Here is a 56,401-nt window from a genome sequence, read left to right as displayed (position 1 = left end):
AGCCAGCGGTGCCTGTACGAGGTGGTCGAGGCGGAACAGATCAGCACCTATGGCTGGGATGTGCGCGGCTACCAGTCGCTGGAGTCGTACCAGAAGCGCGCCCTGCCCGGCTGGCGCAATTCGCCGCTCACCGAACGATTGATCCTGTCCTGCCCGATGATCCGGCTGGACTGATCGTCACGGCCACCTCGGTGTTCTTCGGCGGAATCGGGATCGCAGGCCGTGCGCCAGCGGCACTTCAACGCGGGGCGGTGTTCAGCAGGCCGCGGTCGTCCAGCAGCCGCAGCAGCGCCAGCCGGTCGTCATGCGCAAGCAACAGATCGAGGCGGCGCCCTTCCCCGGGCCGGATGCTGATGAAATCGAAGGCGTAGCCGATGCCGCTTGCGTGGCGATGGCGCACGAGGGCGCGTTGCAGGTCGATCTGCCATTCGTCGTCGGTGCTGCGCAGCCGCGCGCCATCGATCTCGAAGGCCCGCACGCGCTGCGGCGCGAAGTTGTCCAGCTGCGCGAAGGGAATGGCCCACACCAGCCATGCGACCAGCGGCACCAGCAGGCCGATGCCGACCACGGCCTTGAAGAAGCTGTCGGGCAGGTTCATCAGCAAGGCGACGCCCATGGCGGCCGCCAGCACGTAGCCCGCCACGATCCACGCAAGAAAGCGTGCCCCGTTGAAGACCACGGCGCGCACCTGCAGGATGCCGTCTTGCGTGACGGCATCGGCCGCCGTCTTCCGCGCGAGGTAGTGCTCGATCACTTCCGCGAGTTCATCGGCGCGCCCGGACAGCATCAGTTTCTGGAAGGGCCGTGTGTGGACGATCAGGCTGCTGTCGCTGTCGGGCACGCCTTCGATGGCGAGCACGTCGATCCAGTCGGCATGGCCCAGGCCCTGCACCGACAGGCCGCGCTCGCCGATGTCGACCTGCGCCGCACCGTTGAACAGCGGCGGCTGGCCCCGCCGGCGCCGCTGCCATCCCTCGAACCACATCCACACGCCCATGCCGGCGACCAGCAGGACCATCCACAGCACAATCAACCCCAACATACCGACCACGCCGAGCGCCGCGCGCCAGCCGGTGGCATCCGCGTCCAGAAGCCAGACGCCCGCCGCCATCACGGGCGCCGAGCACACCATGAAGATCAGCAAAAAAGGAGCGAGGACGCCGCCCGCTTCCTGCTGGGCCACGTCGATGCGGCGCGAGAAAACCGGTGAACTCATCCCAGGCGGATCAAGGTGTTCAACGCCCCGAGGCGCGGGCAACCGGGGCCGGCGCTGCGCGGCCCAGGAATTCGGTGGCGTAGTAGAGCAACGCCAGCGTCACGAAGCCGCCGCCGAGCAGACACAACCCCGTCCAACCGTGAAAGGCATACACCGCAGCAGCGATGCCCGAAGCCACCGCCGCGCAGATGAAGATGAAGGTCATGAAGAGGCCATTGAGCCGGCCGCGCAGCTCCGGCGCCAGCATGAAGAGGCTGCGGAAGTTGAGCACCTGGCACAGCTGCACCGCACCGTCGAGCAGGATGCCCGCCGCCACCAGCCCGGCCAGCGAATGGAAGTGCATGGAAACGGCGCCCAGCACGAAGGACAACAGCGCAACGACGATGGCCGCGCCTGTCGCGGGACGGGTCAGCCCCCGGTCGGCCAACCGGCCCGCCACCGGCGCCATCAAGGCACCTGCGGCACCGGCGAGCGCGAACAGCCCGATGCCGCGCTGCCCCATGCCGAACTCGTGCACCAGCGCCAGCGGCACGGCCGTCCAGAAGGCCTGGAAGCCCGCGAACATCATCCCCTGGTAGAAGCCGCGGCGGCGCAGCAGCGGCGTGTTCCAGACGATGCCCGGCAGCGACGCCATGGTGCGCGCATAGCCCACCGAGGCGTGCGGCCGGCGCTCGGGCAGCACGCGCCACAGCACGGCGATGAGCGAGGCCATCAGCACGGCCGAGATCCAGAACAGCGCGCGCCAGCCGAGGCTCGCGGCGACCATGCTCGCAAAGGGCCGCGCCAGCATGATCCCGCCCAGCAGGCCGGCCATGATGTTGCCAACCACCTTGCCGCGCGTGGCCTCGGGCGCAAGGTGCGAGGCAAAGGGCAGCAGCACCTGCGCCGCGACCGCGCAGGTGCCCACCACGAACGACGCCGCCAGGAAGGTCACGGCCGAGTCCGAGAGCGCAATGCCCACCAGCCCGATCACCGCGCCGACCAGCGCGCCGACGATCAGGCGGCGGTTTTCGACCACGTCGGCCAGCGGCACCAGCAGCAAGAGGCCGGCGCCGTAGCCGAGCTGGGTCAGCGTCATGATCAGGCCGGCCAGGCCCGCGTGGAGCTGCAGCGTGTCGGAGATCGGGCCGATCAGCGGCTGGGCGTAGTAGATGTTGGCCACGCACAGCCCGCAGGCGATGGCGAAAACCAGTGTCAGCCCCGGTGTGAGGCCGGCGGCGGGGGCATGGGAGGCTTTGGAAGAGGACACGGGAAATCCTGGTGCTGGAGAGCAGGCTTAGGGGTAAACCCGAAGCCGACGGACCATAGCACGCAAGCCGGATTCCTGCAGGCGCCGGCTCAATCGATCAACGAGTCAATGCAGGCTGGTCGGCCGGCCCGAGGCCACCCAGGCGTCGAGCCCGCCGGTCAGCGGCAAGGCGCGCCGCGCCCCGCGTGCCAGCAGCACGCGCGCGGCCTGCGCGGCCGACACCTCGTTGGGGCAGTTGCAGTACAGCACCACGTCGCGGTTGGGGTCCAGCGTGAGGTCGAGGTTGCGCTGCTGCAGCGCCTTGAGCGTGTACGGCAGCGCGCCGGGAATGCGCCGCGGATCGACCTGCACGCCGGCCTCGCCGCGCACGTCGATGACGAGGGGCGGCTCATCGCCGCTCAGCAGCGCGTGCAGCTCGTCGACCGTGATGCGCGGCATGCCGGTGAGCCGCATGAAGGCGCGGCGGCGCCAGTAGCGCACGGCCAGAATGACGAGCAGCAGCACCGCCACCGCGGCGGTGGCAATGCCGCCGGCCTGGGCCAGGACTGCGAGCACCTCCTGGATCTGGTTTCGGAAGAGCCAGCCGAGGCCGAGGAACAGGCCCGTCCACACCAGGGCGGCCCCGATGTCGAAACCGATGAAGCGCCGCACCGACATGCCCAGTGCGCCGGCCATGGGCGGCGCCACCACCGAGACGCCCGGCACGAACTTGGCGGCCACGAGCGACATGCCGCCCCAGTCGGAAATCAGCGATTCACCGCGCCGCACGCACGAGTCGGGCGACAGCGAGATGCGGCATAGCAGGCGCATGAAGCGGTAGCCGAAGCGGCGGCCGGCATAGAACCAGGCGCCATCGCCCAGCAGGTTGGCGATGACCGCGGCCAGCACCACGCCGATGACGGATACGTCGCCTGCTGCGAGCAGCGCGCCCGTGACTACCAGCACTGCGGCGGCTGGCACGGGCAGGCCGAGGCGCGCGGCGAAGCTGGCGACGAACACTATGAGGATCGCGTTCTGCACCAGCAGGGACATCAGCTGTGCCATGACAGGCTTTCGGTCGGTGCGGGGAGGAATTGCGGGGGGGAGGTGGGGGTCATGCCGGGGGTGATTGTCCGGTATGGGCGAAGGACGTATTGCGCCATGGGCATTTGGCGGGGCTTTGGAAGAGCGCCGATTTTTGGGAGATGCCGTGGAGTCGATTTTGCCGGGCCGCTGGCATCGCCCCCTTTCTGAGAGGACTACTCGGGTCGTCGATTGCTTGGAAGCTGTTCGAACAGTGAGAACCGAAGGCCCAGCGTGAGAACTGGATTGTCCGTGGTCATGGGACCGTCTTCGGGTACGGCAATTCGATGCCGCGCTCAGCGCAAATAGCTTCGTAGCAGTCCCGTGCGGCAGACAACTGCTCTCGCATGTCCTCGATCTCTGCGGTCAGGCCTTCCAACTGATTGGTCTTCAAGAGATCGCTCATGTCTTCAACACTCCCGGATAGCTGCGCTCTGGGAGTTGCACGACCGCAGAGTTGTTCAGCCCTTCCCTAAAGGTGAAGTCGCTTTCGCAGATCAACGAACACAGGGGACTCGCTAACCCAGTGAGGCTCAACTCTGTCGAAATAAACGACAAATCCATTCGCGGTATCGAGGACACCGTCTACTTCGATCTCAAGCTGGACCATGAGCCGCCAGTGCCTGCATTCAGCGAGCATCTTCTGGAGAAGCCGAATCAGATTGGGTTGCAAAAACGAGAGGCGCCACACACAGAGTTTTTGCGTGGTGTCCCCGTAGTCATCGTCGACCAACCAATAGTCGCCGCTTCCAAAAGCATTCTCGACTCCGAGCGGAGTGAGCATGTCGTGCAGTGCCGCATAAAGGGCTTGCCACTCTTGGCTACGAACATCTTCATTCATTCGATTCCCTTCGGGGTAGGCATTCTGCGCAGTCAACCTGCGGTATCCGAGGGGGACTACCTCTTGAGAGATGCGACTGAAGGCGTCCCAGCCTCCTCAATGAAGCGCTCGCAAGCTCACGATTTGAGATTCGATAGTCGCTGCGGCGCCGAGAGCTAGATAGACGCAGTTGATAGGTGTTGTCTCGAGGCCTCGTATGAGGATCAAATCTTCTGAGCGCGCCATGTCCAAGAGATCGCTTGGGGGCAAGGCACCGGCGCTACCCCAGCCCTGGGGAAACCAAGAGTGCACAGTCGCGACGGACATTGGGCGCATGCTCAAAACCAACCAACTACTCTTCATCTGCCGCCAGATAGCTAAAAGGCTTGCATCACCTAACGCATCTTGAAGAACGGCGCCAAAAAATCGTATTCCCTTCTCATATTCGACAAGCCACTCACCGATATTTGCGCTAGGCAATCCCTTGAGATTCACACCAAGCGGCTTCCAGATTCCTTGATGCCGCGTGACACGATTTGCAGGTTGCAGCGTCTCGTGACTAACCAGAGTCCATTGATGGATGTAGCCATGTTCAGCCAGAGCCCTTCTAGTCTCAGAAATAACATCGCTGCAACCACTCCCAGAAACCACTTGTGGCCAATGGAGTTCCATGCCTGAGCAGCCATGCATTCGCAGGTGGACCAGCAGTTGCTGGTTCCATCCGGCTTCCTCAAGTGAGTAAATTTTCATCAGTAGTCGAAATGCCGGCCGCACATGTCGTTGAAATGTGGCCCGCGATTTTGAGGGTCTTTTGGCCCAAAATCGTGGCCCTTCGCGTCATCTCTGATAGTGACTCTTCGCGTGCCCCCTCCCGAAGCTGGTATATCAAAATCGTATTGTCTGCCTGGCTGTGGATTTCCGCGTAGATCAGCATTAGGCCGTGTCTGACTCGGCGACTGGCTTGTCGGCACGACGCTAAGCCGTTTTGCTTCATTAAAGGCTCCAGATCGACCACTTCCGATTGGGGAAAAATTCATTGGTCGCGATCCGCCACCCGCCAAAGGGATCGGCGCTATTTGCGGTCCGCCGTTACTAGGGGGGCGGCCACCTGCCATGGGCATTGGATAAACGCGCTTGCCGCCTCCCATCAACCCCGAAACATCACTATCACCCAACGGATTTGCATCCACATACCCAAACCGATTCCACCCTCCATCGAGCCCGATCGGATCCGGCTGGCTGTACCGCCCCGTCCTCGTGTCATAGCTCCTGAAGTAGTTGTAGAACAGCCCCGACTCCTCATCCGCATACTGCCCCGGATACCGCAGGTTGAACTTCACCTCCGAGATGCTGGTCGTGCCCGGGTTCGGTGTCGCCTCCAGGTTGGCAAACCGGTTCTTCGCCAGCGTCGGCTTGTCTTCCCCGAATGCGCTGTAGCCCCACTGCCAGACCGCTTGGCCATCGGCGTTCGTCAGCTTGCGCGGCGTGTTCAGGTGATCGCTGTGCACCGCGTAGGTGGCGCCATCGATCACTGCCGCGATCGGCATCGGCCCGTTGGCCGTGGGCAGGTAGAGGTACTGCGCCTGGCCCGCGCTGTGAGTGCCGCCGCTGCCCGCCTCCGCGATCAGGATGCCCTGCTCGTCGTAGACGTACGCATAGCCCAGCTGCTCGGCCTGGTTCGTGGCGGGGCTCCACAGCTTCGTGAAGAACGCGATCAGGCTCTGCATGAAGCCCGGGTCGGCTTCATCGCCCTGGCTGGGCGGGTACAGCGGCTCGGTCTTGAACACCCGCTGGCCCAGCGCGTTGTGCGCGTAGCGCGTGGTCGGGCTCACGTCGGTGGCGCCGGTGGTGGCGGCGGCCAGGCGCCCTTCGGCGTCGTAGGTGTAGCTGCGCAGGCCGTCGCTCAGGAGGTCGCCGTTGGCGTTGTGGCCGTAGCTCACGCTGGTGTTGCTCGCGCCATTGATGCTCTGGGTGAAGCCGGTGAGCTGGTTGCTCGCAGCGCCCACCGTGTAGCTGCGGCTGGTGCTCAGGCCGTTGAGGACCCGGGTGCTGCTCAAGCGGTTGCCGTTGGCGTCGTAGCCGAAACCGGCGGTGTTGCCCGTGGCGTTGAAGCCGGTGATGCGCCCGACCGTGTTGTAGCCCACGGTCCAGCTGACATTGCCGCTGGCGATGGTGCTGTGCGTGGGGTCGGTGTCCCCGGGCTGATACAGGTTCTGCGTCAGGCTGGTAATGCGGCCGGCGGCGTCGTAGACGTAGCTGCTGAACTCGGTGGCGGTCAGGCGCCCTGCGGTGTCGTAGCTGCGGTTGGCGGCCACGGCAGGCGACGCGAAGGCCCAGGTCCAGGCGGTGGGCTGGCCCAGCGGGTTCCAGGCGATGCCGGTGACGAGGGGATTGCCGTTCCAGTTCAGGCTGGCGAGGCGGCCGGTGGTGTCGTAGAGGTGGGTGAGCGTTCCGCCGTTGGGGTAGCCGATGCCCGCGAGGGCGCCATTGGGGCTGTAGGTGTAGCTCACCTGCTGCACGCTGCCGTTGATCAGGGTCTGCTTCTTGAGGGTGACGCGGCCGAAGGCATCGCGGGTGTACTCGGTGGTGCCGCTGCGGTCGATGATCTCGGACAGATACCCCTTGCTGGTGGCCGTGAGGTCATAGCGCAGGGTGGTGGTCTTGCCGTCGGCGAAGACCAGGTTCGTGGGGCGGCCCAAGGCATCGCGGGTGATCGTGGTCGCCTGGCCCAGGGCGTCGGTGATCTGGGTGGGCAGGCCCAGGTTGTCGTACTGGGTGCTGGCGGCGCCCACATCGGCACTGGACTCGGTGGTGGCGTTGCCTTGGGCGTCGCGGGCATAGGCGGTGGCCACGCCCTTGAAGTCCTTGGCTTCGGTGACAGCGTCCAGGGCGTTGTACTTCAGCGTGGCGGTGGCACTGGCGGCATCGGTGATGGCCGCCACGCGGCGCAAGCCGTCGAGGCCGTAGCTGGTGCTTTGGTTCAGGCCGTTGGTCTGGGTGCTGAGTTCGCCGTTGGCGTCGTAGCCGAAGGTGCTGGACTGGTTGGGGCCGTCGGTCCTGGCATTGAGCCGGTTGAGGTTGCTGATCGTGCGAACCGTGTTCCACGCGACGGTGCCGGCACTGTCCTTGATCTGCTCGGCGGTGCGGTTGCCCATGCCGTCCAGGGTGTAGGTGCCGGACTCGCCGCGGTTGTTGCTCCAGCCGGTCAGGCGGTGGGCGGCGTCGTAGCTATAGGTGAGGACGAGGCCCGTGGGCAGGGACACCGTCTCGACGGTGCCGTAGGGCTTGTAGGTCAGGACCGTGGTCTGGCCGCCGACGGTCTGAGTCAAGAGGCGGTCGCGCGGGTCGTAGGTGTAGTTGGTGACGAGGCCGTTGGGGGCCGTCGAACTCGCGACGCGGTTGGCGCTGTCGTAGGTGTAGCTGGTGACGTGGCTCAGCGGGCGCACGAGGGTGAGCACGTTGCCCGACGTGTTGTAGGTGTAGCTCGTGACGGCGCCGTTGGGCTCGGTGGCTGTCGCGACGAGCTGCTGGGCGTTGTAGGTCCATTGCCAGAGCTGGGCCTTGTTGGTCAACGTATCAGTAACGGTCTTGGACAGTGTGTTGCCGAGGGCGTCGTAGGTGTAGGCGGTGGTGCGGCCGGCCTCGGTCACCAGCACAGGCAAGGCGAAGGCGGGGTGCCATTGCGTGGTGGTGGTCTGGGCTTCGGGCGTACCGGCTGCGCGCACCACGGTGAGCGGCAGGCGGCGTGCGGTGTCCCAGGTGGTGGTGGTTTGAACGCCCTTGAAATCGGTCTCGCTGGTGATGAGGCCGTTGGCGTCCTGCACGCGGCTGGCGGCGTCGGCTTCGTTTTCGCTCGAGGGCAAGGAGCCGGATGTCACTGCCAGCTTGCCGGCGGTGGTGGCGTAGCTGTAGGTGCGGCTGGTGCCCAGTGCGTCGGTCAGGGTCGATGTGTTTGCCGCCGGATAGCCGACATCGACGCGATCGGCACCGCCGGCGAGTTCACTCATGGTGGCCCGACCCTGGCTGTCGTAGCTGAAGTTGCCCCAGCGCGCACCGTTTTCGTCGGTGATGCCGGTGAGGGCCTTGGGGAAGGCGGCGTTTTCGTAGAAGAAGCTGCGGGTCTTGCCGTCGGGGTAGGTGACTGTGGACAGACGGCCTGTCGCGTCGTAGCTGTAGCCGAAGACTTTGCCGCCCGGGGCGTTGACGCTGATGACTTGGCCGCCGCCGTTGTAGGTCAGGGTCAGCGTGCGGCCGAAGGGGTCGGTGACGGTGGTCAGCTGGCCCGCGCCGTTATAGGTATAGCTGCTGACCCAACTATTGCGTTCGGTGCGCGACAGCAGTTTGCCGGCGGCATCGAAGGCGAAGCTGCTGTTGTCGTCGGCACGCTTATAGGTCCAGTTGGTACCGTTGGGGTTGAAGGTATCTGTGCCGCCGGTATCGGGTGTCCACGGGCCGGCCGCTTCGGCTTGGGTGAATCGGCGGAAGCTGCCGTCGGGGCTCACTATGCTGGCTGTAGCTGGGGTCGTGGTGGTTTTGGCAATGAGGGCCAGGCGCAGGGCGTGGCTGTGGGTCCAATGGGTGCCCAGGGCGGCGCCGGGTTCGGTGCCGGCCGCCCAGGTGCTGCGGTAGATGCGCGCAAAGCTCAGCGCGGCGGGGCCGCTGTCGCGCCAGTCGGTTTCGTCGCGGGTTTTGATGCCGCTGGCAGGAATGATGGGGTTGCGTGTGCATTGGCCAGCGACCGGAACACCACCTGAATTGGCATCGCCACCCGCTTCTGCGGTTGCGGGATCGGTGCCAGGGCCGCCGCATTGGCCGGGCGAGGTTTCGGTAGTGCCGGCAGGGCAGTGAGTTCTAGATCCAACCGGAACCGGAACGATGATGGAGAATGAACCGGCGACATAGGTATACAAACAAGCAGGACTCGGGCCGTTTTGCACCCCACCGAAGGTTGCGGAGCCCGCATTGTTGATGGACCTATAGAAATTGTTGAGCGGGGGTATCAAATCGTTGCAAATAGTTGCGAGGTCGGAGTTTTCCGGTATCACTACCCCATTCGGTAGTGGAGGAAGCGAATAGATCACTTGTCCCGGAGTGTCCGCACGCGCAGCCGGCAGGCAAAAGATCAGAACAGCCAAAGTGGCTATTACCTGGCCTAACCAGTAGGTCAATCCCTTGCGGCGATGGCCGATACCCAAGTAACGACGCACGGTGGCGCCAACAATCGCTGTTGTCATGGTTTTATTCCCCCTGAAATTTCTTGTCGCCGGTCGCTCAGCGCACGGCTTTTTCTCATCGCTTCAAGCAGGCCTCAGGTGGATTTGACCCGGGCTGCAAGCGCAAGCTTTGACGCCGGAGCCTAGCCAGTTATTGGCTGCAGCTCAAATTAGGTTTCCTGGCAGTTGACATTGATCGCCGCTTGTCACTTTTCGAGCGGACTGCCGGCTACTCTGTTAACCAAATGTCCCATGACCTGCGAGGTCATCGACGCCGGAAGCACCCGGCGGTTGCCAGATAGCGCCTCGTTTACCGCGTAGATCTTGAAGGCCCAGCTCTCGCAATGCATAGGCGTGACCGCGCATCGCGGCCGCCTTCAAGACCTGGTAGGAGCGACGCAAGTCGATAGAACCCCCTTGCCGTGGGCCAACGAATAGCCAACACGGAACATCGAGGGGACATGCTGCCTTTCAGCACCCATTGCATAGAAGCGATAGGCCTTCGCATGTTCACCAGATCTCGTCAGCCAGCGACCGAAGTAGAAACATCCCAGCGGATGCCCATGAACTGCCGCTCGCTCGTAGTAATCGGCGGCGTTGCTCTCATCCTTTGGGCAGCCGATTCCCTGCGTCAACATCCAGGCGACAAATACCTGACTTTCGACGTGTCCTTCATCGGCAAGCACCTTGCAGAGATCGAAGGCCAGATACAGCAGACCGCCCTTGTAAGCCTTTTGGGCGGCGACCAGTTTTTCCGTGCGGTCTGCGTGCATGCGTTCAAGGCCTTGGATAGATTCCGGGTGGGAAAGGCGGCGGTTTGACGCCACCTCGTCGAATTACTCCAGGCGAAGAAAGGGAGTCTGACCCCGTTTCTTCATGACCCCGTTTCTTCAAAGTACTCGACACACCAAACGTGCCGTTGTCGAGCAGCGACTGGGAGGGCGTCTCACTTCAAATGCGCCGCTACGACACGACGGCCCACCAGCGATGGCACGGTCGCCACAACCGACCACGATGCCGCAGCCGAATCAGCCGAACCCCTCAATGCGCAACGCTAAACCCAAAGGTATTCACCCCCCCCTCGCTCGCCGCACTCACCTGCCCCCCATGCATGCTCGCCACCGCCTTCACGATGGCCAGCCCCAGGCCGTGCCCGTGGTGTTCCCCACCATCATTGCGCGCAGCATCAACACGGTAGAAACGATCGAACAGATGCTGCAGATGCTGCTCGTCAATGGCAGCACCGGGGTTCGACACCATGATCCAGGTCGAAGCCGCCTCTTCGCGCAGCGTGACGGTAATCTGCGCACCCGGCGGCGAGTGCTCGATGGCGTTCTGCAGCAGGTTCGACATCGCGCGGCGGAACAGCGCGCTTTCGAGCCGGGCCTCGGCCTGCACGTCCCCCGCGATGCCGACCTGCGTGCGGCTCTCGTCGAGCACGAACTCGAAGAACTCGATGGTCTTGCGCACCTCCTGCACCACGGGCGCGAGCACCAGACCGGTGGCCACCTCGCCGCGATCGGCGCGTGCGAGAAAGAGCATGTCGTTGACGATGGAGCGCAGCCGCTCCAGGTCTTCGAGGTTGGCCTGCAGCACCTCCTGGAAGTCGCCCGCGCTGCGCTGGCGCGAGAGCGCGACCTGGGTGCTGCCGATCAGGTTGGCGAGCGGCGTGCGCAGCTCGTGCGCCACGTCGGCGTTGAAGGCCTCGAGCTGGCGGTAGGCTTCTTCGAGCCGGCTGAGCGCGCCATTGAAGGCCTCGGCCAGCGCCGAGAGTTCGACCGGCAGCGCCGTGGTCTGCAAGCGCTGCGACAGCGTCTTGGGCCGCAGCGCCTGCGCCTCGCCCGACAGGCGGTCGAGCGGCCGCAGCCCGACGCGTGCGATCCAGTAGCCCGCCACCGCCACCACCAGCACCGCGCCCAGCCCCAGGGCCACCAGCGCGGTCAGGAAGGCTTCGCGCGTGCGGGCATAAGGCTCCGAGTTGCGGCCGACGATCAGCCGCACGGCCGGCCGGTTTTCGAAGGGAGGGATGTGCACCGACAAGGTCCGGAAGGGCCGCTCCTGGCCCGGCAGCAGGATGCTGCTGTTGCTGCTGCGCCCGTTGGCCTCGCGGGTCAGTCCGTCGATCTCGGCCAGGCCCTTGCCGTACTGGAAGTGCGGGTCATCGCTCAGCACCCAGAAGCGCACGCTGCCGTCTTCGGGCGTGAGTGCATCCATGCGGGCCTGCACGCGCGGCCAGCGCTCGGGCGTGCCGATGGTCTGGATCCAGTACTGCAGGCTCTTGAGGGTGGTGTCCAGCTCTTCGTACTGGTGGCGCTCGAGCTCGCGCGCGAGCACGCCGTGCAGCGCGGCGCCGATGAGCGCGAAGGTGGCAAGCGCCGCCACCGCGAACATCGCCACCAGCCGCGCGGTGATGGAGCGCTTCACGGGGCGCCGCCCTCCCCCCGGGCTTCGCTCTCGGTGTCGCGCAGCTCCATCACGTAGCCCATGCCGCGGATGGTGTGCAGCAGCTTCGGTGTGAAGGGCGCGTCGATCTTGTCGCGCAGCCGCTTGATCGCGACCTCGACGACGTTGGTGTTGCTGTCGAAGTTCATGTCCCACACCAGCTCGGCAATGGCGGTCTTCGACAATATCTCGMCCTGGCGCCGCGCCAGCACCGCGAGCAATGCAAACTCCTTGGCCGTGAGGTCGATGCGCGTGCTGCCGCGGAAGGCCTTGCGCCCGAGCAGGTCGATCTGCAGGTTGGCGATGCGCAGCTGCACGGGCTCCTGCTTGCGTCCGCGGCGGTTGAGCGCCTGCAGCCGCGCCAGCAGTTCCAGGAATGAGAAGGGCTTGATCAGGTAGTCGTCCGCGCCTTCGTGCAGGCCCTTGATGCGGTCTTCGACGCGGTCGCGCGCGGTGAGCATGATCACCGGCGTCTGCTTGACGGCGCGCAGCGCGCGCAGCACCGCAAAGCCGTCCTGCCCGGGCAGCATGACGTCGAGCACGATCACGTCGTAGTCGTGCGTGAGCGCCAGGTGCTGGCCGTCGATGCCGTTGTGCGCCATGTCGACCGCGCAGCCCTGCTCGGTCAGGCCCTTGCTCAGGTAGTCGGCGGTTCTCGGTTCGTCTTCGACAATCAGGATCTTCATGGGCGTTGCGATCTCGTCGCTCCGTTCAGCCGGTGCTCATCCGTGGGCTTCGGCCACCACCGGCGCCTTGCCGGCCTTCCGGGCCTTGCGCGCTTCCTTGCGGCGCAGGTACCAGTAGTGGGCACGGTCGAGGTACAGGTAGACCACCGGCGTGGTGAACAGCGTGAGCGCCTGCGAGAGTATCAGCCCGCCGACCATCGCGTAGCCCAGCGGCCGGCGCAGCTCGGAGCCCGAGCCGTGGCCCAGCATCAGCGGCAGGCCCGAGAGCAAGGCGCACATGGTGGTCATCATGATCGGGCGGAAGCGCAGCAGGCAGGCCTGGTAGATGGCTTCCTGCGGCGGCATGCCCTGCTCGCGCTCGGCCTTGAGCGCGAAGTCGATCATCATGATGCCGTTCTTCTTCACGATGCCGATCAGCAGGATGATGCCGATCAGCGCGATCACGCTGAGGTCGTAGCCGCCCGCCATCAATATCAGCAGCGCCCCCACGCCGGCCGAGGGCAGTGTCGAGAGAATCGTGAGCGGGTGGATGTAGCTCTCGTAGAGCAGGCCCAGCACGATGTACACCGCCACCAGCGCCGCGGCGATCAGGTAGGGCTGCGAGGCCAGCGAATCCTGGAAGGCCTGCGCCGTGCCCTGGAACGAGCCGCTGAGCGACTGCGGCAGGCCCATGTCGGCCTGCGCCTTGTTGATGGCATTGACCGCATCGCCGAGCGCATGGCCGGGCGCGAGGTTGAACGAGAGGGTCACCGCCGGGAACTGGCCTTGATGGCTGATCGACAGGTACGCCGTGCTGCTGGTGTCGACCTTCACGAAGGTGGAGAGCGGCACCTGCTGGCCGGTGAGCGGCGAGCTGAGGTAGAGCTTGCTGAAGAGCGCCGGGTCCTGCTGCAGCGCGGGCGTCACTTCGAGCACCACGTGGTAGCTGTTGAGCTGGGTGAAGTACTGCGCCACCTGGCGCTGGCCGATGGCGTCGTAGAGCGTGGCGTCGATGGTGGCGGGCGAGATGCCGAAGCTCGATGCGCGGTCGCGGTCGATGGTCAGCACGGCCGAGGCGGCGGCGTTCTGCTGGTCGGAGGCCAGGTCGGTGATCTCGGGCAGCTGCCTGAAGCGCGCCAGCAGCTTGGGCGCCCAGGTGTTGAGCTCGTCGAGGTTGGCGTCGGTCACGGTGTACTGGTACTGCGTGCGCGAGGCACGGCCGCCCACGCGGATGTCCTGCCCCGCCTGCAGGAACAGGTTGACGCCCTGCACCTTGGCCAGCTGCGGGCGCAGCCGCGCGATGATCTCGTCGGCGCTCGCGGTGCGTCCCTCGTCCTTGGGCTTGAGGTTGATGTAGAAGTTGCCGGTGTTGAAGGTCGACGAGCTGCCGTTCATGCCGAAGGCGGACACGTCCGGGTCCTTGCGCACCACGTCGGCCAGCTCCAGCATGCGGGCGTTCATCGAGGCGAACGAGGCGTCCTGCGCCGATTCCGCAAAGCCCGAGATGAAGCCCGTGTCCTGCTGCGGGAAGAAGCCCTTGGGAATGACCGCGAACAGCACGCCCGTGGCGGCCACGGTGGCGACGAACACGCACAGCGTGACGAACTGGTGGTCGAGCACCACGTGCAGCCCGCGCCTGTAGCCGCCCAGCATCGCGTCGAAGCCGCGCTCGAACAACAGGTAGAGCCGGCCGTGCTGGCGGGCATGCTCGTTCTTCAGGAAGCGCGAGCACAGCATCGGCGTCAGCGTGAGCGAGATGACGACCGACACCACGATGGTCAGCGTGACCGTTACCGCGAACTCGCGGAACAGCCGGCCCACGATGCCGCCCATGAGCAGCAGCGGAATGAACACCGCAACAAGCGACACCGAGATCGAGATGATCGTGAAGCCGATCTCGCCCGCGCCCTTGTAGGCCGCCTCGAGCGGCGACATGCCCTCTTCGACGTAGCGGTAGATGTTCTCCAGCATCACGATGGCGTCGTCCACCACGAAGCCGACCGCGATGGTCAGCGCCATCAGCGAGAGGTTGTCGAGGCTGTAGCCCAGCAGGTACATCACGGCCACCGTGCCCAGCAGCGCGAGCGGCACCGTCACGCTCGGGATCAGCGTGGCCGGCACGTTGCGCAGGAACACGAAGATCACGGCCACCACGAGCGCGATGGTCAAGAGCAGCGTGAACTCCACGTCGAGCACCGAGGCGCGGATGGTCTGGGTGCGGTCGACCAGCGCGTTGACCTCCACCGTCGGCGGAATCGATGCCTTCAGGCGCGGCATGGCGGCGTTGATTCGGTCGACCGTCTCGATCACGTTGGCGCCGGGCTGCTTGGTGATGGCAAGCACGATGGAGCGGCCGTTCTGGATGGTGTTGCCCTCCGGCGCCGCGGCGCCGGCATAGGCCCAGCCGGCGATCTTGGCGTTCTCGGGGCCGTCGACCGCCACGCCCAGGTCGCGCACGCGGATCGGCGCACCGTTGCGGTAGGCCAGCACCACGTCGTTCCACGGCTGCGCCTTGAGCAGCTGGTCGTTGGTGTAGACGGTGAAGCTCTGGTTCGGGCCGTCGATGGTGCCCTTGGGTGCATTCACCGTGGCCGACGAGAGCACGGTGCGCACGTCTTCCAGGCTCAGGCCGAGCGCGGCCAGCTTGGCCGGGTCGAGCTGCACGCGCACCGCGGGCTTCTGCGCGCCGCCGATGTTGACCAGCCCCACGCCCGCGATCTGCGAGATCTGCTGCGCGAGGATGTTGTCGGCGTAGTCGTTCACCTCGGTCAGCGGCAGCGTCTTCGACTGCACCGAGAGGATCAGGATGGGCGCGTCGGCCGGGTTGACCTTGCGGAAGGTCGGCGGGCTCGGCAGGTTGGCGGGCAGCTGGCCGGTGGAGGCGTTGATGGCCGCCTGCACGTCGAGCGCGGCGGCGTCGATGTTGCGGTCGAGGTCGAACTGCAGCGTGATCTGGGTCGAGCCGAGGCCGCTGGTCGAGGTCATCTGCGCGAGCCCCGCGATCAGCGAGAACTGGCGCTCGAGCGGCTGCGCCACGTTGGACGCCATGGTCTCGGGGCTGGCCCCGGGCAGGTTGGCCGACACCTGGATCGTCGGAAAGTCGACCTGCGGGAGCGGCGCCACCGGCAGCAGCGGGAACACCGCCGCACCGACCAGCAGGATGGCCAGCGCCAGCAGCGTGGTGCCGATGGGGCGCTTGATGAAAGCGGCAGAAATGCTCAATTGCCGCTCCCGCTCGCGACCTGGGCCGCCTGGCTGGTCTTGTTCGCGGCGGCAGGCGGCGGCTCGACGACGGTGGCGCCGGCGCGCAGCTTGTACTGGCCGTCGACCACCACGCGCTGGTCGGCGGCCAGGCCCTTGTCGATCACGGCGACGCCGTCGGCGATCTGCAGCACGTGCACGGGCACGTTGCCGGCCTTGTTCTGGGCATCGACCACCCAGGCATAGGTGCCGTCCTGCCCGCGCTGCACGGCGGCGGCGGGCACGGTGAGTGCGTCCTGCTTGCGGTCGAGCTGCAGCCGCACATTGACGTACTGGCCGGGCCACAGCGCGTGCTGCGGGTTGGCGAAGCTGCCCTTGAGCTGCACGGTGCCGTTGGTGGTGTCGATCTGGTTGTTCAGCAGGATCAGCTTGCCGGTGCCGAGCATCTGGGTGCCGCTGCGGTCGTAGGCCACCACCGAGAGCGGCTGCGCGCTCTGCTGCTGCACGCGGTTGATGTCCTGCACCGCGTCTTCGGGCAGGGTGAACTGCACGGCGATGGGGTCGATCTGGTTGATGACCACGAGGCCGTTGGTGTCGGCCGCATGGACGATGTTGCCGGGGTCGATCAGCCGCGCGCCGACGCGGCCGTTCATCGGCGAGACGATGCGCGTGAAGCTCAGCTGCACCTCGGCGTACTGCACCTGCGCGGCATCGGTCTGCACGGTGGCTTCGAGCTGGTTGACCAGCGCCTTCTGCGTGTCGACCTGCTGCTGCGTGGCGGCGTCCTGCGCGATCAGCGCGGTGTAGCGCTGGAGGTCGGCGCGGGCGTTGGCGAGCTGGGCGGCGTCCTTGGCCCTGGTCGCCTGTGCCTGCGCGAGCTGCGCCTGCAGCGTGCGCGGGTCGAGCTGCGCGAGCAACTGGCCGGCCTTCACGTCCTGCCCTTCGACGAAGCCGACCTTGTCGAGCTGGCCGTCGATGCGCGCCTTGACCGTGACCGTGGCCATCGAGGCGACGGTGCCGATGCCCGAGCGGTAGACCTGCACGTTCTGCGGCGTGACGCGCGCGGTGGTCACCTGCACCGGGGGCGACCTGGGCGCTTCGGGCTTGGCGCCGAAGGCCTTGTTGTGGTTGAGCGCCCAGGCCCCGCCGGCCAGCGCGATCGCGAACGTGGCGGCCGCGGCCCAGGTGGCGCGGCGCTGGAGAAGGGGTTGCGTTGTCGTCGTCATGGCATCAATTTCCGGAAGTCACGTCAGTTGCAGTCCAGCCGCCGCCCGTGGCCGCAATCAGCGACACGCTGGCTGCCAGCTGGCGGCCGAGCACCTGCACGGCGGTGCGCTGGTTGGTGAGCGAGAGCTGCTGCGCCGTCACCACGCTCAGGTAGGTGGCGGTGCCGGCGCGGTACTGGCTCAGGACCAGGCGCTCGGCGAGCTGCGCGGCCTGCACGGCCTGCGCCTGCAATGCGGATTCGCGGTCGAGCACGCGCAGGGTCGCGAGGTTGTCCTCGACCTGCTGGAAGCCGCCGAGCACGGTCTGCTTGTATTGCGCGACGGACACGTCGTAGGCGGCCACGACCTGGTCGCTGTGGGCCTTGCGCAGGCCGCCGTCGAACACGGTCTGTGCCAGTGCGGCGCCGAGGGACCAGACGCGGCTCGGCGTGTTGAAGAGCGAGGCGAGGTTGCCGGCGTTGAAGCCGCCGCTGGCGCTGAGCACGATCTGCGGGTAGTAAGCGGCCTTGGCGACGCCGATGTTGGCGTTGGCGGCCTGCACCCGGCGCTCGGCGCCGGCGATGTCGGGGCGGCGTTCGAGCAGTTCCGAAGGCAGGCCGGCGGGGGTGACCGGCAGTTGCACGTGCAGTGCGCTGGTGGACGAGAGCGATGCGGCCGTTGTCTGCGCCGACGAGGCGAGCGGCGGCAGCGAGAACGACGCGGGCGCCTGGCCCGTCAGCACCGCGACGGCGTGTTCGAGCTGGCTGCGTTGCGCTTCGAGGTCCACGGCCTGCGCCTCGGCGGTCCTGAGCTGGCTTTCTGCGAGCGCGACGTCGGAGCGCAGCACGGTGCCGGCCGCGTACTGGTGCTGCGTGAGTTCGAGGGCCCTGGCATAGGCTGCGGTGGTGGCGGCGTACAGCTCGCGCTGCAGGTCGATCACGCGGATCTGCAGGTAGTCCTGCGCGAGCGTGGTCTGGATGCTGAGCCGCGCGGCGGCGAGGTCGTCGGCGCTGGCTTGCGCGCCGGCATTGCCGGCCTCGACCGAGCGGCGCACGGCGCCCCACAGGTCGGGCTCCCAGCTCACGCCGAGGCCGAGGGTGTCGGTGGTGCCGAGCTTGACGGTGCCGGTGCTGTTGGTCTGGGCGCGGGCGGCGCCTGCATTGAGGCCGACGGTCGGGAAGAAGCCGGCATGCGCGGCGGCGGCAATGGCCTGCGCCTCGCGGTACTGGGCCTCGGCCTGGTGGATGTTCTGGTTGGCCGCATTGGCCTGCACGACCAGCGCGCTCAGCGTGCTGTCGCCGTAGGCCTCCCACCAGGGATGGCTGGCGTCGATGGCCTGCGGGGTGGCGGTCTTCCAGGGGCCGGTTTCCTTGTAGGCGGCCGGGACATCAATCTGCGGGCGGACGTAGTCGGGGCCGACGGCGCAGCCGGCGAGCAGGACCGCGGCAAATGCTATCGGCGCGAGCACCCTGCGCGATGGGGGGTTGGCAGGAGAGAGAACCATGGTGGGTTCACTCTAAGAACCCGCTTCTCTCTCCTCGCTGTCGACCAACTGACAGTTCTGACAGTTTCCGGTTTTGCTCCCTCCCCCGCTGGGGGAGGGTTGGGGTGGGGGCACGGCGGCGCTCACATCGGGCGCTCTGCCTGCCCCCATCCCAGCCTTCCCCCAGCGGGGGAAGGAGCAAGACAAGGACTCAGCGCGGGGCGTCGCCCTTGCGGTACTCCGCGGTCAGCTCGTCGAGCTTCTGCTTCAGCGCCGGATCGAGCTTGTACTCGGCCGCGGCAATGGTCGCATCGAGCTGCTCCGGCCGGCTCGCACCGAGCAGCGGCGCGGTGATCAGCGGATTGGCCATCACCCACGCCACTGCCAGCGTCGCCAACGGCACGCCCGCCTCGTCGGCCAGCTTGTGCAGTTGCGTCACGGTGTTGAAGCTGCGCTCGTTCCAGTAGCGGTCCTGGTACATGCCGCCGGCCGTTCCGAGCGTGAAACGAGTGTTCTCCTCGGGCTTGGCGCCGGGCTTGTACTTGCCGGTCAGGAGGCCGCCGGCCAGCGGGTTGTAGGGGATCACGCCCAGACCCTCTTCGCTCGCGAGCGGCAGCAGCTCGCGCTCGATCTCGCGGAACAGCAGGCTGTAGCGCGGCTGCACCGACACGAAGCGGGTGAACCTGTGCAGGTCGGACTTGCCGAGCGCACGCGCCAGCCGGTAGGCCAGGAAATTCGACACGCCGATGTAGCGCGCGCGGCCCGACCTGACGATGACGTCGAGAGCCTCGAGGCTCTCTTCGAGCGGCGTCTCGCGGTCGTCCATGTGCAGCTGGTACAGGTCGACGTGGTCGGTCTTCAGCCGCTTGAGCGAGAGGTCGATGGCATCGAGCAAATGCTTGCGCGATGCGCCCTGGTCCCAGGGGTTGGGGCCGACCTTGTTGACCGCCTTGGTGGCAACCACGAAGCGCCGGCGGCCCGAGGGGCCCTGCTTTTCCAGCCAGTTGCCGATGATCTCTTCGGTGCGGCCGGCGGTGTCGATGGTGCCGCCGAGCGGGTACACGTCGGCGGTGTCGAGGAAGTTGATGCCGCCTTCGGCCGCCCTGTCGAGGATCTGGTGCGACACCGTCTCGTCGGTCTGCAGGCCGAAGGTCATGGTGCCGAGTGCGAGGCGGGACACAGTGAGGCCCGTGCGGCCGAGACGGGTGGTGGGAATGCTCATGGGGGCTCGCTCCAAAGAAGTGAGAGGGGTGAGAAAGGGGCGGCGGCCATCATAGGCACGGCCGCGCATTCCTGCAGGCGCCGGATATTTCAGGTGGTTTCGAGATGCACGCCGGGCGCGCCGCGCGCCACCGAGAAGCGGGCCATCGGTGCCACGGCGGCGTCGGCGTTCTTCTCGTCGTCCACCGCGCGGAACTCGACCGCGCAGCCGCGCGCATCGAGCGTCATGAGCGCATAGCCGCGCTTGTCGCCGCGGCCATAGCGCAGGTGGTCGTTCTTCGCGAGCAGGTTCGCCACGTTGGCGGCGCTCGGGCCTTCGGAGGTGATGGCGCCGCCCACGAACTCGGTCGCGACCGCCGGGCCCCGTGGCTCGCGGCGCAGGTCGGCGGCCCAGAAGGCATGCACGTCGCCGCCGATGACGAGCGCGTCGCCGCCGCGCGCCTTGTTCGCGGCCAGTGCGTCGAGCAGCCGGGTGCGGGAAGCGGCATAGCCGTCCCAGCCGTCCATCCAGTAGCCGTGCTCGGGGCCGCGCTTGCGGTCGGCCTCGGCCAGCAGCGTGGGCTGGGCGATCACGGTCCAGCGGGCCGGGGGCGCGGCGAGTTCGTTCGCGAGCCAGGCCTCCTGCTTCGCGCCGAGGAAGCTGCGCTCCGGCGCCAACCGGTCGGCACAGTCGGCCAGCGGCGAAGCGCTGCGGCCCGCGAGGCAGGCGTGGTGCGACCGGTACTGGCGCCCGTCGAGCAGCATCACGTCGAGCATCCGGCCGAAACGGTGGCGGCCGTAGATGGTGGCATCGGCGCCGCGCGGCCGCATGCTGGCGGGCACGGGCATGTGCTCGTACCAGGCCTGGTAGGCGGCGGCGCGCATCGCGAGGAATTGCGCGGGATCGATGGTGCGCGGCGACACGTCGTCGGTGTAGTCGTTGGCCACCTCGTGGTCGTCCCAGGTCACGAGCCAGGGGAAGGCGGCGTGCGCGGCCTGCAGGTGCGGGTCGGTCTTGTAGAGCGCATAGCGGTCGCGGAACTCGGCCAGCTGCGTCGGGATGCCGCCCTGGTGATGACGCACGTGGCGCGAGCCCCAGGAGCTTTCGTAGATGTAGTCGCCCAGATGCACGACGAAGTCGAGCGGCTGCGCGGCCATGTCGCGGTACGCCGCGTAGTAGCCCTGCTCGTACTGCTGGCAGGACGCGAAGGCGAAGCGCAGCGGCTGCGAGGCCTCGTCGCCTTCGGCCGGTGCGGTGCGTGTGCGGCCGGCGGGGCTGCGTGCGCCGCCCGCGGTGAAGCGGTACCAGTAAGGCCGGCCTGGCAGGAGCCCCTGCACCTCCACATGCACCGAATGCGCGAGTTCGGCGGTGGCCGTGGCCGAGCCGCGCGCCACGACACGCCGGAAGCCCTCGTCTTCCGCGACCTCCCATCGCACCGCCACCGGCGCTTCGCCCATGCCGCCGCCCTGCAGCGGCTCGGGCGCGAGCCGGGTCCAGAGCACCATGCCGTCGGGCCGCGGCGCGCCCGAGGCCACGCCCAGCATGAACGGATCGCGCGATGCCGGCTGCGCGTGCAATTGCAGAAAGGGATGGCCCAGCGAAGCAGCGGCCAGCCCGGTGCACAGCAGGCGCCGGCGCGAAATGAGCTGCTGCGCACTCATCGGCGTGCCGCCAAGGCCAGGTCCGGCCGGTCGGTCGTGATCTGGCGCACCGGCATCGCGAGCCAGTGCGCGATCTCGTCGGGCTCGTTGATCACCCAGGCGCCCAGCCGCTCGGTGCCGAGCGCGGCCAGGCATTGCGGCCACGTCGCGGTGAGCAGCTTCTTCTCGACCGCGACGATGCACCCCGGCATGGCCGCATAGCGCGCGAGTGCTCGCCCGATGCCGCCGAGCATCTCGGCCGAGCGATGATCGAGCGAGGCCAGCACGCGGCCGCCGGGCCAGCAGGCCAGCACCTCATCGAGCACCTCGGGCACGAAGCAGGTCAGGATGCTGTGGCCCGCCACGCCCGCGTCGTGCAGGGCCTGCACCGTTCGCGCGACCGAGCCTGCGGGCAGTTCGCCGGCCGCGTCGGTCTTGATCTCGACATGCAGCTCCATGCGGGTGGGCGCGAAGAGGCGCAGCACCTCGGCCAGCGACGGCACGCATTCGCCCTCCTCGCTGCCTTGGCCGCCCTGCCCTTCGCGCAGCCGCGTGGCCAGCACCTCGGCGGCCGTGCGATCGCGGATCGGCCCGGTGCCTTCGGTGGTGCGGTCGAGCAACGGATCGTGAATGACGACGGCGGTGCCGTCGCGCGTTTCCTGCACATCGAATTCCACCGCATCGGCGCCCGATGCGATCAGGCGGCGGAAACCGCCCAGGCTGTTCTCGGGCCAGAGGTTGCGTGCGCCGCGATGCCCCACGATGATCATTTCTGCAATGTCCTTCTCGTACTGCCTGTTTTACTTGCTGCTGTCGACCAGCCCTTTGACGAACGAACGCTGCAACGCTACCACCACCAGGATGGGCGGCAGCATGGTCAGCAGCGCCGCGCTCATCGCCACGTTCCAGGCCGGCTGCGAATCGGAGCGCGGAATGAGGTGCTTGAGCCCGATCACCGCGGTGGCCATGTCCTTGTCGGTGGTGAAGAGCAGCGGCCAGAGGTACTGGTTCCAGCCGTAGAGAAACAAGATGATCGCCAGCGCCGCGATGTTCGAGCGCGACAGCGGCAGCAGGATGGTCCAGAAGAAATGCATCGGCGAGGCGCCGTCGATGCGCGCCGCTTCGCACAGCTCGTCGGGCACCGTGAGGAAGAACTGGCGGAACAGGAAGGTGGCCGAGGCCGAGGCGATCAGCGGCAGGATCAGCCCCGGATAGGTGTCGACCATGTTCCACGAGAGCTGGATGTCGACCGTGTGCCCGGTGACCGCGTTCCACGCCGCCGAAAAGTGCAGCATCTCCACCAGCCATTGCACCGGCAGCGCCGCATTGGCCACCGATTCGTAGGTTGGCGAAATGCGCACCTCGATCGGCAGCATCAGCGACACGAAGATCAGCCAGAACGCCGTCATGCGAAAGCGGAAGCGGAAGTACGTGATGGCAAAGGCCGACAGCAGCGACACCGCGATCTTGCCGACCGTGATGCCCAGCGCCACGATGAACGAGTTGAGGAACAGCCGGCCGAAGTTGGCCTGCGTCCACGCGGTGCGCAGGTTCTGCACGAACTGGTCGCCGGGCAGCCAGGGCAGCGGCACCTGCTGTACCTCGCCGATGGTGAGCGAGCCGGCCACGAAGGCCAGGTAGAGCGGCACGCAGACGAAGGCCACGCCGACGAGCAAGATGGCGTGGCAGGCGGCGTCGAGAAGGGGGGCGCGTTCAACCATGGGCCGGGTCCTTTGCAGATGCCGTCATACGTCGTAGCTCACACGCCGCTCCACGTAGCGGAACTGCAGCAGCGTCATCAGCAGCGCGAAGATCATCAGGATGACCGACTGCGCGGCCGAGGAGCCGAGATCGAGGTTGACGAAGCCGTCGATGTAGACCTTGAAGACCAGCACGTTGGTCGCGCCCGCCGGCCCGCCCTGCGTGACCGCATCGACGATGGCGAAGATCTCGAAGAAGCCGTAGACGAAGTTCATCACCGCCAGGAAGAACATCGTGGGCATGAGCAGCGGCAGCCCGATGGTGAAGAAGCGCCGCAGCGGCCCCGCGCCATCCACCGCCGCCGCTTCGAGCAATGAAGAAGGCACGGCCAGCAGGCCGGCGAGCAGGAAGATGTAGTCGTAGCAGACATGCTTCCACGAGGCCGCGAGGATCACCAGGACCATCGCGTCCGAGCCCACGCGGTTCGGGTCCCATGCGAAGCCGAGCGCGTGCAGCACGTGCGCCAGCGGCCCGACCGCGGGGTTGAACAGGAAGGCCCACAGGATGCCCGCGATGACCGGCGCGATGGCATAGGGCAGCAGGATGATCGCCTTGTAGATGCCGCGGCCGCGTATCACCCTGTCGCTCGCAAAGGCCAGCACCAGCGCCACCGCGATGGTGAGCAGGTTCTGCAGGATGGTGAACACCACCGTGACCTGCACCGACTCGTGGTAGGTGGCGCTTTGCAGCAGCTGAGCGAAGTTGTCGAAGCCGACGAAGTGCACCGTGTTGCCGAACGGGTCGGACAGGAAGAATGCCTGCCCGAGCGCTCGGAACGACGGAATGAAAAAGAAGAACAGCAGGATCGCGAGCTGCGGCAACAGCAGCAGCACGGGCAGGCGCACGTCCTGGAAGTGCGCGCGCTTGAGGCCCGCTTCGGGTTTGGCCATGCCTGCGATCCGCCTGTTCTTTCAGGGTTGCGAGCCGCTCAGTAGCGGCCCTTGTTGAGTTTCTCGTACTGGCGCAGGATTTCGTTGCCGCGCTTGACGGCATCGTCCATTGCCACCTGCGGCGTCTTCTTGCCGGCCACCACGTTCTCGAACTCGTCGCGCTGCGCCATCATGGTCTGCGTGAAGTTGCCGAAGTGAAAGCCCGTGGAGTTGGCCGTGGGCGTGCCGCGCGTGAGCTGCAGGATCGCGATCTCGCGCGTCGGGCGCTCCTTGTAGTAGTCCTGCGACTTGGCCATCTGGTAGGCCTTGTTGCTCAGCGGCACGTAGCCGGTGGCCTTGTGCCACCACACCTGCGTCTCGGGCTTGGCGAGGTAGTCGAGGAAGGCCGCGACGGCGTCGTACTCGGCCGGCTTCTGGCCCTTCATGACCCAGAGCGAGGCACCGCCGATGGTGCTGTTCTTCGGCTGCTTTCCCGCTTCCCACGGCAGGTAGGTGGCGCTCCAGTCGATCTTGGCCTCGCGCTCGATGCCGCTGTGCGCGGCGGTCGAGGCGAAGAAGGTGGAGCACTTGCCGGAGGTGAAGAGCTGCTCGGGGCTCAGGCCCTGGCCGGCGATCTGCATCACGCCGTCGTCGATCCATTTCTTGATGCGCCCGACCTGCGAGACCACCGAGGTCTTGTTGTAGACGAACTCGGCGTCCAGGCCCTGGTAACCGTTGGCCTTTGTAGCGTACGGCAGGTCGTTGATGGCGCTGTAGTTCTCGAGCAGGCTCCAGTGGTAGTCGCCCGCGAGCACCGAGCCGCAGGCGGACACGCCCTTCTGCTTGATGGCGTAGAGCTGCTTCTCCAGTTCCTGCCAGGTCTCGGCGGGCCTGGCGAAGCCGGCCTTCTCGAAGTGCGTCTTGTTGTACCAGAGGATGGGCGACGACGAGTTGAAGGGCATGGTCATGAGCTTGCCCTTGTAGCTGTAGAAGCCCGCCACGGGTTTGACGAAGTCGGCCCAGTCAACCTTGTAGCCGCGCTGGTCGAGCAGGTCCTGCACGGGCACGGTGGCGTCGGACAGCAGCATGGTCATGAAGCCGCGCTCGTAGATCTGCACCAGCTGCGGCGCACGCTTGGCGCGGTAGGCGGCGATGGTGCCGTTGATGACCTCATCGTAGTTGCCCTTGTTGACGGCGACCACCACGTACTTCTGCTGCGAGGCATTGAAGTTCTTCACCAGCTCGTCGACGCGCTCGCCGAGCGCGCCGCCCATGGCATGCCACCACTGGATCTGCACGGGCTGGGCGGCTGCCGGGGAACCGCCGGCGAGCCAGAGCGCGGACGAAAAAGCCAGTGTGGCCAGGGTGCTGCGTCGGTTGAAATTCATCGCTGTCTCCTGTGGATCGGTGGGGCAGAGTCAGGCGGCCCAGAAGCCGCCGGGGCTGAAGAGATCGGTGATCGCGGCGTCGAGCCAGCCCAGTTCGTCGAGCAGGTCGAGCAAGGTATAGCGGCGCCGGATGAGGCGCGCGCGGCGGTAGTCGGCGGCGAGGCGCGCGCGGGCGATGCCGAGGTCGCGCGGGTGTGCGGCGCCGCCGATGGTGCGCAGGCGCTGCTGCATGTCGCCGGCGCCGATGAGCTGGCGAGCGAGCTGGCCGCGCAGCGCGGGCCAGATGCCGGCAAAGCGTTCGATGCGTGCGCGGCGGCTGCCGGTGGCGCGCTTGCCTTGCATCTCGTCGCGGGCGGCGGCGCGGAATTCCTCGCGGTCGAAGGCGGCGTCGATCTCGCGCGAGAGCGCGGCGTCGTCGCAGCCGTCCTGCGCCTGCGCGGCAGCCGATGCGAGCGCGGCGTCGGGCCGGGCCAGCAGCCATTCGTACATCGCGAGCATGGCGACGCAGCCGACGCCCACGCAGGCGCCGTGTGCGGCGGGCTCGCCGTCCACCTGCAGGTTCTCCATCTCCCACAGGTGGGAGAACTGGTGGTCGCTGCCGCTGGCCGGACGCGAGTTGCCGTGGGCCTGCATGGCGAAGCCGCTGACCAGGAGGCCGGCCATCAGGTCGCCCATGGCTTCGGGTTCGCGCGCGGCGAGCCGGCCGGGTGCGCCGAGCCAGTCGCGCAGGTGCGTCTGCACCATGTCGTAGGGCCGATGGTTCAAGGCTTCGACGCCCAGCGCATCGGCCAGCAGCCAGTCGGCGCCGGCCACGGTCTTGCCGGCGAGATCGCCATAGCCCCAGGCCGTCATGCGTGCGGGCGCGGCGCCGAGCACGCCGAGATCGGCCAGCACCGCCACGGGCGGCGGGCAGGCGAGCGTGCGCTTGAAGCCGTCTTCGTCGAGCAGCGCGGCGCCGGAGGCGGCGTAGCCGTCCATCGACGCGGCGGTGGCGAGGCAGACATAGGGCTTGCCGGCGAGCGCCGCTGCATGCTTGACCAGGTCGTTGACGACGCCGGAACCCACGGCCACCGGCGTCAGGTCGTGCGCTGCGAGCTTGCGGGCGATGGTGGCCGAGGCCGCCACGCGCGGCTTGAGCCGGGGACGCGCGGGCAGCATCAGCGGCGGCGCGAGTGCGATGCCCCGCGCTTCGAGCAGCGCCTGCGCGGCTTCGCCCGCGACGTCCCACGTCGTCTCGTCGGCCACGAGCAGCCAGCGCGCACCGGGCGCCGCGCGCCGCAGAACGTCGGGCATCGCATGCGCCGCGGCGCGCTCGACGACGACTTCTCTGGTGACCGCGGCTTCGCGCAATGCAGTCTTCAGCGGGGATGTCTGTTCGCTCATGTCTCCAGGGGTCGAAGCGCCGGAATGGCCGGCAATGAACAAGTGTATATTTTGAAATGCATTTGTTTCAAGCAGGTGACTACCCGGGGTTTTCATCGGCGCGGGGCAGAATCGGGAAACAACAACGGAGCATTCGGATGGCAGAGGAAGATCAGGTGGCGGTGCGCGTGGCCTGGCTCTACTACATGGAGGGCCTGACGCAGGACGGCATCGCCACGAAGCTCGGGCTCACACGGTTGCGCGTGAACCGGCTGCTCGGCGAGGCGCGCGAAAGCGGGCTGGTCAGCATCAAGATCAACTCGCGGCACGAGAGCTGCCTGCAGCTCGAAGAAGACCTGCGCAAGGTGTGCGGCCTGCGCGAGGCGGTGATCATTCCGACGCCCGAAAACCCCGACCTGGTTCCGGTGCTGCTGGGCCGCACGGCGGGCGAGTACCTGTCGAGGCACCTGGAGACGCACCGCGTGCGCGGCCTCGGCGTGGGCTGGGGCGCGACGCTGCGCGAAGCGATCCGGCACGTCGCGCCGGGGCAGTGGCCGAACCTGCACGTCAACTCGATGATGGGCGGCCTGACGCGCGGCCTGGAGATCAACACCTTCGAGACGGCCAGCGCGCTGGCGGCCCGGCTCGGCGCGCAGTGCAGCTATCTCGCGGCGCCGCTCTATGCGGGCAGCGCCAGGTCGCGCGACACCATCGTCTCGCAGGATGTGTTCAAGGAAGCCTTCGGCCAGATCGCGGCCAACGACGTCGCGCTGCTGAGCGTGGGCGACCTGAGCACGCGGTCGCTGCTGGTGCGCTACGGGCTGCCCAGGGATGTGCCGGTGACCGCGCTGCGGCAGGCGAAAGCGGTGGGCGACATCATCGGCCAGTTCGTCGACCGCCATGGCAAGCCGGTGAAGCATGCGCTGAACCAGCGCGTGGTGGCGCCTTCGCTGGAAGAACTGGCGCGCATCCCGACGGTGATCGTCGCGTCGGGCGGTGAAAACAAGGCACCGGTCATCGCGGCCGTGCTGTGGGCCAGGCTGCTGTCGGTGCTGGTCTGCGACGAGCAGACGGCGCGCGCGGCGCTGAAGCTCTACGAGGCGCTGGGAGCGCGCTGAGCCTTCCGTCAGGGCGCGAGCACCGTCACGCGCGCCGTCATGTAGGAATGCACCGAGCAGGCGTAGTCGTGCACGCCCGGCTTGTCGAAGGTCTGCGTGAAGGTCTTGCCGGGCAGCATGAGGTCCATGCCCGCAGTGCCGTCCTTGAAGACCACGCCGTGCGGCGCGCCGTCGTCGTTCTTCCAGGTCACGCTCTGGCCCGCCTTGACGGTGATCTGCGCCGGCTCGAAGGCGAAGTTGCGGATCGCCACGTGCGCAGAGCCGCCGGCATGCGCGGTGCCTGCGGACGCGGCGCGCTGCACGGCCACCTTGCGCGGCGCATTGCCGACCGGCACGGTGTGCATCAGGCCGCCGGCCAGGTCGACCACGCTGACATCGTTGGAGCCTTCGTTGCTCACCCACAGCTTCTTGCCGTCTGCCGAGATGTCGAGCCAGTGCGGCTGCTTGCCCACGCCGATGCTGCGGCCCGGCGCCCGCGTCGCCGGGTCGAAGAGCATGACCTCGCCCGGCCCCTGCACGACCACCACGCCGCTCGCCATGCCGGCGAAGTGCTGGGCGATGTGGGGCGAGACGCCCGTCGGGATCGGCGTTTGCCACTGGTTCGTCGCCGCGTCGAGCACCTGCACGGCGGGCACGCCCGCCAGGGTCAGGTACAGCGCCTTGCCGTCGTGGCCGAACTCCAGGTCGCGCGGCGCCTTCTCGAGCGGAATCTCCGAGATCACCTTGCGCGTCGCCAGGTCGACGACCACGAGTGCGAAGTGCCCTGGCTCCTGCGAGGCGACGTAGGCCTGCCGGCCGTCGGGCCGCACGGCGATGGTGTGCGGCTTGGGCACGGGCACGGTGGCGCTCACGGCGTGCGTCGCTGTGTCGACGAAGGCCATGCGGTCGTCGCCGTTGACGGCCACCAGCACCCAGCGGCCGTCGGCCGTGGTGGCGAGGCCCTGCGGACCCTTGCCGACGTCGATGGTGTGCGTCACGCGGTCGGTTGCGGCATCGATCTCGCTCACCGCGGAGGCGCTGGAGCCGCTGACGAACACGCTGCGCCCGTTCGGGGCAATGACGATGCCGTCCGGCCCCGTGGCCACCGGCACCGTGGCGAGCACGCGCTCGGTGCCGGTGTCGATCACGCTGACCGTGCTGTCCTTGAAGTTGCCGACATAGGCCTTGGGGCCGGCCGCGAGCGCTGGGAGGGCCGAAGCGCCCAACGCCGCGAGAACGACGAGGATGCGCACAAACCCGGGGATGGCGATCATGATGGAGGACTCCTCTGAGAGTGGAAAGAGAATCGGCACAGGGCATGACGCATGGCGGGCCCCGCTTATTCCCGGGGGCCAGGAAAAAAAGATGGAATAAAACGCGCAGCTGCCACGTCATGCAGGAAGAACGAGCCCATTGACCGACCGCACACGCCAGTTCGAAGCCGCCGCGCTGCCGCATCTGGCTGCAGCATGGAACCTTGCGCGCTGGCTGTTGCGCGACGACCATCTGGCCGACGACGCGGTGCAGGAGGCGTATCTGCGGGCCTTCCGTTTTTTCGACGGCCTCCGCGGCGAGAGCGCGCGGCCGTGGCTGCTGGGCATCGTGCGCAATGCCTGCTACGACCGGATGCGACAGAACCGGCTGCTGGCGGACCAGGTGGAGTTCGACGAGCTGCGCGACAGCGAGGCCGTGGCCCCGGCCTCTTCGGATGCGAGCGATCCGGCCCGGCAGTGGGAACAGCGCGAGCAGGGCGAGCGCATCGATGCCGCCATCGACGCCCTGCCCGCGGTCTATCGCGAAGTCATCGTGCTGCGCGAGCTGGAAGAGATGCGCTATGAGGACATCGCACGCATCGCCGGCGTCCCCCTGGGCACGGTGATGTCGCGGTTGTCGCGCGCGCGGGCCTTGCTGCGCGATAGCCTGCGCGACGAACGCCCCGGCGACGCGGCGGAAAGGACGCACCATGCAAATTCCTGACGACGAACTGGGGCCGCTGATCCGGCGCCACGCCATGCGGCACGCGCCGCCGCCAGGGCTGGCCGGACGCATCGCGGAGGCGCTGCGTTCCGAAGCCGGTGCGGCTGTCGCGCCGGCCGTCCCGGTGCGCAACCGGCGGGGCTGGTGGCAGGGTCTGGCCTGGTTCGGCACCGGGGCGGCAACGGCCTGGGGTCTCGCGCTCGTTCTGCTGGCAACGCCGGTGCCGCCGCAGGACGCGCTCGGCGAGGCGGTCACGGCCAACCACGTGCGGTCGCTGATGGCAGCGCACCTGGCGGACGTGGCCTCGTCCGACCAGCACACGGTGAAGCCCTGGTTTGCCGGCAAGCTCGACTTCTCGCCGCCGGTAATGGATCTGGCTGCCGACGGTTTTCCGTTGGCGGGCGGGCGGCTCGACTACCTCGACGGGCGGACGGTGGCGGCGCTGGTCTATCGGTCAGGGCCGCACGTCATCAACCTGTTTGTCTGGCCCGCGGCCGATGCGAAGGTGCAGCCGCCCGCGTTCTCCGCGCGGCAGGGCTACCAGCTCGCGCATTGGGCCCAGGGTGGCATGCAGGCGTGGGCGGTATCGGACCTGAACGCGGCCGAGCTGCGGAAGTTCGCCTCGCTGATGCGCGAGCGCACCGCGCCGCAGCGGCCCTAGGGCCTGTTCAACCTAAGCAAGGGGTCGCGTTGCTTCGCAAAGGGGCTGGCTGCAAGGCGCCCGCGCGCAGCAAGGCTGATGCCTTGCAAGCGCGGGCAACGCCGCAGACGGCCCCTTTGCGAAGCAACCCGAAGGGAAGCTCGCCACAGCCCGCCCCTCGGCGTTGCGCTCCTTGTGCGTGCGCACGCACGCACGGCGTCACGCGCCTTGATGGGCGAGCTGTGGCGAGCTTCGCGACCCCTTGCTTAGGTTGAACAGGCCCTAGCCCGCCGAACCTTCGCAGGCGATCTTGCCCGGCCGCGCCTCGGCACGCGCGCTCGCGATCGCCCAGCCGAAGATGCCCATGCCCGCCAGCGCCAGCAAGGCGCCGACCCAGCCGGTGGAGGTCCAGCCCAGGCCCGCGGCAATGGCCACGCCGCCCAGCCATGCGCCGAGCGCATTGGCCATGTTGAAGGCCGAATGGTTGAGCGCGGCGGCGAGCGTCTGGGCGTCGCCGGCCACGTCCATCAGGCGGATCTGCAGAGCCGGGCCGATGGCAACGGTGGTGCCGATGAGGAACACATTGAACGCTGCGGTGAAGACGTTGTGCGCCGCAAACGAGAACATCGCGAGCACCAGCGCCGCATAGACGAGCAGGCCGCCGATGGTGCGCATCAGCGACTTGTCGGCCAGGCGCGAACCGACGAGATTGCCGGTGACCATGCCGAGGCCGAACAGCGCAAGCACGAAGGGCACGCCGCCCAGCGGCAGGCCGGCCACTTCGATGAGCGTGGGCTTGATGTAGCTGAACACCGAGAACATGCCGCCGAAGCCGATGGCGCCGATGCCGAGCGTGAACCACACCTGCTTGCGCTTGAGCGCGCCGAGTTCGCGCCACGGGCTGGCACCGGCTGCGGCGGCAATGTCGGGAACGTCGCGGCGAAGGAGCACCACGGCAATGAGCGCGATGACGCCGACGAACACGAAGGCCGCGCGCCAGCCGAAGAGCTGGCCGAGCCATGCGGCGATGGGCACGCCGACGAGCGTGGCGCCGGTGAGCCCCAGCATCACGAGGCCCACGGCCCGCGCACGGCGCCCGGGTGGCGCGAGCGTGGCGGCCACGAGCGCGGCGACGCCGAAGTAGGTGCCGTGCGGCAGGCCGGTCGCGAAGCGCAGCAGGTTGAGCGACATGTAGCCCGGCGCCATCGCGCTGGCGAAGTTGCCGGCGGCGAACACGGCCATGAGCGCGATCAGCAAAGCGCGGCGGCCCCAGCCGGCCGCAAGCACGGCGAGCACCGGGGCGCCGATCACCACGCCGAGCGCGTAGGCGCTGATGACGTGACCCGCCTGCGGAATGGTGACCGCGATGTCGTTCGCGACCTCGGGCAGCAAGCCCATGATCACGAACTCGCCGGTGCCGATGGCGAAGCCGCCGACGCCGAGCGCGAGCACGGCCCGCAGGAAGTTCACGGGCGCGGCAGCGGGAGAAGAAACAGGAATATCGGTGTCCGCGCTGTCCAGCGCGGGTGGGGAGGCGTTCAAGGCCAGGCTCCTGGGAGGGCGCCCGGCGGCGACGGGCAGAGGCCGATTTTAGGGTAAACCCTGAATTTCTGCCGATACGGCGATGCCGTGGGACTGGTACCGCCATGCGCGGCCGGTGGCCGGCCGGCTGTCGTCAGATCGCAACGAGCTGGCGCACGCCCTGCGCTTCCATGTCCTTGCCGAGGCCGCGGGCAATGACCTCGCCGCGTTCCATCACGAGGTAGTCGTCGGCCAGTTCCTGGGCGAAGTCGTAGTACTGCTCGCACAGCACGATGGCCATGTCGCCGCGGTCGGCCAGCATGCGGATGACGCGGCCGATGTCCTTGATGATGCTGGGCTGGATGCCTTCGGTGGGCTCGTCGAGGATCAGCAGCTTGGGCTTGGGCGCGAGGGCGCGCGCAATGGCAAGCTGCTGCTGCTGGCCGCCGGAGAGGTCGCCGCCGCGGCGATTGATCATCTGCTTGAGCACCGGGAACAGGTCGAAGAGTTCCGACGGAATGGGCGTGCTGCCGCTCTTGTAGGCGAGGCCCATGCGCAGGTTTTCTTCGACGGTGAGCCTTGCGAAGATCTCGCGGCCTTGCGGGACGAAGCCGATGCCCGCCCTGGCCCTGTCGTACGGGGTGGCCTTCTGGATCGGCTTGCCTTCGAGTTCGATGCTGCCGCTCTTGATGGGGACCAGGCCCATCAACGACTTGAGCAATGTCGTCTTGCCCACGCCGTTGCGGCCCAGCAGTACCGTGACCTTGCCGAGCGTTGCCTCGAAGCTCACGTCCCGCAGGATGTGGGAGCCGCCGTAGTACTGGTGGATGTTCTTGACTGTCAGCATGAAATCGATTCCTCAGCGGCCGAGATAAACCTCGATCACGCGTTCGTCGGCCTGTACTTCATCGAGCGTGCCCTGCGCCAGCACGGAGCCGTCGCACAGCACGGTGACGATTTCCGAGATCGTGCGGATGAAGCTCATGTCGTGCTCCACCACCATCAGCGAATGCTTGCCCTTGAGCGTGAGGAACAGCTCCGCAGTGCGCGCCGTTTCCTCGTCGGTCATGCCGGCCACGGGTTCGTCGAGCAGCAGCAGCTTCGGGTCCTGCATCAGCAGCATGCCGATCTCCAGCCACTGCTTCTGGCCATGGCTCAGGTTGCCGGCCAGGCGCGACACGCTGTCGGCCAGGTGAATGGTTTGCAGCACTTCGGCCAGCCGATCGCTTTGCGCCGAGTCGAGCCTGAACAGCATCGAGGCGCGCACGCCCTTGTTGGTCTTGAGCGCGAGTTCGAGGTTCTCGAACACGGTGAGATGCTCGAACACCGTCGGCTTCTGGAACTTGCGGCCGATGCCCAACTGGGCGATGTCGGCCTCGCGGTGGCGCAACAGGTCGATCGTGCTGCCGAAGAACACCGTGCCCTCGTCGGGCCGCGTCTTGCCGGTGATGATGTCCATCATCGTCGTCTTGCCGGCGCCATTGGGGCCGATGATGCAGCGCAGCTCGCCCGGTGCGATGTCGAGCGACAGCTTGTTGATCGCCTTGAAGCCGTCGAAGCTCACGCTCACGTCCTCGAGGTACAGGATGCGGCCATGCGTGACGTCGACCTCGCCGGGTGTCACGATGCGGCCGAAGTCGGCGGCGCGGCCGCCCGACTCGGTGCTGCCGCTTGCGTAGGGCATGCCGTGGGCACGCGCCGCGCGCTCGGCGCCGGCGTCCATCAGGTCGGGCGTCATGCGCGGGCTCCCTTCACGTCGGCGGCGAGCGGCGCATGCAACGCCTCGGGCTCCATGCCCTGCGCCGCGGCCATGGCGCGTTGCGCTTCTTCACGGCCCGCGCTCGGTGCGGCGGGCGCCGTCTTCTCGCGCGACAACCACTTCTTCACCAGACCCACGATGCCGTTCGGCAGGAACAGCGTGACAGCAATGAACAACGCGCCCAGGAAATAGAGCCAGTACTCGGGGTACGCCACCGTCAGCCAGCTCTTCGCGCCGTTGACGATGAAGGCGCCGATGATCGGGCCGATCAGCGTGGCGCGTCCGCCCACCGCGGCCCAGATCGCGATCTCGATGGAGTTGGCCGCGCTCATCTCGCCCGGGTTGATGATGCCGACCTGCGGCACGTACAACGCACCGGCCACGCCGCACATGATGGCGGAGATGACCCAGATCGTGAGCTTGTAGGGCAGCGGGTTGTAGCCAGAGAACATCACGCGCGTTTCGGCATCGCGAATGGCCTGCAGCACGCGGCCGAACTTGCTGCCGATGAGCCACCTGGCGAACAGGAAGAAGCCCAGCAGCGTAAGGCCCGTGAGCGCGAAGAGCGTCATGCGCATTTCCTGCGTGGCGATCGGAATGTTCAGGATGCGCTTGAAGTCGGTGAACCCGTTGTTGCCGCCGAAGCCCGTCTCGTTGCGGAAGAACAGCAGCATGGCCGCGAAGGTCATGGCCTGCGTGATGATCGAGAAGTACACGCCCTTGATGCGCGAGCGGAAGGCGAAGAAGCCGAACACGAAGGCAATGACGCCCGGCACCGCGACGATCAGGATCAGCGTGGCGATGAAGCTGTCGCTGAAGGTCCAGTGCCAGGGCAGCGTCTTCCAGTCGAGGAACACCATGAAGTCCGGCAGGTCGCTCTTGTAGTTGCCGTCGCGGCCGATCTGGCGCATGAGGTACATGCCCATCATGTAGCCGCCGAGCGCGAAGAAGAGGCCGTGGCCCAGCGAGAGGATGCCGGTGTAGCCCCAGATCAGGTCCATGGCCAGCGCGCAGATGGCGTAGCACATGATCTTGCCGACCAGCGCCACCGCGTAGTCGCTCATGTGCAGCGGGCTGCCGGCCGGCACCACGATGTTGAGCACCGGCGCCACGGCGCAGACCACGATCAATGCGACGAAGAAGGCCGTCCAGCCCTTGCCGCTCAAAAGCGGCCCCTTGGTTGGCAACACGACCTTGCTCATGCTTCTGCGCTCCGGCCCTTCATGGCGAAGATGCCCTGAGGTCTCTTTTGAATGAAGATGATGATGAAAACGAGCACCGCGATCTTCGCGAGCACCGCGCCCGCCCAGCCTTCGATGAACTTGTTGAGAATGCCCAGCCCCAGCGCCGCATACACGGTGCCCGCGAGCTGGCCGACGCCGCCCATCACGACCACCATGAAGCTGTCGACGATGTAGCTCTGGCCCAGGTCGGGACCGACATTGCCGATCTGGCTCAGCGCGCAGCCCGCGAGGCCCGCGATGCCGGAGCCGAGCGCGAAGGCGTAGGTGTCGATGCGGGCGGTGTTCACGCCCATGCACGAGGCGATCGGGCGGTTCTGCGTGACGCCGCGCACGAAGAGGCCGAGGCGCGTCCTGCCGATGAGCCAGCCCATGGCCAGCAGCACCAGCGCTGCAAAGATGACGATGCCGATGCGGTTCCAGGGCAGCGTGACGTTGCTCAGCATCGTGAAGCCGCCGCTCATCCAGCCGGGGTTCTCGACGCCGACGTTCTGCGCGCCGAACAGCGTGCGCACCAGCTGCTGCAGCATCAGGCTGATGCCCCAGGTGGCGAGCAGCGTTTCGAGCGGCCGGCCGTACAGGAAGCGGATCACGCCGCGTTCGAGCACCGCGCCGACGAGCGCCGAGGCGAGGAAGGACACGGGAATGGCGGCGACCAGGTACCAGCCGAACGCCGCCTCGGGCATGTACCTCTGGAAAATGCCCTGCATCACGTAGGTGGCGTAGGCGCCGATCATCATCAGCTCGCCGTGCGCCATGTTGATGACGCCCATCAGGCCGTAGGTGATCGCGAGACCCAGCGCGGCGAGCAGCAGCACCGAGCCCAGGCTGATGCCGCTGAACACCGCATTGATGCGGTCGCCCCAGACCAGCGCGCCGTCGATGTTGGCGATGGATGCGGCGATGGCCGCCTTCACGTCCGCCTCGGTCTCGTCGGCGAGGCGCTGGTTGAGCAGCAGCTTGGTGTCGGGGCTGCGATGGGCGCCCAGTTCCTTGGCGGCGGCGAGGCGCTTGGCCTTGTCGGCGCTGGTGAGCATGCTGGCGGCGCGCACCAGTTCGAGCTGCGCCTTGATCCCGGGGTTGGTCTCGGCGGCCAGCGCCTTCTCGACCATCGGGAGGCGGGATTCGTCGGGCTCCTTGAAGAGCGCCTGCGCCGCTTCGGCGCGCACCGCGTCGTCCTTGCTCGTGAGCTTGAGCGCGGCCTGCGCGGCATCGAGCGCGCCGCGCATGAGGTTGTTGTTGACCACGTCCTCGGCCGTGTCGGGCACCTTCAGCTCGGCGCCGGTCACGGGGTCGTAGCCCTTGTCGTCCTTCATCACGAAGACCTTGTCCTCGGTGTACTTGACCGCGTCGTCGGCCATGGCCTGGATGAAGGCGGAGGTCTTGTCGTCGGCCGTGAGTACGGCCTTGTTGAGCGCGGCGATGCGGGCTTCGGATTCGCCCGAGGCGATGGCCTTGGCTTCGTCGGCGGTCAGCGCATGGACGGCCGTTGCCATGAGCAGCATGGCGGCGAGTGCGCAGTGAAGGGATCGTCGAAGCATCATGACATTCGTGTTGCCCCCTCTCCCCTTGGGGAGAGGGTTGGGGTGAGGGCCGGCGGCCTTCCAACGAGCGCGGCGGCCAGATCGACCGCCGTTGCCCTCACCCCCGCCCTCTCCCCAAGGGGAGAGGGAGCAAGAGAGGAGGGACTTGCTGACGAATTACAGCGACTTGCCAGCCGGCTGGTCAGGCTTCTTGTCGTTGCCTTCGATGTACGGGCTCCACGGCTTGGCCTTGACCGGACCCGGCGTCTTCCACACCACGCCGAACTGGCCGTCGGCCTTGATCTCGCCGATGAACACGCTCTTGTGCAGGTGATGGTTCTTCTCGTCCATCTTCGAGACGATGCCCGACGGCGCCGTGAAGGTCTGGCCGGCCATCGCCGCGATCACCTTGTCGGTGTCGGTGCTCTTGGCCTTCTCGACCGCCTGCTTCCACATGTGGATGCCGATCCAGGTGGCTTCCATCGGGTCGTTGGTGAGCGGCTTGTCCTTGTGGCCGGCGATGTTCTTGGCCTTGGCGTAGTCGCTCCACTGCTTGATGAACGCCGTGTTGGTCGGGTTCTTGATGCTCATGAAGTAGTTCCATGCAGCGAGGTGGCCGACCAGCGGCTTGGTGTCCACGCCGCGCAGTTCTTCTTCGCCTACCGAGAAGGCCACCACGGGCACGTCCTTGGCCTTGAGGCCGGCGTTGCCGAGTTCCTTGTAGAAGGGCACGTTGGAGTCGCCGTTGATGGTGGACACCACCGCCGTCTTGCCGCCGGCCGAGAACTTCTTGATGTCGGCGACGATGGTCTGGTAGTCGCTGTGGCCGAAGGGGGTGTACTTCTCGTCGATGTCGGTGTCCTTCACGCCCTTGCTCTTCAGGTAGGCGCGCAGGATCTTGTTGGTGGTGCGGGGGTAGACATAGTCGGTGCCCAGCAGCACCCAGCGCTTGGCGCCGCCGCCTTCCTTGCTCATCAGGTAGTCGACGGCCGGAATGGCTTGCTGGTTGGGTGCGGCACCCGTGTAGAACACGTTCTTCGAGAGTTCTTCACCCTCGTACTGCACGGGGTAGAACAAGAGGCCGTTCATTTCCTCGACCACCGGCAGCACCGACTTGCGCGACACCGAGGTCCAGCAGCCGAAGATCACCGAAACCTTGTCCTGGCCGAGCAGCTGCTTGGTCTTCTCGGCGAACAGCGGCCAGTTGGAGGCCGGGTCGACCACCACGGGCTCGAGCTGCTTGCCCAGCACGCCGCCCTTCTTGTTGATGTCGTCGATGGCCATCAGCACCGTGTCTTTCAACACGGTTTCCGAGATGGCCATCGTGCCCGACAGCGAGTGCAGCACGCCGACCTTGATGGTGTCGGCAGCGAATGCGGGCGCAGCAGAGATGCTGGCCAGCGCGACGGCGGCGGTGAGCGCCTTGAGGGTGAAACGACGTTGCATGTGGACTCCTGCTCCGGTGGGTTGAAACCTTGTCGACAGCGCTGGGCTGGCGATGGGGAGGAGTCTGCGGAATGCACCAAGAGGGGGAAATACGCCGGGTGGCGTACACGGAGGTACTCAGGCGGGCGGGTCGGCGGCGACGGACGGCGCGACCGGGTACTTCCGCGCATTGACAAGCATCTTGCTTCTTGCCGCATCCATCAGGTCGATGCCGAGCTTGTCGGCGAGCTGCAGCAGATAGAGAAGGACATCCGCCATCTCGGCACCAACCTCGGTGCGCTTCTCCGGCGGAAGCGCCCTGCTTTGCGCTTCGGTGAGCCATTGGAAATGTTCGAGCAGTTCGGCGGCTTCGACCGACAAGGCCGACGCGAGATTCTTGGGCGAATGGAAGGGCTCCCAGTCCCTGTCTTTCGCGAACACGCGCAACGCATCGGTCAGCTGTTGCAGATCCGTGGCCATGGCTCTCCCATTGTCTGAAGTCATGTCATGCTCATTTTCAACAAACCCATTTTGGGCTTTAAAATGCCCAAAATGGGTAAATCACCACCGCCAGAAGTCGAGAAAACCGCCAGCCTGGCGGATGCTCTTTTCACGCTGACTCAACAGCGCGTGCTCGGCTACCTTTTCGGCCAGCCCGAGCGCAGCTTCTTTTCCAGCGAGTTGATCAAGCTTACCGGTGCGGGCTCCGGCGCCGTTCAGCGCGAGCTCAAGCATCTGACCGACAGTGGCCTGCTCGTCACATCGCGTGTCGGCAACCAGAAGCACTATCAAGCCAACGCCGCGGCGCCGATCTACGAAGAACTGAGCGGCATCGTTCGCAAGACCTTCGGACTCGCCGGTCCGTTGCGTGAAGCCTTGGAACCACTGGCCGAAAAAATCGAGGCCGCCTTCGTGTTCGGCTCGGTGGCCAAGAACAGCGACACGGCCTCCAGCGACATCGACCTGCTGCTGATCAGTGAAGAACTTGCGTATTCGGACCTGTTTCTCGCGCTCGACGCCGTGTCGGCGCGTCTTGGCCGTACAGTGAATCCGACCATGTTCACAAGAAAAGAATGGATGCGAAAGCACAGGGACGGGGAATCGTTCGTGAAGCGCGTCATGGAACAGCCCAAGCTCTGGGTCATCGGCGACGCGCATGCCCTCCCCGCTTGAAAACCTCTGCGGCCCGGCCAAGCCGCTCGCCGCAGAACCCCCGGATGCTCGCGAATTCGCGGGCCTGATGCGTTCCGGCCTTGCGCGCCTGGCGGACGCCCAGGTGACGCAACTCTCCGTTGAAGGCCGATTCGATCTTGCCTACAACGCAGCACATGCGATGTGTCTCGCAGCGCTGCGTTGGCATGGTTATCGGTCGAGCAACCGCTTCATCGTCTTTCAGGTGCTGCCCCACACATTGGAGTTGGGACCGGAGGTCTGGCGGGTACTGGCCAAGGGCCACGAAATACGAAACCTCGGCGAATACGAAGGCGATTTGAACGTGGACGAACGCATCGTTCGTGACCTGATTGCCGCATGCCAGCGCGTGGCCTCGAAACTCTCTGCACTACCGCCGCCCGGACAGAACTGAACATTCGCGGTGCCTGGTTCAGCGCTGCTGCTGCGCTACTCTGCGATGCAGCACGGCCACCACCAAGGCAGAGACCATCAGGTACACCAGCGCGACACCGAATGCGCTGGCATAGCCGGCCGCATCCGGCGCATGGCCCAGCCGTCCATAGAACAGGATGCCGATCAACGCCACCCCCAGCGCGTTGCTCGCCTGCTGCACCATCGACAGCACGCCCGATGCCACACCGGCATGCTGCGGCGGCAGGCCGGCCAGCACTGTGGACACCAGCGGCGCCATCACCATGCCCAGCCCCGCACCCTGCACCAGCAAAAGCGGCACCATCCATGCGACCACATGCGTGTGGCCGGCCCATCCGGCAACGTTGACGAACTGCAGCGCATGCCCCGCAGCCAGCACCAGGGCGCCGAGCGCGATGGGCGGCTTGCCGCCGAAGCGGCGTGCGAGGCGCGCGCCGGCCATCGAAGTTGCGAAGAAGCCGATCGCCAACGAGGTGAAGACGATGCCCGAGCTCAGCGGGTCCAGCGCCAGGCCTTGTTGCAGGTAGAGCGCCAGCACGAAGTACAGCGAAGCATTGCCGACGTAGAAGGCCAGCGTGGTGAAGAGCCCCATGACAAAGCGGCGGTTCGCGAGCAGTGCCGGCGCCACCAGCGGCGCGCCGCCAGTCGCAGCCAGGCGGCGCTGCTGGAAGGCGAATGCGGCCAGCAGCGGCAATGCAGCCGCCAGGCACAGCCAGCTCCACAGCGGCCAGCCTTGCTCGCGCCCCTCCACCAGTGGCAGCACCACGGCCACGGAACCCGCCGCCACCAGCAGCATGCCGGCCAGGTCGAGCTTGCTGGTGCTGCTGTTCGCCAGCGGCGGAATGACGCGCGGCGCAAGCGCCAGCGCCAGCAGGCCGATGGGCACGTTGATGAGGAAGCAGCTGCGCCAGCCGAGCCCGGCCAGATCGCCATGGATCAACAGGCCGCCCACCAGTTGCCCCAGCGTGGCGCCGAGACCCAGCGTGAGCCCATAGGCGGCGAAGGCGCGCGCACGGTCTTCGCCGGTGTAGGCCAGGCCGATCATCGCCAGCACCTGGGGCTGCAGCAGCGCACCGGCCAGGCCCTGCAGCACGCGGGCCGCCACCAGCAGCTCGGCGTTCGGCGCGAAACCGCAGGCGGCCGAGGCCAGCGTGAACAGCAGCAGGCCGAGCATGAACATGCGGCGGCGGCCGAACAGGTCGCCGAGCCGGCCGCCGGTGATCAGGCCGGCGGCGGTGGCCAGGCCATAGCCGGCCACCACGAGCTGCAAGGTGGCGGTGCTCGCCAGCAGCTCGCGCTGCATCGAGGGCAGCGCGACGTTGACGATGAAGAAGTCCAGCACCACCAGGAAGGTGCCGCTGAGCATGACCCACAGGCCCAGCGGGCCGGGCCTTGCCGCGCCCGCGCTGTGGCTGGCCTTGGATGAAAGCGATGCTGCCGGAACGGCGGTGTTTGACTGCGTCATGATGGGCTCGAGTGTTGGGTGGGGGCTGCGTTGCGGCAATGACCTCGGAGGTCATCGCCGGCCCTCAGGCCGCGGGCGTCGGCAGGATGAACTGGTAGTCCCTGGCGATGCGGCCGTCCTCGGCCAGCACCAGGAACTCCAGCCCGAGCGCGGCCACGGGGCCGCCGGCGGCGGGCACCATCTGCCAATGGAACATCACGGTGTCCTGCAGCAGTTGGGCGTCGCCGGTGGTGCGGAAACGGAAGCCGCCGTCGCGCACGTTCTTCTCGTGCGAGCCGATGACGCGCTGCTCCAGCGCCGCGTGGCCCTTGGCCCGCAGCGTGCGCACGTAATGCTCGCCTTCGGGCACCCAGAGGCTGGCGATGGCATCACGGCGGACGCCGGCGTCGGTCTCGTTCCAGAGGGCGGCATAGCGGTCAGCGAGCTCGGCGAAGCTGGTAGTGGCATTCATGGTGTCCGCTCCTGTGCGGTGAAAGAGTGAGACTGCAGTTTCTGCCCCGGCTGGTGGACAGTGAATGCCTGCAAAGCCGACAATCTTGTCCATTCGTCCACCGCCCCAGGAGCCTCCATGGACCCACTCGACGACGTTTTTGCGGCCATGCGCGTGCGCAGCGCCCTGTATGCCCGGCTCGAGGCCGGCGCGCCCTGGGGCGTGAGCCTGGCCGGCGGCGAGAGCGCGCGCTTCGGCCTCGTGGTGCGCGGCGGCTGCCTGCTGGAGGTCGAGGGCATGGAGCAGCCCGTCGCCCTGGCCGCGGGCGACTGCTATGTGCTGGCGCACGGCACGCCTTACGTGCTGCGCGACCACCCGAACACGCCCACGGTGAGCTGCGCCTCGGTGATTCGCGACCGCATCGGCGGCGTCGTCGAGCTCGGCGGAACGGGCACCGCGGCCTCGGTGATCTGCGGCTGGTTCCACTTCGACCAGCGCGCCGCGCGCCCCTTGCTCGATCTGCTGCCGGTGCTGCTGCACGTGAAGATGGAGCAGGCGCGCGCCCTGGCACTGCAGGGCACGCTGCAACTGCTGGCGATGGAAACCGGCGAGCCGGGCCTCGGCTCCGGCCTGCTGGTGAGCCGGCTGGCCGACATCGTGTTCGTGCAGGCGGTGCGCGCCCACGTCGCGGCCAGCAGCGATTCGCAGACGGGCTGGCTGGCCGCGCTGGCCGACGCGCGCATCGGCCCGGCCCTGCGCGCGATGCACAAGGACATGGCGCGCGACTGGACGGTGGAGGCGCTCGCCTCGGCCGCGAGCCTCTCGCGCTCGGCTTTCGCCCAGCGGTTTCGCGAACGCGTGGGCCAGGCGCCGCTGGCCTACCTGACGCAGTGGCGCATGTTCAAGGCCGGCAACATGCTGGGCCAGGGCAATGCGCCGCTGGGCACCATCGCGGGGGCGGTGGGCTACGAGTCGGAGGCTGCGTTCAGCAAGGCCTTCAAACGCGAGAAGGGCATGGCGCCCGGGGCATGGCGCGCAGCGGCGCGTGAAGGCGTCGCCGCCTGAAGGCGCTCTTCAGCCGTTGGCCGCGTGCTTGAACTGCGCGGCCGCGAAGGCCCAGGCCATGCGCGTGGCGTCGGGCCCGGCCGGGTCGCTGAACAGCAGGCGGGGCGTGCCGCCGCTCCATGCGTGACCCAGGCCCGCGATCTCGCAGAGCGTGACCAGCGTGCGGCCCTTGCGCCGGAAGTCGGTCACGCGCATCGCATGGCGCTTGCCGCGTTGCAGCGTGCGCGGCAAGCCGGGCCGCGCACCCACGGCGGTGGCCCATACGGCCGCGCTGCTGACGGCATTGCTGGGCGCCACCACGGCGTCTGCATCGCCATGCAGCACCAGCATCGGCGGCAAGGTCGCGAAGACGGCTGCAGCGCCCATGGCCTTGCCGACCGCGGTCGCGGGCATCGGCGGCACGTTCTGGCCGCGCATCGCGCCGAGGGCCGTGGCCGACGACTTCGCGGCGCCGGGCGCCACGCCCGAATGCATGACGACGGCGCGAAAACGCAGCGGGTAGCGCGTTGCCAGCAGCGCCGCCATGCTGGCGCCGGCTGAGAGGCCGACCAGCGCGACGCGCTCGCGGTCCGCCGGGTAGAGCATGCACGCCTGATCGACCGCGGCCATCAGCGTCGCGGCCTCGGCATCGGCCTTGCCGGAGCGGCGCTCGTACCAGTTCCAGCAGCCTTGCGGATGGGCCAGCCGGTCCTGCTCGGGGTAGAGCACCAGGAAGCGCTGGCGCACCGCGAGCGCGTTCATGCGCGTGCTGGCGGCGAAGTCGCGGCCGGTCTGGCCGCAGCCGTGCAGCATGACCACGAGCGGCAGTTTCTCGCCGGGCTGCAGTTGCAGGTCGGCCGGACGGAACAGGTGATAGCCCCGCGCGCCGCCGGGGCCCAGCGCCATGCCGCTGAGCCAGTCGCCCCGGCCGGGCGGTGGCTTGAGCCGCTGGACGGTCGCGCGCTGGACCCGGCCCGCCACGCGCTTGCTGTTGCTCAGCGTGAGCTTGGTGAGTGCCTTCAGGTTGCGCTCGTAGGCGCGGGCGAAAACGGAAGCGGTGGAACGACGGGCCATGGCGCAGTGTGAGGGCAAAGCGCCGGCCGGCCAAACGGCCGCCAGGCCTCAGTAGATCTCTGGAACGATCATGTTGGCGGGCACGGGCTGGCGCAGATAGTCTTCGTGCCGCACGCGCGCCGGCAACTCGACCGGCGGATGCGCCACTTCCTGGTACGGCAACTGGCCCAGCAGGTGGCTGATGCAGTTGAGGCGCGCCTTCTTCTTGTCGACCGCCTGCACCACCCACCACGGCGCCTCGGGGATGTGCGTGCGCTCCAGCATGATTTCCTTCGCCTTGGTGTATTCCTCCCAGCGGCGGCGGCTCTCGAGGTCCATCGGGCTCAGCTTCCATTGCTTGAGCGGATCGTGGATGCGCCCGAGAAAGCGCATGTGCTGCTCGTCGTCGGTGATGGAGAACCAGTACTTGATGAGCTTGATGCCCGATCGCACCAGCATCTTCTCGAACTCGGGCACGGTGCGGAAGAACTCCTCGTACTCGTCGTCGCTGCAGAAGCCCATCACGCGCTCGACGCCGGCGCGGTTGTACCAGCTGCGGTCGAACAGCACCATCTCGCCGGCCGCCGGCAGGTGCGCGGCATAGCGCTGGAAATACCACTGCGTGCGTTCGCGGTCGTTGGGCGCGGGCAGCGCGGCCACGCGGGCCACGCGCGGATTCAGCCGCTGGGTGATGCGCTTGATGACGCCGCCCTTGCCCGCCGCATCGCGGCCTTCGAACAGGATCACCACCTTCTGCTTGCTGTGCTGCACCCAGTCCTGCAGCTTGACCAGTTCGCCCTGCAGGCGGAACAGTTCCTTGAAATAGGCCTGGCGGGCGGCCTTGTCGGTGGCTGCGGAGGCCGACGGGTCGAGACCGTCGATGTTGCGGTCTTCGATCTCCAGCTCGAGCTCTTCGTCGTAGCTGTCGATCAGGTCGCGGGCGATGCGTTGCATCAGGTCTTCGTGGTCTGGAAGTGCGCTCGTCAGCATGATGGAAAGGGATGAGTGGTGGGGCAGAAAAAAGCATGCTGCACGCCCCATATGACTGCGGCGTGACGGTTTGAGGGCGGTTTCCGGCCAGCCGACACAGAGTTGTCACATGGCGCGAACACCATCCGAAGCCACTCCAACACCTCAAAACCGCCATGAACACGCTCGCCGCCCCGAACACGGAGATGCCGGCCGCGCCCACTGCGGCACACCGGCCCAAGCTCGACGCCAAGCCCGGCCCGCTCACGCTGATCACCTTCGTGGGCCTGCTGGCTGCGGGCCTGCTGTTCACGGCATGGAGCCTCGTGGGCGATGTCACCGCCGCGGGTGCGCCGGTGACGACCTGGGTGCCCTACATGCTGCTGGGCGTGGCGCTGCTGATTGCGCTGGGCTTCGAGTTCGTCAACGGCTTCCACGACACGGCCAATGCGGTGGCTACCGTGATCTACACCCACTCGCTGCCGCCGAACTTCGCGGTGGTGTGGTCGGGCTTCTTCAACTTCCTGGGCGTGCTGGTGTCGAGCGGCGCGGTGGCCTTCGGCATCATCGCGCTGCTGCCGGTGGAACTGATCCTGCAGGTGGGCTCGGGCGCGGGCTTCGCGATGGTGTTCGCACTGCTGATCGCCGCCATCATCTGGAACCTGGGCACCTGGTGGCTCGGGCTGCCGGCCTCTTCCTCGCACACGCTGATCGGTTCGATCATCGGCGTGGGCATTGCCAATGCGCTGATGCACGGGCGCGACGGCACCAGCGGCGTGGACTGGGCGCAAGCCACCAAGGTCGGCTATTCGCTGCTGCTGTCGCCGATGGTGGGCTTCGGCTGCGCGGCCCTGCTGCTGCTCGCGCTGCGCGCCTTCGTGAAGAACCGCGCGTTGTATGAAGAGCCCAAGGGCAGCGCGCCGCCGCCCTGGTGGATCCGCGGCCTGCTGATCCTGACCTGCACCGGCGTGTCGTTCGCGCACGGCTCCAACGACGGCCAGAAGGGCATGGGCCTGATCATGCTGATCCTGGTGGGCACGGTGCCGATGGCCTATGCGCTGAACCGCGCGATGCCCGCCAACGAAACCGTGAAGTTCGTGGCCGTGGCCGAGATGGCCCAGAACGCGCTGAGCCGCAGCGCGCCGACCTCGCTGCCCGCCCTTCAGCCGGCCGCCGCGCGCGACGCGCTCTCCAACTATGTGCGCACCCGCGAATTCAACCCGTCGGTGGTGCCTGCGCTGGCGGCCACGGCCGGCAGCATCGGCGAGCAGGTGCGCCAGCACGGCTCGCTCGCCGGCGTGCCGGCCGAAGCCGTGGCCAACGTGCGCAATGACATGTACCTGGCTTCGGAGGCCATCCGCCACCTCGACAAGAGCGGCGCCGCCAGGTTCGACGACGAGACCAGGCTGCGGGTCGGCGCCTTCCGCCAGGAGCTCGACGATGCAACGCGCTTCATTCCGCTGTGGGTCAAGATCGCCGTGGCCATTGCGCTGGGGCTGGGCACGATGATCGGCTGGAAGCGCATCGTGGTCACCGTCGGCGAGAAGATCGGCAAGACGCACCTGAGCTACGCGCAGGGCGCATCGGCCGAGGTGGTGGCGATGCTCACCATCGGCGCGGCCGACATGTACGGCCTGCCGGTGTCGACCACGCATGTGCTCTCGTCCGGCGTGGCCGGCACCATGACGGCCAGCGGCTCGGGCCTGCAGATGTCCACGCTGCGCAACCTCGCGCTGGCCTGGGTGCTGACGCTGCCGGTGGCCATGCTGCTGTCGGGCTCGCTCTACTGGCTTTTCACCCGCTTTTTCTGATCACGCACCTTGTCGGCACTTCATGACCTCGCCGCCCAGTCCTATGGCGGCGACGAAGCCGGGCTGATCTGCGGCTACCTGTTCGACGCCGCGGCGCCGGAACCCGCGCGCGCCATCGACTCGGCGCAGGCGGCGGCGTGGCTCGGCGCGCAGCCCGAAGGTGCCGTCGCCGATGAAGGCAATGGCGCGTATGTGTGGTTGCACTTCAACCTGAGCCACGCCCAGGCCGAGCGCTGGCTCGTGCGGCACGCGAAGCTCTCCGACACGTTCTACGAGACGCTGCACGACGGCCTGCCCTCCACGCGCATCGAGCGTGCCGACGACTCGCTGATCGCCGTCATCAACGACGTGCACTTCGAGTTCAGCTTCGAGCCCTCGGACATCTCCACGCTCTGGATCAGCGTCGGCCCGCGCCTCGTGGTCACGGCGCGCACCAAGCCGCTGCGCTCGGTCGATGCGCTGCGCACGGCCGTGAAGGCGGGCGACGCGCCGCGCTCCAGCACCGAGCTGCTCGAACACCTGTTGCGCGCACAGGCCGACGTGCTGGTGAAGATCGTGCGCGGCGTCACCTCGCGCATCGACCACATCGAGGACGAACTGCTCGCCGGCCGCCTCGACCACAAGCGCGCACGGCTCGGCGTGCTGCGCCGGCTGCTGGTGCGGCTGCAGCGGCTGCTGGCGCCCGAGCCCGCCGCCCTCTTCCGCCTGCTGCAGGGGCCGCCGTCATGGATGTCCGAGTCCGATGCGCAGGAACTGCGCGGCTCGACCGAAGAGTTCTCGGTGGTGCTGCGCGACATGCAGGCACTGCAGGAACGCATCAAGCTGCTGCAGGAAGAAATAGCGGCCAACGTCAACGAGGACAACAACCGCAGCCTGTTCGTGCTGACGGTGGTCACGGTGCTGGCGTTGCCGATCAACATCCTCGCGGGCCTGTTCGGCATGAACGTGGGCGGCATTCCGCTCGCGGAGCACAAGCACGGTTTCTGGATCGTGGTGGCCATCGTGGCGAGCTTCACCGCGGTGGCGGCCTGGGCGGCTTTCCGCAAGAAGCGCTGAGCCGCATGCAGCGGCGCAGTAATGCTATTTATTTAGTAGCGCCTCACACAGCATCCATGCGCCCGCATCGATATTCCAGACCCCCTAGAATGGCGAGGTGTCCTCCATTCTCAATGCCGATCTTCACTGCCACTCCGTGGTTTCCGACGGCACACTGACGCCCGAAGAACTCGCCATCCGCGCAGCCGCCAACGGGGTCGAGCTCTGGGCCCTCACCGACCACGACGAAGTCGGCGGCCAGCACCGCGCCGCTGCGGCAGCGCGCGAAAACGGCATGCGCTACCTCACCGGCACCGAGATCTCGGTGACCTTCGCGAACGAAACCGTGCACATCGTCGGCCTGGGCTTCGACCCCGACGACGCTGCGATGACGCAGGGCCTCTACGACACCCGCGGCGGCCGCGGCAAGCGCGCGCAGGAGATGTCCGAGGGGCTGGCCAAGGTCGGCATCCACGGCGCCTACGAGGGTGCGCTCAGGTTCGTCGGCAACCCCGAGCTGATCTCGCGCACGCACTTCGCGCGCTTCCTGGTCGAGCAGGGCCACTGCCGCGACACCTCCGAGGTGTTCCGCAAGTTCCTCACCGAAGGCAAGCCCGGCTACGTGCCGCACCGCTGGGCCTCGCTGAAGGACGCGGTGCACTGGATCACCGCCGCCAAAGGCATGGCCGTGATCGCGCATCCCGGCCGCTACAAGTTCACGGCCAACGAGGAGTACGCGCTGTTCCTCGAGTTCAAGGCGCATGGCGGCCAGGCGATCGAGGTCGTCACCGGCAGCCACACGCCAGCCGAGTTCGTCGAATACGCCGACAAGGCGCTCGAATTCGATTTCGCCGCTTCGCGCGGCAGCGATTTCCACAGCCCCGACGAGAGCCATTGCGATCTCGGCAAGCTGCCACCGTTGCCCGGCGCACTCACGCCGGTGTGGGAACTGCTCGGTCACCGCATCCAGCAGTGAGCCAGAGCCCCGGGCCCGGCATCGACAACGCGGCGACCGTTGCGCTGGCGAACGCACGCGCCGCGCAACGACACAGCCGCAGCAAGGAATCGGAACGCATCCTCGCCGGCATCGGCCTGGTGGTCATGGCGGTGGCTTGCTTCGCCACGCTCGACACGGCCACCAAGTTCTCCACCCTCGGCGTGCCGATCCTGATGGCCGTGTGGTTCCGCTATGCCTTCCAGGCCGTGGCCACCACGGCGGTGCTGCTGCCCCTGCACGGCACGGCGCTGCTGCGCACCCGGCATCCGCGCTACCAGCTGCTGCGCGGCGCGCTGCTGCTGGTATCGAGCACGCTGGCCTTCCTGAGCCTGCGCTACATGCCGCTGGCCGAGTTCACGTCGATCGTGCTGATCGCGCCGCTGGTGATCACGCTGCTCGCGGCCACCACGCTCAAGGAGCAGGTCTCCCCGCTGCGCTGGGCGCTGGTGGCCGGCGGTTTCATCGGCACGCTGGTGATCCTGCGGCCGGGCGGCGAGGCCTTCAGCTGGGCCATCCTGCTGCCGATCGGGCTGGTGCTGACCAACGCCTGGTTCCAGGTGCTCACCAGCAAGCTGGCGCAGACCGAGAACCCGCTCACGATGCATTTCTATACCGGCTGGGTCGGCGCGCTCATCGCCTCGCTGGCGCTGCCTTTCGTGTGGGCCACCCTGCCCTCGTGGCAATGGTGGGCGCTGCTGTGCCTGATGGGCTTCATGGGCACGGTGGGTCACTTCATCCTGATCCTGGCCTACCAGCGCGCGCCCGCTTCCACGCTCACGCCGTACCTGTATGCGCAGATCGCCTTTGCCATGCTGGGCGGCTGGCTCATTTTTTCCCAAGTGCCCGACCGCTTCTCGCTCATCGGCATTTCGATGATCGCGGTCTGCGGCGCGGCCGGTGCGTGGCTCACGGTGCGCGAGCGGCGCGTGCCCATCGAACCGGCGGAATCCTGATCAGGAGATAGTAGTTTCATGGCCCAGTACTTCGAAGTCCATCCCGAGAACCCGCAGCAGCGGCTGCTGAAGCAGGCTGTCGCATTGCTCGAGCGCGGCGAGATCGTCGCCGTGCCGACCGATTCGAGCTACGCCCTCGCGTGCCACCTCGACGACAAGGACGCGGTCGACCAGCTGCGCCGCATCCGCCAGGTCGACGAGAAGCACCACCTCACGCTGCTGTGCCGCGACCTGAGCGAGCTGGCCAACTACGCGCGGGTCGACAACAAGCAATACCGCCTGCTGAAGGCTGCCACGCCGGGCCCCTACACCTTCCTGCTCGAAGCCACCAAGGAAGTGCCGCGCCGCGTGAGCCATCCGCAGCGCAAGACCATCGGCCTGCGCGTACCCGACCACAAGGTGCTGCTGGAGCTGCTCGCATTGCATGGCGCGCCGCTGCTCGCCACCACGCTGATCGCGCCCGGCGAGACCGAGGCGCTGAACGACGCGCAGACCATCCGCGAGCGCTTCGAGAAGCAGATCGGCGCGGTCATCGATGCCGGCGCCTGCCCTTCGCAGCCGACCACGGTGGTCGACCTGACGCCCATGGGCACGGGCGACGACCCGGTCGTGGTGCGGCAGGGACGCGGGGCGCTTGCCGTGCTCGGTCTCTGAAAAAAGTTGGAACCGATAACTAATGCACGTCTGACACAATCGCCCAGTGGATATTTCCAACCTCATACAGACCGTCCTCATCTACGCACTGCCCGTGATCTTCGCGATCACCGTGCACGAGGCGGCCCACGGCTATGTCGCGCGCCATTTCGGCGACAACACGGCCGAGGTGATGGGCCGGGTCACGCTCAATCCCTTGAAGCACATCGACCCCATCGGGACCATCCTGATGCCGTTGATGCTGTACTTCGCAACCTCGGGCGCCTTCCTGTTCGGCTACGCCAAGCCGGTGCCGGTGAACTTCGGGCGGCTGCGCCATCCGAAGCGCGACATGATCTGGGTGGCGCTGGCGGGGCCGGTGTCGAACTTCATCCAGGCCATCCTCTGGGCCCTGGTGCTGGTGGCGCTGGTCGCAGCCGGTGTCGATGAAACCTTTTTCATCAAGATGGCGCAAGGCGGCATCCTGGTCAACCTCGTGATGTGGGCCTTCAACCTGTTTCCGCTGCCCCCGCTCGACGGCGGCCGCGTGCTGGCCGGGCTGCTGCCCAGCGGGCCTGCACAGAATTTCCTCGCGCGCATCGAGCCCTACGGCTTCTTCATCGTGATGGGCCTGGTTATTGCGGGCGTCGTCAGCACCTTCTGGCTGCGGCCCCTGATGGACGTCGGCTACTTCGTCATCAACCTGCTCATCACTCCGCTCAAGGCATTGCTGCTCTAAGTTCTTTCGTCCCATGGCCTCGTCTTCTTCCGCTCCCCTGCGCGTCCTGACCGGGATCACCCCGTCCGGCACGCCCCACCTCGGCAACTACGTCGGCTCGATCCGCCATTCGGTGCGGCAGAGCGTCGCGCCCGGTGTCGAGAGCTTCTTCTTCCTGGCCGACTACCACGCGCTCATCAAGGTGCAGGAGCCGGCGCTGATCCAGCGCTCCACGCTCGAGATCGCCGCCAGCTGGCTGGCCTGCGGGCTCGACCCGGAACGCGTCACCTTCTATCGCCAGTCGGACATCGTCGAGATTCCCGAACTGACCTGGTTCCTCACCTGCGTCACCGGCAAGGGCGTGCTCAACCGCGCCCACGCCTACAAGGCCCAGCTCGACAAGAACGTCGCCAAGGGCGAGGACCCGGACGCCGACGTGACGGCCGGTCTCTTCATGTACCCGGTGCTGATGGGCGCAGACATCCTCATGTTCAACGCCCACAAGGTGCCCGTGGGCCGCGACCAGGTGCAGCACATCGAGATGGCGCGCGACATGGCGCAGCGCTTCAACCACCAGTACGGCGAGCACTTCACGCTGCCCGAAGCCGAGATCGACGATGCCGTCGCCACCTTGCCCGGCCTCGACGGCCGCAAGATGAGCAAGAGCTACGGCAACACGATCCCGCTGTTCGCGCCGCGCGCGCAGCTGCAAAAGCAGATCGCCAGCATCGTGACCGACTCGCGCGCCCCCGGCGAGCCCAAGGACACCGAAGGCTCGGCCCTGTTCCAGATCTACCAGGCCTTTGCCAGCGCCGAGGAAACCGAAGCGCTCCGCAAGGCCTATGCCGACGGCATCGGCTGGGGCGACGCCAAGCAGCTGCTGTTCGAACGCATCGAGCTCGAAGTGGCGCCGCTGCGCGCGCGCTACGACGCGCTGATGAACGACCCGGCGGAGATCGAGCGCATCCTGCGCATCGGTGCCGAGAAGGCATCTGCGCTGTCCAAGCCCTTCATGGCCCGCCTGCGCCACGCGGTCGGCCTGCGCAACCTCGCGGCGGGCCGCGACAAGGGCAGCGCCGGCAAGACGGCCAAGGTCGCCAAGCCCAGCTTCAAGCAATACCGCGAACGCAGCGACGGGCTCTTTTATTTCAAGCTGCTCGACGCGCGCGGCGAAACCCTGCTGCAAAGCCGTGGCTTTGCATCGCCGCAGGAAGCCGGCCGTACCATCGCGGTCTTGCAGCAACTGCACGGGGCGATACCGGCCACGCTGGCCGACCAGCTCGAACCCCTGGATTCAGAAAGAACACGCGCCGTCACCGAGGCGCTGGAGGAACTGGCGGAGGCAACGGCCACAACCCATGGGCGTTGATCCGGCGGCGAGCACCGGCTGACCTGCCGGTGTGCAAGACAAGAGAGAAGTCGGTGCGATCACTAAGGAAGAAAACATGAGCATTTATGTCATCGATGACCATCCCCTGATGCGCGACGCCATCGTGATGGTGTTGCGACGCCTGCGGCCCGCCGAGAACATCGTCGAGCTCGATCGGCTCGACAAGCTCGCGAGCTCGGTCCAGCAGAAGGGCGCGCCCACCCTGTTCTGCCTGGACCTGAAGCTTCCGGACACGAACGGCGTCTCGGGCGTGATTGCGGTCAAGCAGGTCTACCCCAACGTGCCGATCGCCGTCTATTCGGCGGCACCGGCTGCGGACATGGAAGATGCCTGCATCGAAGCGGGCGCCGACACCTACATCGAGAAGTCGGCCAGCTCCAACGAGCTGGCAGCGGTCCTTCGCGGCCTGCTGATGGCGGGCTCGGAAGAAGCCGACGAGCCGCCGCTCGCAAGCAACAGCAAGCTGTCGAAGCGCCAGACGCAGCTGATTGCCATGCTCGACAAGGGCATGAGCAACCGCGACATCGCCACCGACCTGGAAATCAGCGAGCACACGGTGAAAGTGCACCTGTGGCGCCTGTTCCGCCGGTTGGGCGTGAAGAGTCGCACCCAGGCGTTGCACTACGCGCGCACAAACGGTTTGTTGTCGGGCTGATCTCCGGCAAGAGACCAAGCCCTGGAACCGCGCCCTGTGCGCGGTTTTCTTTGGGCGGTGTGCTTCAGCCCCCGGAGGCGCTCACGCGGGCCTGCGCCACGGCCTCGTCGGCGTCATGCAGCGCCACGCGGAACACGCTGCCACTGCCCAGCCGCGACCGCACGCTGACCGGGTGCCCCAGCACGTGCGAGAGCCGCGCGACGATGGCCAGGCCGAGGCCGAAGCCGTCCGACGTGCCGGCATGGTCGGCCACCTTGTAGAACTCCAGGAACACATCGCGCAGGTGCTCGGGCGCGATGCCGATGCCGGTGTCCCACACCTCCACGCGCATGCCGTCGCGCGACTTCCGCGCGGCCAGCAGCACGCCGCCCTCGGCCGTGTACTTGATCGCGTTCGCGAGCAGGTTGCCGATCATCCGGCGCACCCGGATCGGGTCGGTCAGGAAGGAGCCCTCGGTCACATGCACGCGGAAGTCGAGGCCGCGGCTTTCGGCCACCGGGCGGTACTGCAGCTCGAGGTCGTGCAGCAGCTCGGCGACGTCGACGCGCTCGATGTGCAGGCGCACCTGGCCCGAATCGATGCGCGCCAGGTCGAACATCGAATCGAACAGCGCATTCACCGCATGCGTGGCGCGCACAATCTTCGGCGCGAGCTCCAGCACCAGCTCGGGCTCGTTGCGCAGCCAGTCGGCGTACAACGAAAGTGCCAGTACCGGCTGGCGCATGTCGTGTGCGGCACTGGCCAGGAAGCGGTTCTTCATTGCCACCGCCGACACCGCGGCCTGCCGCTGCTGGGTGAGCGACTTGATCAGGATGTGGTTGTGGAACAGCAGCTCCAGGCTGTTGCGCGCCGTCTCGTGGATGTGGCGCCCCGCACGCAGCAGGAGGAACCAGTGCAGGATCGGCAGGATCGGCATCAGGTAGCCGTACTGGAATTGCGGCTCGTGCAGGTTGATGGTGACGAGACGGATCAGCACCGCACCGAGCATCGTGATGAACAGCGTGTTGACGTAGCGCTTGAGCAACGGCGGATGCAGCGCGAGCCCGTTGAGCGGGAAGGTGCCCACCCCGGCCACGATCAGCCAGCTCATGAACTGGTTGACCTGCGGCGTGCGTTCGAAGAACAGCAGGATCGACAGCCCCCAGACCACGGCACTGGTGCTCCAGATGAAGCCGTAGCGCTCGGTGAACTGCTGCTGCGCCGCGGAACTCCGGCCGGCATAGCGCACCGCGTAGACCCGCGCGCCCCAGGCGCGGCAGGCGGTGGCGATGACGCCGGCCAGCAGCCAGGTCAGCAGCTCCCAATGGGGCACGTAGGCCCAATTGAGCCCGACCATGCCCGGCATGAGCGCCGCAGAAACGAAATAGGAGCCGCGCGCGGAGCGCATCAGGCTGCGGATGAGCTCGCCACGCACCCACGATTCGGCCTCGTCGGCCGAAGCCGGCGCCGGTGTAAAGCTCGTGATCGACGGATTGGCCATATGGCACAGGCCCCTTGTTTTATCCGGCCATGAAGATGGGCCCCTTCGCGGGGACACCGAGAGGTGGCGATATTAACGGGCAGCCGAGCACTGTTTCCCAAGGTAATCGAAGAAAGCCGACCGCGACAACCCGGGACCGGCCGGAGAATGGCGCCTACTGCCACACGCCATACCGACATGCTCGACAACCTGATTCCCTTCCTCGTCCACTGGGCCATCACCGCCGTCTCGCTCTGGGCGGCAAGCCATCTCTTCCGCGGGCTCAAGTTCGACAGCACCGGGGCGCTGGTGGTGTCCGCGCTGCTGCTCGGCCTGGCCAACGCGATCGTGAAGCCGTTGCTCATCGTGCTCACGCTGCCGCTGACGCTGGTGACCTTCGGGCTGTTCCTGCTCGTCATCAATGCCCTGATGATCATGGGGGTGGCCGCGCTGGTGAAGGGCTTCAAGGTCTCGGGCTTCTGGACCGCCCTCTTCGCCAGCATCTTCATCTCGCTGCTGAGCATCGTCATCGGCTCCTTCGTCACCAGCGACGACCCGGCCGAGAAGGTCCAGATGCCGCAGAGCGGAAACTGGCTCTGAGAGCCAGCTTGGCGCGGCCGGCGCCATCCCATATTCGGAGGAGGACAGGATTCGCCGGATGCCTATGATCCGCCCCACCCGGCGATCGCGCCGAGGAGAAGAAAGGCGGGTCCCCATGAAGATCGCATTCACCTCGTGCATGAACCTCGGGTCCGACCCGGACGCCGTCCAGCTGGTCTGGAACCGCATCGCGGTCGAGCAGCCCGACTACCTCTTCCTGCTCGGCGACCAGATCTACATGGACTTCTTTCCCACCCTGGGGGCCCCGGCCGGATGGGATCTCGCGAAGTTCAAGGCCGTCATGACCGCGAAGTACGAGGCGCAATGGAACCGGCCGAACTTCAAGCTGCTGCTCGCCGCGCTGCGTCAGCGCCAGGGCAACGGCGGCGGCGTGTACGGCACCTGGGACGACCACGACTTCGCCTGGAACAACGCCTGCGGCCCGGAGGTCGAGCCGGCCGTGAAAACCGTCTCCCGCGAGCTGTTCTCGCAGTTCATGCAGATCGATCCGCCGACGGCCGGCCTCTACTATTCGGTCCCGCTGGTGCATGCGCAGCAGACCGTCGGCAGGGCGATCTTTCTCGACACGCGCTGGTACCGCGACGTCCCGGGCGACAACCACGATCTTCTCGGGGAAGAGCAGTTCAAGTTCCTCATCAGGGAGCTCGACGAAGAAACCGGGCTCGTCGTGCTGTGCGCGGGCACGCCGATCCGGGCGACCGGCAACGGCTGGATGCGCTACCAGCGCGACTACAAGCGGTTCCTGAAGATCATCGGCCAGCGCAAGATCATCTTCCTGTCGGGCGACATCCACGAGAACGCCTTCTTGCCGCCGGCCGGCGGCACGAACCTCTACGAGGTCATTTCCTCGGGCGCCTTCGTCACCAAGTACAAGTACGTCGGCAAGCGCGAGAACTTCGGCATCCTCGAGTACGCGCCCGGGCACATCGACATCAAGCATTTCGACAAGCACGGCCTGGAGATGCACAACACGATCGACTACGCCACCTTCGAGCACCAGGAACTGCTGTGAAGGCGGTGCGCTGCCGCTACCAGCGCAGCGCCATCGTGTGCACCGGCGCGTCCCACAGCGACACCAGTTCGTCGTCCAACAACGTCACGGTGAGCGAGCCGCCCGCCATCTCCAGCGAAGTGGTGTAGTTGCCGACCAGCGAACGCACCTGCACCAGCCCATGGCTCCTGAGCAGCTTGTTCGCCGAATGGTGCAACAGGTAAAGCTCCATGAGCGGCGTGCCGCCGAAGCCGTTCACATGCAGCAGCACCTGGCGCCCGGCCTGCGCCTTCAGGTCGCCGAGGATGGCGTCCATCAGCGTGCGCACGATCTCGTCGGCCGGCATGTGCGGCGCGCGCCGCCGGCCCGGCTCGCCATGGATGCCCACGCCGATCTCGATCTCGTCGGGGCCGATGTCGAAGGTGGGCCGGCCCGCCGCCGGCACCGTGCAGCTCGTGAAGGCCAYGCCCATCGACGCGGTCACGGCGTTCACGCGGTCACCGAGCGCCTTGCATTCCGCGAGCGAAGCGCCCTGCTCCGCCGCCGCACCGACCATCTTCTCGACGATCAGCGTGCCGGCCACGCCACGCCGGCCGGTGGTGTGGGTGGAGT

Annotated in this window: 51 protein-coding genes (2 of these 51 only partly in view); 17 read left to right on the top strand and 34 right to left on the bottom strand. The window is 67.1% G+C overall.

Annotated elements, in window-relative coordinates; translation table 11 throughout:
* Nucleotides 1-174 carry the 3' portion of a hypothetical protein gene (locus AC1DXX_RS02250; protein WP_478132533.1) on the top strand. 252 nt of this gene lie to the left of the window's left edge, so 174 of the gene's 426 nt are visible here — the last part of the coding sequence; the start codon falls outside the window, past its left edge; its stop codon occupies nt 172-174.
* Nucleotides 175-238: 64 nt separating this feature from the next.
* On the opposite strand, the gene AC1DXX_RS02245 is transcribed toward AC1DXX_RS02250, so the two are convergent.
* The 20 genes from AC1DXX_RS02245 to AC1DXX_RS02150 all read right to left on the bottom strand — a co-directional run bounded on the left by AC1DXX_RS02245 (nt 239) and on the right by AC1DXX_RS02150 (nt 26,798).
* Nucleotides 239-1,216: a hypothetical protein gene (locus tag AC1DXX_RS02245; protein WP_478132532.1), complete on the bottom strand. Its 978-nt coding sequence runs from the start codon at nt 1,214-1,216 to the stop codon at nt 239-241.
* Nucleotides 1,217-1,235: 19 nt separating this feature from the next.
* Entirely contained in the window at nt 1,236-2,465 is a 1,230-nt protein-coding gene (locus AC1DXX_RS02240) for an MFS transporter (protein WP_478132531.1), read from the bottom strand.
* A 105-nt stretch (nt 2,466-2,570) separates the two neighbouring features.
* A complete protein-coding gene (locus tag AC1DXX_RS02235; protein ID WP_478132530.1) occupies nt 2,571-3,509 on the bottom strand; it encodes a DedA family protein/thiosulfate sulfurtransferase GlpE in 939 nt (312 codons plus the stop codon).
* A 274-nt stretch (nt 3,510-3,783) separates the two neighbouring features.
* Nucleotides 3,784-3,933 carry a hypothetical protein gene (locus AC1DXX_RS02230; RefSeq protein ID WP_478132529.1) on the bottom strand — a complete coding sequence of 50 codons (150 nt, stop codon included), beginning with the start codon at nt 3,931-3,933 and terminating at the stop codon, nt 3,784-3,786.
* A gap of 66 nt (nt 3,934-3,999) precedes the next feature.
* A complete protein-coding gene (locus AC1DXX_RS02225; protein WP_478132528.1) occupies nt 4,000-4,368 on the bottom strand; it encodes a hypothetical protein in 369 nt (122 codons plus the stop codon).
* 96 nt (nt 4,369-4,464) lie between these two features.
* Nucleotides 4,465-5,097: a hypothetical protein gene (locus AC1DXX_RS02220; protein WP_478132527.1), complete on the bottom strand. Its 633-nt coding sequence runs from the start codon at nt 5,095-5,097 to the stop codon at nt 4,465-4,467.
* Complete coding sequence (locus tag AC1DXX_RS02215) at nt 5,097-9,257, bottom strand: RHS repeat-associated core domain-containing protein (RefSeq protein ID WP_478132526.1); 4,161 nt, start codon at nt 9,255-9,257, stop codon at nt 5,097-5,099. The genes AC1DXX_RS02220 and AC1DXX_RS02215 overlap by 1 nt, the downstream gene beginning before the upstream one ends.
* Nucleotides 9,258-9,937: 680 nt before the next feature.
* Complete coding sequence (locus tag AC1DXX_RS02210; protein ID WP_478132525.1) at nt 9,938-10,333, bottom strand: tetratricopeptide repeat protein; 396 nt, start codon at nt 10,331-10,333, stop codon at nt 9,938-9,940.
* 268 nt (nt 10,334-10,601) lie between these two features.
* Nucleotides 10,602-11,984, bottom strand: a complete 1,383-nt coding sequence (locus AC1DXX_RS02205) for a heavy metal sensor histidine kinase (protein WP_478132524.1) — start codon at nt 11,982-11,984, stop codon at nt 10,602-10,604.
* A complete protein-coding gene (locus AC1DXX_RS02200; RefSeq protein WP_478132523.1) occupies nt 11,981-12,688 on the bottom strand; it encodes a heavy metal response regulator transcription factor in 708 nt (235 codons plus the stop codon). The genes AC1DXX_RS02205 and AC1DXX_RS02200 overlap by 4 nt, the downstream gene beginning before the upstream one ends.
* Nucleotides 12,689-12,724: 36 nt before the next feature.
* The gene (locus tag AC1DXX_RS02195; RefSeq protein WP_478132522.1) at nt 12,725-15,889 is read right to left on the bottom strand and encodes an efflux RND transporter permease subunit; all 3,165 of its coding nucleotides are present in this window, start codon (nt 15,887-15,889) and stop codon (nt 12,725-12,727) included.
* Entirely contained in the window at nt 15,886-17,094 is a 1,209-nt protein-coding gene (locus AC1DXX_RS02190) for an efflux RND transporter periplasmic adaptor subunit (RefSeq protein ID WP_478132521.1), read from the bottom strand. Before AC1DXX_RS02190 ends, AC1DXX_RS02195 begins: the two co-directional genes overlap by 4 nt.
* Before the next feature lie 4 nt (nt 17,095-17,098).
* Entirely contained in the window at nt 17,099-18,577 is a 1,479-nt protein-coding gene (locus tag AC1DXX_RS02185; RefSeq protein ID WP_478132520.1) for an efflux transporter outer membrane subunit, read from the bottom strand.
* 190 nt (nt 18,578-18,767) lie between these two features.
* The gene (locus tag AC1DXX_RS02180; protein WP_478132519.1) at nt 18,768-19,778 is read right to left on the bottom strand and encodes an aldo/keto reductase; all 1,011 of its coding nucleotides are present in this window, start codon (nt 19,776-19,778) and stop codon (nt 18,768-18,770) included.
* Between the two features lie 89 nt (nt 19,779-19,867).
* Nucleotides 19,868-21,418 (bottom strand): alkaline phosphatase D family protein, encoded by a 1,551-nt coding sequence (locus AC1DXX_RS02175; RefSeq protein WP_478132518.1) that lies wholly within the window; start codon nt 21,416-21,418, stop codon nt 19,868-19,870.
* Entirely contained in the window at nt 21,415-22,167 is a 753-nt protein-coding gene (locus tag AC1DXX_RS02170) for a glycerophosphodiester phosphodiesterase family protein (RefSeq protein WP_478132517.1), read from the bottom strand. The genes AC1DXX_RS02175 and AC1DXX_RS02170 overlap by 4 nt, the downstream gene beginning before the upstream one ends.
* Before the next feature lie 30 nt (nt 22,168-22,197).
* Nucleotides 22,198-23,118, bottom strand: a complete 921-nt coding sequence (locus tag AC1DXX_RS02165; RefSeq protein WP_478132516.1) for an ABC transporter permease subunit — start codon at nt 23,116-23,118, stop codon at nt 22,198-22,200.
* Nucleotides 23,119-23,142: 24 nt separating this feature from the next.
* Entirely contained in the window at nt 23,143-24,048 is a 906-nt protein-coding gene (locus AC1DXX_RS02160; protein WP_478132515.1) for an ABC transporter permease, read from the bottom strand.
* Between the two features lie 38 nt (nt 24,049-24,086).
* Nucleotides 24,087-25,415: an extracellular solute-binding protein gene (locus AC1DXX_RS02155; RefSeq protein WP_478132514.1), complete on the bottom strand. Its 1,329-nt coding sequence runs from the start codon at nt 25,413-25,415 to the stop codon at nt 24,087-24,089.
* A 30-nt stretch (nt 25,416-25,445) separates the two neighbouring features.
* On the bottom strand, nt 25,446-26,798 hold the full coding sequence (locus AC1DXX_RS02150; protein ID WP_478132513.1) for a sn-glycerol-1-phosphate dehydrogenase: 1,353 nt from the start codon (nt 26,796-26,798) through the stop codon (nt 25,446-25,448).
* Nucleotides 26,799-26,935: 137 nt separating this feature from the next.
* Here AC1DXX_RS02150 and AC1DXX_RS02145 point away from each other — a divergent pair, with 137 nt between their 5' ends.
* Complete coding sequence (locus AC1DXX_RS02145) at nt 26,936-27,895, top strand: sugar-binding transcriptional regulator (RefSeq protein ID WP_478132512.1); 960 nt, start codon at nt 26,936-26,938, stop codon at nt 27,893-27,895.
* An 8-nt stretch (nt 27,896-27,903) separates the two neighbouring features.
* On the opposite strand, the gene AC1DXX_RS02140 is transcribed toward AC1DXX_RS02145, so the two are convergent.
* On the bottom strand, nt 27,904-29,148 hold the full coding sequence (locus AC1DXX_RS02140; RefSeq protein ID WP_478132511.1) for a YVTN family beta-propeller repeat protein: 1,245 nt from the start codon (nt 29,146-29,148) through the stop codon (nt 27,904-27,906).
* 139 nt (nt 29,149-29,287) lie between these two features.
* On the opposite strand from AC1DXX_RS02140, the gene AC1DXX_RS02135 reads away from it, so the two are divergent.
* Nucleotides 29,288-29,851, top strand: coding sequence for a sigma-70 family RNA polymerase sigma factor (locus tag AC1DXX_RS02135; protein ID WP_478132510.1), 564 nt, complete (start codon nt 29,288-29,290; stop codon nt 29,849-29,851).
* Complete coding sequence (locus AC1DXX_RS02130) at nt 29,838-30,512, top strand: anti-sigma factor family protein (RefSeq protein ID WP_478132509.1); 675 nt, start codon at nt 29,838-29,840, stop codon at nt 30,510-30,512. The genes AC1DXX_RS02135 and AC1DXX_RS02130 overlap by 14 nt, the downstream gene beginning before the upstream one ends.
* A 261-nt stretch (nt 30,513-30,773) precedes the next feature.
* On the opposite strand, the gene AC1DXX_RS02125 is transcribed toward AC1DXX_RS02130, so the two are convergent.
* From AC1DXX_RS02125 to AC1DXX_RS02095, 7 genes are all read right to left on the bottom strand, one after another.
* Nucleotides 30,774-32,033, bottom strand: coding sequence for an MFS transporter (locus AC1DXX_RS02125; RefSeq protein ID WP_478132508.1), 1,260 nt, complete (start codon nt 32,031-32,033; stop codon nt 30,774-30,776).
* Between the two features lie 133 nt (nt 32,034-32,166).
* Nucleotides 32,167-32,859 (bottom strand): urea ABC transporter ATP-binding subunit UrtE, encoded by a 693-nt coding sequence (urtE, locus tag AC1DXX_RS02120; protein WP_478132507.1) that lies wholly within the window; start codon nt 32,857-32,859, stop codon nt 32,167-32,169.
* A 12-nt stretch (nt 32,860-32,871) separates the two neighbouring features.
* Entirely contained in the window at nt 32,872-33,750 is an 879-nt protein-coding gene (urtD, locus tag AC1DXX_RS02115; RefSeq protein WP_478132506.1) for an urea ABC transporter ATP-binding protein UrtD, read from the bottom strand.
* Nucleotides 33,747-34,973: an urea ABC transporter permease subunit UrtC gene (gene urtC / locus AC1DXX_RS02110; RefSeq protein ID WP_478132505.1), complete on the bottom strand. Its 1,227-nt coding sequence runs from the start codon at nt 34,971-34,973 to the stop codon at nt 33,747-33,749. Before urtC ends, urtD begins: the two co-directional genes overlap by 4 nt.
* Nucleotides 34,970-36,517 carry an urea ABC transporter permease subunit UrtB gene (urtB, locus tag AC1DXX_RS02105; protein WP_478132504.1) on the bottom strand — a complete coding sequence of 516 codons (1,548 nt, stop codon included), beginning with the start codon at nt 36,515-36,517 and terminating at the stop codon, nt 34,970-34,972. Before urtB ends, urtC begins: the two co-directional genes overlap by 4 nt.
* A gap of 195 nt (nt 36,518-36,712) precedes the next feature.
* Nucleotides 36,713-37,981, bottom strand: coding sequence for an urea ABC transporter substrate-binding protein (gene urtA, locus AC1DXX_RS02100; protein WP_307657059.1), 1,269 nt, complete (start codon nt 37,979-37,981; stop codon nt 36,713-36,715).
* Nucleotides 37,982-38,098: 117 nt separating this feature from the next.
* Nucleotides 38,099-38,440: a nucleotide pyrophosphohydrolase gene (locus tag AC1DXX_RS02095; RefSeq protein WP_478132503.1), complete on the bottom strand. Its 342-nt coding sequence runs from the start codon at nt 38,438-38,440 to the stop codon at nt 38,099-38,101.
* 27 nt (nt 38,441-38,467) lie between these two features.
* Here AC1DXX_RS02095 and AC1DXX_RS02090 point away from each other — a divergent pair, with 27 nt between their 5' ends.
* Together AC1DXX_RS02090 and AC1DXX_RS02085 are read left to right on the top strand one after the other, a co-directional pair.
* Entirely contained in the window at nt 38,468-39,133 is a 666-nt protein-coding gene (locus tag AC1DXX_RS02090) for a nucleotidyltransferase domain-containing protein (RefSeq protein WP_478132502.1), read from the top strand.
* Nucleotides 39,117-39,545 (top strand): hypothetical protein, encoded by a 429-nt coding sequence (locus tag AC1DXX_RS02085; protein ID WP_478132501.1) that lies wholly within the window; start codon nt 39,117-39,119, stop codon nt 39,543-39,545. Before AC1DXX_RS02090 ends, AC1DXX_RS02085 begins: the two co-directional genes overlap by 17 nt.
* 18 nt (nt 39,546-39,563) lie before the next feature.
* On the opposite strand, the gene AC1DXX_RS02080 is transcribed toward AC1DXX_RS02085, so the two are convergent.
* Both AC1DXX_RS02080 and AC1DXX_RS02075 read right to left on the bottom strand, forming a co-directional pair.
* A complete protein-coding gene (locus AC1DXX_RS02080) occupies nt 39,564-41,030 on the bottom strand; it encodes an MFS transporter (RefSeq protein WP_478132500.1) in 1,467 nt (488 codons plus the stop codon).
* Between the two features lie 64 nt (nt 41,031-41,094).
* Entirely contained in the window at nt 41,095-41,481 is a 387-nt protein-coding gene (locus AC1DXX_RS02075) for a hypothetical protein (RefSeq protein ID WP_478132499.1), read from the bottom strand.
* A 117-nt stretch (nt 41,482-41,598) separates the two neighbouring features.
* On the opposite strand from AC1DXX_RS02075, the gene AC1DXX_RS02070 reads away from it, so the two are divergent.
* Nucleotides 41,599-42,525: an AraC family transcriptional regulator gene (locus AC1DXX_RS02070; RefSeq protein WP_478132498.1), complete on the top strand. Its 927-nt coding sequence runs from the start codon at nt 41,599-41,601 to the stop codon at nt 42,523-42,525.
* Between the two features lie 9 nt (nt 42,526-42,534).
* On the opposite strand, the gene AC1DXX_RS02065 is transcribed toward AC1DXX_RS02070, so the two are convergent.
* Both AC1DXX_RS02065 and ppk2 read right to left on the bottom strand, forming a co-directional pair.
* Nucleotides 42,535-43,578, bottom strand: a complete 1,044-nt coding sequence (locus AC1DXX_RS02065; RefSeq protein WP_478132497.1) for an extracellular catalytic domain type 1 short-chain-length polyhydroxyalkanoate depolymerase — start codon at nt 43,576-43,578, stop codon at nt 42,535-42,537.
* A gap of 48 nt (nt 43,579-43,626) precedes the next feature.
* On the bottom strand, nt 43,627-44,547 hold the full coding sequence (ppk2, locus tag AC1DXX_RS02060; protein WP_478132496.1) for a polyphosphate kinase 2: 921 nt from the start codon (nt 44,545-44,547) through the stop codon (nt 43,627-43,629).
* Between the two features lie 155 nt (nt 44,548-44,702).
* On the opposite strand from ppk2, the gene AC1DXX_RS02055 reads away from it, so the two are divergent.
* From AC1DXX_RS02055 to AC1DXX_RS02020, 8 genes are all read left to right on the top strand, one after another.
* Nucleotides 44,703-46,337: an inorganic phosphate transporter gene (locus tag AC1DXX_RS02055; RefSeq protein WP_478132495.1), complete on the top strand. Its 1,635-nt coding sequence runs from the start codon at nt 44,703-44,705 to the stop codon at nt 46,335-46,337.
* 9 nt (nt 46,338-46,346) lie between these two features.
* Nucleotides 46,347-47,393 carry a transporter gene (locus AC1DXX_RS02050; RefSeq protein ID WP_478132494.1) on the top strand — a complete coding sequence of 349 codons (1,047 nt, stop codon included), beginning with the start codon at nt 46,347-46,349 and terminating at the stop codon, nt 47,391-47,393.
* 97 nt (nt 47,394-47,490) lie between these two features.
* The gene (locus tag AC1DXX_RS02045; protein ID WP_478132493.1) at nt 47,491-48,348 is read left to right on the top strand and encodes a 3',5'-nucleoside bisphosphate phosphatase; all 858 of its coding nucleotides are present in this window, start codon (nt 47,491-47,493) and stop codon (nt 48,346-48,348) included.
* Entirely contained in the window at nt 48,345-49,322 is a 978-nt protein-coding gene (locus AC1DXX_RS02040; protein ID WP_478132492.1) for a DMT family transporter, read from the top strand. Before AC1DXX_RS02045 ends, AC1DXX_RS02040 begins: the two co-directional genes overlap by 4 nt.
* A gap of 18 nt (nt 49,323-49,340) precedes the next feature.
* On the top strand, nt 49,341-49,976 hold the full coding sequence (locus AC1DXX_RS02035; protein WP_093238347.1) for an L-threonylcarbamoyladenylate synthase: 636 nt from the start codon (nt 49,341-49,343) through the stop codon (nt 49,974-49,976).
* A gap of 46 nt (nt 49,977-50,022) precedes the next feature.
* Nucleotides 50,023-50,694, top strand: coding sequence for a site-2 protease family protein (locus AC1DXX_RS02030; RefSeq protein WP_478132491.1), 672 nt, complete (start codon nt 50,023-50,025; stop codon nt 50,692-50,694).
* A gap of 13 nt (nt 50,695-50,707) precedes the next feature.
* On the top strand, nt 50,708-52,042 hold the full coding sequence (locus tag AC1DXX_RS02025) for a tryptophan--tRNA ligase (RefSeq protein ID WP_478132490.1): 1,335 nt from the start codon (nt 50,708-50,710) through the stop codon (nt 52,040-52,042).
* Nucleotides 52,043-52,118: 76 nt separating this feature from the next.
* A complete protein-coding gene (locus AC1DXX_RS02020; protein ID WP_478132489.1) occupies nt 52,119-52,718 on the top strand; it encodes a response regulator transcription factor in 600 nt (199 codons plus the stop codon).
* Nucleotides 52,719-52,782: 64 nt separating this feature from the next.
* Here AC1DXX_RS02020 and shkS read toward each other — a convergent pair whose 3' ends face one another.
* The gene (gene shkS, locus AC1DXX_RS02015) at nt 52,783-54,198 is read right to left on the bottom strand and encodes a surface-behavior sensor histidine kinase ShkS (RefSeq protein ID WP_478132488.1); all 1,416 of its coding nucleotides are present in this window, start codon (nt 54,196-54,198) and stop codon (nt 52,783-52,785) included.
* A 177-nt stretch (nt 54,199-54,375) separates the two neighbouring features.
* Here shkS and AC1DXX_RS02010 point away from each other — a divergent pair, with 177 nt between their 5' ends.
* Together AC1DXX_RS02010 and AC1DXX_RS02005 are read left to right on the top strand one after the other, a co-directional pair.
* Nucleotides 54,376-54,777: a phage holin family protein gene (locus tag AC1DXX_RS02010; RefSeq protein WP_478132487.1), complete on the top strand. Its 402-nt coding sequence runs from the start codon at nt 54,376-54,378 to the stop codon at nt 54,775-54,777.
* A 115-nt stretch (nt 54,778-54,892) separates the two neighbouring features.
* A complete protein-coding gene (locus AC1DXX_RS02005; protein ID WP_478132486.1) occupies nt 54,893-55,810 on the top strand; it encodes an alkaline phosphatase D family protein in 918 nt (305 codons plus the stop codon).
* Between the two features lie 16 nt (nt 55,811-55,826).
* On the opposite strand, the gene dhaK is transcribed toward AC1DXX_RS02005, so the two are convergent.
* Nucleotides 55,827-56,401: the 3' portion of a dihydroxyacetone kinase subunit DhaK gene (gene dhaK / locus AC1DXX_RS02000; RefSeq protein WP_478132485.1), read on the bottom strand. 409 nt of this gene lie beyond the right edge of the window; the window shows 575 of its 984 coding nt (coding positions 410-984); the start codon falls outside the window, past its right edge; the stop codon is at nt 55,827-55,829.

The sequence above is a fragment of the Variovorax sp. P4_B10 genome, from assembly GCF_056402375.1.
This window is presented reverse-complemented; position numbering and strand designations above follow the sequence as displayed.

Excerpts from the sequence above, each read along its gene's own strand:
- AC1DXX_RS02245 (WP_478132532.1), bottom strand. The coding sequence starts at position 1,216 with ATGAGTTCACCGGTTTTCTCGCGCCGCATCGACGTGGCCCAGCAGGAA.
- AC1DXX_RS02235 (WP_478132530.1), bottom strand. The coding sequence starts at position 3,509 with ATGGCACAGCTGATGTCCCTGCTGGTGCAGAACGCGATCCTCATAGTG.
- AC1DXX_RS02230 (WP_478132529.1), bottom strand. The coding sequence starts at position 3,933 with ATGAGCGATCTCTTGAAGACCAATCAGTTGGAAGGCCTGACCGCAGAG.
- AC1DXX_RS02225 (WP_478132528.1), bottom strand. The coding sequence starts at position 4,368 with ATGAATGAAGATGTTCGTAGCCAAGAGTGGCAAGCCCTTTATGCGGCA.
- AC1DXX_RS02220 (WP_478132527.1), bottom strand. The coding sequence starts at position 5,097 with ATGAAAATTTACTCACTTGAGGAAGCCGGATGGAACCAGCAACTGCTG.
- AC1DXX_RS02210 (WP_478132525.1), bottom strand. The coding sequence starts at position 10,333 with ATGCACGCAGACCGCACGGAAAAACTGGTCGCCGCCCAAAAGGCTTAC.
- AC1DXX_RS02190 (WP_478132521.1), bottom strand. The coding sequence starts at position 17,094 with ATGACGACGACAACGCAACCCCTTCTCCAGCGCCGCGCCACCTGGGCC.
- AC1DXX_RS02185 (WP_478132520.1), bottom strand. The coding sequence starts at position 18,577 with ATGGTTCTCTCTCCTGCCAACCCCCCATCGCGCAGGGTGCTCGCGCCG.
- AC1DXX_RS02180 (WP_478132519.1), bottom strand. The coding sequence starts at position 19,778 with ATGAGCATTCCCACCACCCGTCTCGGCCGCACGGGCCTCACTGTGTCC.
- AC1DXX_RS02175 (WP_478132518.1), bottom strand. The coding sequence starts at position 21,418 with ATGAGTGCGCAGCAGCTCATTTCGCGCCGGCGCCTGCTGTGCACCGGG.
- AC1DXX_RS02170 (WP_478132517.1), bottom strand. The coding sequence starts at position 22,167 with ATGATCATCGTGGGGCATCGCGGCGCACGCAACCTCTGGCCCGAGAAC.
- AC1DXX_RS02165 (WP_478132516.1), bottom strand. The coding sequence starts at position 23,118 with ATGGTTGAACGCGCCCCCCTTCTCGACGCCGCCTGCCACGCCATCTTG.
- AC1DXX_RS02160 (WP_478132515.1), bottom strand. The coding sequence starts at position 24,048 with ATGGCCAAACCCGAAGCGGGCCTCAAGCGCGCGCACTTCCAGGACGTG.
- AC1DXX_RS02155 (WP_478132514.1), bottom strand. The coding sequence starts at position 25,415 with ATGAATTTCAACCGACGCAGCACCCTGGCCACACTGGCTTTTTCGTCC.
- AC1DXX_RS02150 (WP_478132513.1), bottom strand. The coding sequence starts at position 26,798 with ATGAGCGAACAGACATCCCCGCTGAAGACTGCATTGCGCGAAGCCGCG.
- AC1DXX_RS02145 (WP_478132512.1), top strand. The coding sequence starts at position 26,936 with ATGGCAGAGGAAGATCAGGTGGCGGTGCGCGTGGCCTGGCTCTACTAC.
- AC1DXX_RS02140 (WP_478132511.1), bottom strand. The coding sequence starts at position 29,148 with ATGATCGCCATCCCCGGGTTTGTGCGCATCCTCGTCGTTCTCGCGGCG.
- AC1DXX_RS02130 (WP_478132509.1), top strand. The coding sequence starts at position 29,838 with ATGCAAATTCCTGACGACGAACTGGGGCCGCTGATCCGGCGCCACGCC.
- urtE (WP_478132507.1), bottom strand. The coding sequence starts at position 32,859 with ATGCTGACAGTCAAGAACATCCACCAGTACTACGGCGGCTCCCACATC.
- urtD (WP_478132506.1), bottom strand. The coding sequence starts at position 33,750 with ATGACGCCCGACCTGATGGACGCCGGCGCCGAGCGCGCGGCGCGTGCC.
- urtC (WP_478132505.1), bottom strand. The coding sequence starts at position 34,973 with ATGAGCAAGGTCGTGTTGCCAACCAAGGGGCCGCTTTTGAGCGGCAAG.
- urtB (WP_478132504.1), bottom strand. The coding sequence starts at position 36,517 with ATGCTGCTCATGGCAACGGCCGTCCATGCGCTGACCGCCGACGAAGCC.
- urtA (WP_307657059.1), bottom strand. The coding sequence starts at position 37,981 with ATGCAACGTCGTTTCACCCTCAAGGCGCTCACCGCCGCCGTCGCGCTG.
- AC1DXX_RS02095 (WP_478132503.1), bottom strand. The coding sequence starts at position 38,440 with ATGGCCACGGATCTGCAACAGCTGACCGATGCGTTGCGCGTGTTCGCG.
- AC1DXX_RS02090 (WP_478132502.1), top strand. The coding sequence starts at position 38,468 with ATGCTCATTTTCAACAAACCCATTTTGGGCTTTAAAATGCCCAAAATG.
- AC1DXX_RS02085 (WP_478132501.1), top strand. The coding sequence starts at position 39,117 with ATGCCCTCCCCGCTTGAAAACCTCTGCGGCCCGGCCAAGCCGCTCGCC.
- AC1DXX_RS02080 (WP_478132500.1), bottom strand. The coding sequence starts at position 41,030 with ATGACGCAGTCAAACACCGCCGTTCCGGCAGCATCGCTTTCATCCAAG.
- AC1DXX_RS02075 (WP_478132499.1), bottom strand. The coding sequence starts at position 41,481 with ATGAATGCCACTACCAGCTTCGCCGAGCTCGCTGACCGCTATGCCGCC.
- AC1DXX_RS02070 (WP_478132498.1), top strand. The coding sequence starts at position 41,599 with ATGGACCCACTCGACGACGTTTTTGCGGCCATGCGCGTGCGCAGCGCC.
- AC1DXX_RS02065 (WP_478132497.1), bottom strand. The coding sequence starts at position 43,578 with ATGGCCCGTCGTTCCACCGCTTCCGTTTTCGCCCGCGCCTACGAGCGC.
- ppk2 (WP_478132496.1), bottom strand. The coding sequence starts at position 44,547 with ATGCTGACGAGCGCACTTCCAGACCACGAAGACCTGATGCAACGCATC.
- AC1DXX_RS02055 (WP_478132495.1), top strand. The coding sequence starts at position 44,703 with ATGAACACGCTCGCCGCCCCGAACACGGAGATGCCGGCCGCGCCCACT.
- AC1DXX_RS02035 (WP_093238347.1), top strand. The coding sequence starts at position 49,341 with ATGGCCCAGTACTTCGAAGTCCATCCCGAGAACCCGCAGCAGCGGCTG.
- AC1DXX_RS02025 (WP_478132490.1), top strand. The coding sequence starts at position 50,708 with ATGGCCTCGTCTTCTTCCGCTCCCCTGCGCGTCCTGACCGGGATCACC.
- AC1DXX_RS02020 (WP_478132489.1), top strand. The coding sequence starts at position 52,119 with ATGAGCATTTATGTCATCGATGACCATCCCCTGATGCGCGACGCCATC.
- shkS (WP_478132488.1), bottom strand. The coding sequence starts at position 54,198 with ATGGCCAATCCGTCGATCACGAGCTTTACACCGGCGCCGGCTTCGGCC.
- AC1DXX_RS02010 (WP_478132487.1), top strand. The coding sequence starts at position 54,376 with ATGCTCGACAACCTGATTCCCTTCCTCGTCCACTGGGCCATCACCGCC.
- AC1DXX_RS02005 (WP_478132486.1), top strand. The coding sequence starts at position 54,893 with ATGAAGATCGCATTCACCTCGTGCATGAACCTCGGGTCCGACCCGGAC.